The 57671-nt window shown below is 30.7% G+C and carries 55 protein-coding genes and 3 pseudogenes (1 of these 58 only partly in view); 47 read left to right on the top strand and 11 right to left on the bottom strand.

What is annotated here, in order from left to right:
* Window positions 1-34 precede the first annotated feature (34 nt).
* From ACFWUA_RS01435 to ACFWUA_RS01425, 3 genes are read left to right on the top strand one after another with little or no spacing between them, the layout of a single operon-like run.
* Entirely contained in the window at window positions 35-946 is a 912-nt protein-coding gene (locus ACFWUA_RS01435; RefSeq protein WP_416198396.1) for a uroporphyrinogen decarboxylase family protein, read from the top strand.
* Between the two features lie 33 nt (window positions 947-979).
* Window positions 980-2128 carry a double-cubane-cluster-containing anaerobic reductase gene (locus tag ACFWUA_RS01430; RefSeq protein ID WP_416198395.1) on the top strand — a complete coding sequence of 383 codons (1149 nt, stop codon included), beginning with the start codon at window positions 980-982 and terminating at the stop codon, window positions 2126-2128.
* A gap of 20 nt (window positions 2129-2148) precedes the next feature.
* A complete protein-coding gene (locus tag ACFWUA_RS01425) occupies window positions 2149-2907 on the top strand; it encodes an acyl-CoA dehydratase activase (RefSeq protein ID WP_416198394.1) in 759 nt (252 codons plus the stop codon).
* A 71-nt stretch (window positions 2908-2978) separates the two neighbouring features.
* On the opposite strand, the gene ACFWUA_RS01420 is transcribed toward ACFWUA_RS01425, so the two are convergent.
* A complete protein-coding gene (locus tag ACFWUA_RS01420; protein WP_416198393.1) occupies window positions 2979-3599 on the bottom strand; it encodes an HAD family hydrolase in 621 nt (206 codons plus the stop codon).
* A 216-nt stretch (window positions 3600-3815) separates the two neighbouring features.
* Here ACFWUA_RS01420 and ACFWUA_RS01415 point away from each other — a divergent pair, with 216 nt between their 5' ends.
* From ACFWUA_RS01415 to rbr, 3 genes are all read left to right on the top strand, one after another.
* On the top strand, window positions 3816-5474 hold the full coding sequence (locus ACFWUA_RS01415; RefSeq protein WP_416198392.1) for a Na/Pi cotransporter family protein: 1659 nt from the start codon (window positions 3816-3818) through the stop codon (window positions 5472-5474).
* Between the two features lie 86 nt (window positions 5475-5560).
* Window positions 5561-6310 (top strand): peptidylprolyl isomerase, encoded by a 750-nt coding sequence (locus tag ACFWUA_RS01410; RefSeq protein WP_416198391.1) that lies wholly within the window; start codon window positions 5561-5563, stop codon window positions 6308-6310.
* Between the two features lie 155 nt (window positions 6311-6465).
* Window positions 6466-7050, top strand: coding sequence for a rubrerythrin (gene rbr / locus ACFWUA_RS01405; RefSeq protein WP_416198390.1), 585 nt, complete (start codon window positions 6466-6468; stop codon window positions 7048-7050).
* Between the two features lie 16 nt (window positions 7051-7066).
* Here rbr and ACFWUA_RS01400 read toward each other — a convergent pair whose 3' ends face one another.
* Window positions 7067-7516, bottom strand: coding sequence for a DUF441 family protein (locus ACFWUA_RS01400; protein ID WP_416198389.1), 450 nt, complete (start codon window positions 7514-7516; stop codon window positions 7067-7069).
* A 147-nt stretch (window positions 7517-7663) separates the two neighbouring features.
* On the opposite strand from ACFWUA_RS01400, the gene ACFWUA_RS01395 reads away from it, so the two are divergent.
* From ACFWUA_RS01395 to ACFWUA_RS01340, 12 genes and pseudogenes are all read left to right on the top strand, one after another.
* Complete coding sequence (locus ACFWUA_RS01395; RefSeq protein ID WP_416198388.1) at window positions 7664-9037, top strand: MATE family efflux transporter; 1374 nt, start codon at window positions 7664-7666, stop codon at window positions 9035-9037.
* A 177-nt stretch (window positions 9038-9214) separates the two neighbouring features.
* Complete coding sequence (locus ACFWUA_RS01390; RefSeq protein ID WP_416198387.1) at window positions 9215-9739, top strand: FmdE family protein; 525 nt, start codon at window positions 9215-9217, stop codon at window positions 9737-9739.
* An 18-nt stretch (window positions 9740-9757) separates the two neighbouring features.
* Window positions 9758-10561 (top strand): ATP-dependent sacrificial sulfur transferase LarE, encoded by an 804-nt coding sequence (gene larE / locus ACFWUA_RS01385; RefSeq protein ID WP_416198386.1) that lies wholly within the window; start codon window positions 9758-9760, stop codon window positions 10559-10561.
* A 77-nt stretch (window positions 10562-10638) separates the two neighbouring features.
* Complete coding sequence (locus ACFWUA_RS01380; RefSeq protein ID WP_416198385.1) at window positions 10639-11070, top strand: DUF3842 family protein; 432 nt, start codon at window positions 10639-10641, stop codon at window positions 11068-11070.
* A gap of 15 nt (window positions 11071-11085) precedes the next feature.
* Window positions 11086-11838, top strand: a complete 753-nt coding sequence (larB, locus tag ACFWUA_RS01375; RefSeq protein ID WP_416198384.1) for a nickel pincer cofactor biosynthesis protein LarB — start codon at window positions 11086-11088, stop codon at window positions 11836-11838.
* Window positions 11831-13030, top strand: a complete 1200-nt coding sequence (gene larC / locus ACFWUA_RS01370) for a nickel pincer cofactor biosynthesis protein LarC (protein ID WP_416198383.1) — start codon at window positions 11831-11833, stop codon at window positions 13028-13030. The genes larB and larC overlap by 8 nt, the downstream gene beginning before the upstream one ends.
* A 13-nt stretch (window positions 13031-13043) precedes the next feature.
* A pseudogene (locus ACFWUA_RS01365) lies at window positions 13044-13145 on the top strand (TrmO family methyltransferase domain-containing protein); the annotation flags it as partial.
* Window positions 13133-13207: pseudogene (locus tag ACFWUA_RS01360) on the top strand (TrmO family methyltransferase domain-containing protein); the annotation flags it as partial. The pseudogenes ACFWUA_RS01365 and ACFWUA_RS01360, both read left to right, overlap by 13 nt.
* 19 nt (window positions 13208-13226) lie before the next feature.
* A complete protein-coding gene (locus tag ACFWUA_RS01355) occupies window positions 13227-14807 on the top strand; it encodes an ABC transporter substrate-binding protein (protein WP_416198382.1) in 1581 nt (526 codons plus the stop codon).
* Between the two features lie 10 nt (window positions 14808-14817).
* Entirely contained in the window at window positions 14818-15789 is a 972-nt protein-coding gene (locus ACFWUA_RS01350) for an ABC transporter permease (RefSeq protein WP_416198381.1), read from the top strand.
* Window positions 15790-16626 (top strand): ABC transporter permease, encoded by an 837-nt coding sequence (locus ACFWUA_RS01345; RefSeq protein WP_416198380.1) that lies wholly within the window; start codon window positions 15790-15792, stop codon window positions 16624-16626.
* 11 nt (window positions 16627-16637) lie between these two features.
* Window positions 16638-18350: an ABC transporter ATP-binding protein gene (locus tag ACFWUA_RS01340; RefSeq protein ID WP_416198379.1), complete on the top strand. Its 1713-nt coding sequence runs from the start codon at window positions 16638-16640 to the stop codon at window positions 18348-18350.
* Between the two features lie 3 nt (window positions 18351-18353).
* Here ACFWUA_RS01340 and ACFWUA_RS01335 read toward each other — a convergent pair whose 3' ends face one another.
* Genes ACFWUA_RS01335 through ACFWUA_RS01325 form a run of 3 tightly spaced genes read right to left on the bottom strand, consistent with a single transcriptional unit; the run spans window position 18354 to window position 22028 of the window.
* Entirely contained in the window at window positions 18354-19310 is a 957-nt protein-coding gene (locus tag ACFWUA_RS01335) for an ABC transporter ATP-binding protein (protein WP_416198378.1), read from the bottom strand.
* Window positions 19310-20974 carry an ABC transporter permease gene (locus tag ACFWUA_RS01330; RefSeq protein WP_416198377.1) on the bottom strand — a complete coding sequence of 555 codons (1665 nt, stop codon included), beginning with the start codon at window positions 20972-20974 and terminating at the stop codon, window positions 19310-19312. The genes ACFWUA_RS01335 and ACFWUA_RS01330 overlap by 1 nt, the downstream gene beginning before the upstream one ends.
* Window positions 20964-22028 carry an extracellular solute-binding protein gene (locus ACFWUA_RS01325; protein WP_416198376.1) on the bottom strand — a complete coding sequence of 355 codons (1065 nt, stop codon included), beginning with the start codon at window positions 22026-22028 and terminating at the stop codon, window positions 20964-20966. Before ACFWUA_RS01325 ends, ACFWUA_RS01330 begins: the two co-directional genes overlap by 11 nt.
* 204 nt (window positions 22029-22232) lie before the next feature.
* On the opposite strand from ACFWUA_RS01325, the gene ACFWUA_RS01320 reads away from it, so the two are divergent.
* Window positions 22233-24812 carry an ATP-dependent Clp protease ATP-binding subunit gene (locus tag ACFWUA_RS01320; RefSeq protein WP_416198375.1) on the top strand — a complete coding sequence of 860 codons (2580 nt, stop codon included), beginning with the start codon at window positions 22233-22235 and terminating at the stop codon, window positions 24810-24812.
* 303 nt (window positions 24813-25115) lie between these two features.
* On the opposite strand, the gene ACFWUA_RS01315 is transcribed toward ACFWUA_RS01320, so the two are convergent.
* The 3 genes from ACFWUA_RS01315 to ACFWUA_RS01305 form a co-directional block, all read right to left on the bottom strand.
* On the bottom strand, window positions 25116-26207 hold the full coding sequence (locus ACFWUA_RS01315) for a hypothetical protein (RefSeq protein ID WP_416198374.1): 1092 nt from the start codon (window positions 26205-26207) through the stop codon (window positions 25116-25118).
* A 10-nt stretch (window positions 26208-26217) separates the two neighbouring features.
* A complete protein-coding gene (locus ACFWUA_RS01310) occupies window positions 26218-27399 on the bottom strand; it encodes a hypothetical protein (RefSeq protein ID WP_416198373.1) in 1182 nt (393 codons plus the stop codon).
* A gap of 139 nt (window positions 27400-27538) precedes the next feature.
* Window positions 27539-28540, bottom strand: a complete 1002-nt coding sequence (locus ACFWUA_RS01305) for an aminopeptidase (protein WP_416198372.1) — start codon at window positions 28538-28540, stop codon at window positions 27539-27541.
* Window positions 28541-28721: 181 nt separating this feature from the next.
* Here ACFWUA_RS01305 and ACFWUA_RS01300 point away from each other — a divergent pair, with 181 nt between their 5' ends.
* The 6 genes from ACFWUA_RS01300 to ACFWUA_RS01275 all read left to right on the top strand — a co-directional run bounded on the left by ACFWUA_RS01300 (window position 28722) and on the right by ACFWUA_RS01275 (window position 34104).
* On the top strand, window positions 28722-29102 hold the full coding sequence (locus tag ACFWUA_RS01300) for a hypothetical protein (protein ID WP_416198371.1): 381 nt from the start codon (window positions 28722-28724) through the stop codon (window positions 29100-29102).
* 11 nt (window positions 29103-29113) lie between these two features.
* Window positions 29114-29656, top strand: a complete 543-nt coding sequence (locus ACFWUA_RS01295) for a metalloregulator ArsR/SmtB family transcription factor (RefSeq protein WP_416198370.1) — start codon at window positions 29114-29116, stop codon at window positions 29654-29656.
* A gap of 32 nt (window positions 29657-29688) precedes the next feature.
* A complete protein-coding gene (locus tag ACFWUA_RS01290) occupies window positions 29689-30960 on the top strand; it encodes a sensor histidine kinase (RefSeq protein WP_416198369.1) in 1272 nt (423 codons plus the stop codon).
* Window positions 30921-31802: a DNA-binding domain-containing protein gene (locus ACFWUA_RS01285; RefSeq protein WP_416199157.1), complete on the top strand. Its 882-nt coding sequence runs from the start codon at window positions 30921-30923 to the stop codon at window positions 31800-31802. The genes ACFWUA_RS01290 and ACFWUA_RS01285 overlap by 40 nt, the downstream gene beginning before the upstream one ends.
* 163 nt (window positions 31803-31965) lie before the next feature.
* Window positions 31966-33435, top strand: a complete 1470-nt coding sequence (locus ACFWUA_RS01280; protein ID WP_416198368.1) for an alanine/glycine:cation symporter family protein — start codon at window positions 31966-31968, stop codon at window positions 33433-33435.
* 387 nt (window positions 33436-33822) lie between these two features.
* Window positions 33823-34104: a ribosomal protein L7/L12 gene (locus tag ACFWUA_RS01275; RefSeq protein WP_416198367.1), complete on the top strand. Its 282-nt coding sequence runs from the start codon at window positions 33823-33825 to the stop codon at window positions 34102-34104.
* A 120-nt stretch (window positions 34105-34224) separates the two neighbouring features.
* Here ACFWUA_RS01275 and ACFWUA_RS01270 read toward each other — a convergent pair whose 3' ends face one another.
* Entirely contained in the window at window positions 34225-35235 is a 1011-nt protein-coding gene (locus ACFWUA_RS01270) for a nucleoid-associated protein (RefSeq protein WP_416198366.1), read from the bottom strand.
* 224 nt (window positions 35236-35459) lie between these two features.
* Between ACFWUA_RS01270 and ACFWUA_RS01265 the strand changes: the two genes are divergently transcribed.
* The 16 genes and pseudogenes from ACFWUA_RS01265 (at window position 35460) to ACFWUA_RS01190 (ending at window position 50913) form a co-directional block, all read left to right on the top strand.
* Window positions 35460-36830 carry an MATE family efflux transporter gene (locus tag ACFWUA_RS01265; protein ID WP_416198365.1) on the top strand — a complete coding sequence of 457 codons (1371 nt, stop codon included), beginning with the start codon at window positions 35460-35462 and terminating at the stop codon, window positions 36828-36830.
* Window positions 36831-37099: 269 nt separating this feature from the next.
* Window positions 37100-37579 carry a DUF2975 domain-containing protein gene (locus ACFWUA_RS01260; protein WP_416198364.1) on the top strand — a complete coding sequence of 160 codons (480 nt, stop codon included), beginning with the start codon at window positions 37100-37102 and terminating at the stop codon, window positions 37577-37579.
* A gap of 9 nt (window positions 37580-37588) precedes the next feature.
* Window positions 37589-37801 (top strand): helix-turn-helix domain-containing protein, encoded by a 213-nt coding sequence (locus ACFWUA_RS01255; RefSeq protein WP_072743887.1) that lies wholly within the window; start codon window positions 37589-37591, stop codon window positions 37799-37801.
* 68 nt (window positions 37802-37869) lie between these two features.
* Window positions 37870-38379, top strand: coding sequence for a hypothetical protein (locus tag ACFWUA_RS01250; protein ID WP_416198363.1), 510 nt, complete (start codon window positions 37870-37872; stop codon window positions 38377-38379).
* Window positions 38380-38627: 248 nt separating this feature from the next.
* A complete protein-coding gene (istA, locus tag ACFWUA_RS01245) occupies window positions 38628-40208 on the top strand; it encodes an IS21 family transposase (protein ID WP_416198362.1) in 1581 nt (526 codons plus the stop codon).
* The gene (gene istB / locus ACFWUA_RS01240; protein ID WP_238021928.1) at window positions 40205-40966 is read left to right on the top strand and encodes an IS21-like element helper ATPase IstB; all 762 of its coding nucleotides are present in this window, start codon (window positions 40205-40207) and stop codon (window positions 40964-40966) included. Before istA ends, istB begins: the two co-directional genes overlap by 4 nt.
* Window positions 40967-41108: 142 nt before the next feature.
* Window positions 41109-41819 (top strand): LytR/AlgR family response regulator transcription factor, encoded by a 711-nt coding sequence (locus ACFWUA_RS01235; protein ID WP_416198361.1) that lies wholly within the window; start codon window positions 41109-41111, stop codon window positions 41817-41819.
* A gap of 2 nt (window positions 41820-41821) precedes the next feature.
* On the top strand, window positions 41822-43156 hold the full coding sequence (locus ACFWUA_RS01230) for a sensor histidine kinase (RefSeq protein WP_416198360.1): 1335 nt from the start codon (window positions 41822-41824) through the stop codon (window positions 43154-43156).
* Window positions 43157-43624: 468 nt separating this feature from the next.
* Window positions 43625-43750 (top strand): hypothetical protein, encoded by a 126-nt coding sequence (locus ACFWUA_RS01225; protein WP_416198359.1) that lies wholly within the window; start codon window positions 43625-43627, stop codon window positions 43748-43750.
* Window positions 43751-43968: 218 nt separating this feature from the next.
* A complete protein-coding gene (locus tag ACFWUA_RS01220; RefSeq protein ID WP_416198358.1) occupies window positions 43969-44664 on the top strand; it encodes a hypothetical protein in 696 nt (231 codons plus the stop codon).
* A gap of 366 nt (window positions 44665-45030) precedes the next feature.
* On the top strand, window positions 45031-45624 hold the full coding sequence (locus ACFWUA_RS01215) for an accessory gene regulator B family protein (protein WP_416198357.1): 594 nt from the start codon (window positions 45031-45033) through the stop codon (window positions 45622-45624).
* Window positions 45617-45742: a hypothetical protein gene (locus ACFWUA_RS01210; protein ID WP_416198356.1), complete on the top strand. Its 126-nt coding sequence runs from the start codon at window positions 45617-45619 to the stop codon at window positions 45740-45742. The genes ACFWUA_RS01215 and ACFWUA_RS01210 overlap by 8 nt, the downstream gene beginning before the upstream one ends.
* Before the next feature lie 141 nt (window positions 45743-45883).
* Window positions 45884-46624, top strand: coding sequence for a C39 family peptidase (locus tag ACFWUA_RS01205; RefSeq protein WP_416198355.1), 741 nt, complete (start codon window positions 45884-45886; stop codon window positions 46622-46624).
* Between the two features lie 120 nt (window positions 46625-46744).
* Window positions 46745-47687 (top strand): annotated as a pseudogene (locus ACFWUA_RS01200) (IS982 family transposase).
* Window positions 47688-49442: 1755 nt separating this feature from the next.
* Window positions 49443-50333 (top strand): hypothetical protein, encoded by an 891-nt coding sequence (locus ACFWUA_RS01195; protein ID WP_416198354.1) that lies wholly within the window; start codon window positions 49443-49445, stop codon window positions 50331-50333.
* A 313-nt stretch (window positions 50334-50646) separates the two neighbouring features.
* Window positions 50647-50913, top strand: a complete 267-nt coding sequence (locus tag ACFWUA_RS01190) for a hypothetical protein (RefSeq protein WP_416198353.1) — start codon at window positions 50647-50649, stop codon at window positions 50911-50913.
* 21 nt (window positions 50914-50934) lie between these two features.
* Here ACFWUA_RS01190 and ACFWUA_RS01185 read toward each other — a convergent pair whose 3' ends face one another.
* The gene (locus ACFWUA_RS01185) at window positions 50935-51189 is read right to left on the bottom strand and encodes an ABC transporter C-terminal domain-containing protein (protein WP_416198352.1); all 255 of its coding nucleotides are present in this window, start codon (window positions 51187-51189) and stop codon (window positions 50935-50937) included.
* A 64-nt stretch (window positions 51190-51253) separates the two neighbouring features.
* Between ACFWUA_RS01185 and tnpA the strand changes: the two genes are divergently transcribed.
* From tnpA to tnpC, 3 genes are all read left to right on the top strand, one after another.
* Window positions 51254-51571 carry an IS66 family insertion sequence element accessory protein TnpA gene (tnpA, locus tag ACFWUA_RS01180; RefSeq protein ID WP_089868246.1) on the top strand — a complete coding sequence of 106 codons (318 nt, stop codon included), beginning with the start codon at window positions 51254-51256 and terminating at the stop codon, window positions 51569-51571.
* On the top strand, window positions 51565-51921 hold the full coding sequence (tnpB, locus tag ACFWUA_RS01175; protein ID WP_416198351.1) for an IS66 family insertion sequence element accessory protein TnpB: 357 nt from the start codon (window positions 51565-51567) through the stop codon (window positions 51919-51921). Before tnpA ends, tnpB begins: the two co-directional genes overlap by 7 nt.
* Window positions 51922-52030: 109 nt before the next feature.
* On the top strand, window positions 52031-53641 hold the full coding sequence (gene tnpC, locus ACFWUA_RS01170; RefSeq protein WP_416198350.1) for an IS66 family transposase: 1611 nt from the start codon (window positions 52031-52033) through the stop codon (window positions 53639-53641).
* A 21-nt stretch (window positions 53642-53662) separates the two neighbouring features.
* On the opposite strand, the gene ACFWUA_RS01165 is transcribed toward tnpC, so the two are convergent.
* Window positions 53663-54667, bottom strand: coding sequence for an ATP-binding cassette domain-containing protein (locus ACFWUA_RS01165; RefSeq protein ID WP_416199156.1), 1005 nt, complete (start codon window positions 54665-54667; stop codon window positions 53663-53665).
* Between the two features lie 137 nt (window positions 54668-54804).
* Here ACFWUA_RS01165 and ACFWUA_RS01160 point away from each other — a divergent pair, with 137 nt between their 5' ends.
* From ACFWUA_RS01160 to ACFWUA_RS01150, 3 genes are all read left to right on the top strand, one after another.
* On the top strand, window positions 54805-55104 hold the full coding sequence (locus tag ACFWUA_RS01160; protein WP_416198349.1) for a hypothetical protein: 300 nt from the start codon (window positions 54805-54807) through the stop codon (window positions 55102-55104).
* A gap of 113 nt (window positions 55105-55217) precedes the next feature.
* On the top strand, window positions 55218-55793 hold the full coding sequence (locus ACFWUA_RS01155; protein WP_416198348.1) for a hypothetical protein: 576 nt from the start codon (window positions 55218-55220) through the stop codon (window positions 55791-55793).
* Window positions 55787-57671 carry the 5' portion of a helicase-related protein gene (locus tag ACFWUA_RS01150; RefSeq protein WP_416198347.1) on the top strand. It continues 290 nt past the right edge of the window, so 1885 of the gene's 2175 nt are visible here — the first part of the coding sequence; the start codon lies at window positions 55787-55789; its stop codon lies beyond the right edge, outside the window. The genes ACFWUA_RS01155 and ACFWUA_RS01150 overlap by 7 nt, the downstream gene beginning before the upstream one ends.

Below are 57671 nucleotides of genomic sequence, written 5' to 3'. Positions count from 1 at the left end.
TGCTAAATGTCTGACTTTTAGATAGATAATGATTTTGGAAAATGAGTATATAGGTGATAAAATGGATGAAATGATGGATTTTAAGTGTATAAATGACAAGATGGAAGAAATTCCTGAAATCATATTGAACAAAACAGGATTAAGTTTTCCCAAAGTTCATACTAAAGCTGAATATATGGCAGTTTTATCGAAAGAATTAAAAGAATATAGAAAGGATACTTTGTGTAGAGTTCCTTTTTGCAATACTGTAGAGGCAGAAACATTGGGTGGAAATATCAAATTGGGTGATTTCAAATCTGGTCCTAGAGTTGAAAGCTATGCTTTCAATTCCATAGATGAATTGATGAAAATTGAAGAAATAAATTTGACTCAAAATAGAATAAATGAAGTTTTAAAAGCTGTAGAAATACTTAATTCTATGGGAGAAACTGTAGTTTTAAATGTAGAAGGACCTTTTACTATCATAAATTCTCTAGTAGATTTAAGAATATTTTATAAAGCTATAAGAAAAGACAAAGAAATGGTTAATGAAGTCCTAAAAAACATGGAAGCAAATATTGTAAAATACATGAAAGAAGGAATAAATAGAGGAGCAAAGATAATATCATATGGAGATCCTTTAGGAGCTGAAGATATAGTAGGACCAAAGATATATAAGGAATTTAGTGGAAAGTCTACTTACAAAATATTAAAAACTATTGAAAATGAATTGGATGAGAGCATAATTCATATTTGTGGAAAGACATCTACGGTTTTTCAAAATATGGGATTTGTTGAATCTCACCCTATACAATTTAAAGAAGATATAACTTATGGCCATGCCATAGAATATATTTTAGAAAATAGAAAAGATATTAAATTTATAGGTCACAATTGTATAAAAAGAACACCTTTAAAACTTAAAAATTCTACTCTTTGGCATATAGAACTTTTAGAAAAGGTATAAAATTTTATTTTTTATATGAAAGGGGAAAAGAAAATGAACGATTTGCCAGAAATATTTGATGAATTTAGTGAGGCTAGAAGAAATTCTTTCATAAAAGTTAAGGAATATAAAGATTCAGGAGAACATGTAGTAGGAATTTTTTGTACTTTTACTCCAGTTGAAGTTATATATGCGGCAGGGGCTCATCCAATTTCACTATGCGGCATGAGTGATGAAACAATAACAGATGCAGAAAGAGATCTTCCTAAAAACTTATGTCCACTCATAAAGTCAAGCTATGGTTTTGCAATAACAGAAAAATGTCCTTTCACCTACTTTTCAGATTTAATTGTAGGAGAAACAACTTGTGATGGAAAGAAGAAGATGTATGAATACTTAGGACAAATAAAACCAATGCATGTCATGCAACTACCACAAGCCACAGATAGAGAACATGCACTTTCAGTTTGGAAAAATGAGATTATTTTATTAAAAGAAAGATTGGAAAGGGAATTTAATATTCAAATAACAGATGAGGATTTAAAAAAAGCTATAAAGAGATGCAACGAAGAAAGACAAGTATTGAAGGAATTGTATTCTCTAGGTAAAATGTGTCCTCCTCCTTTAACTGGAATGGAGCTTCATACTGTTTTGCATGGTGCATCTTTTACTTTTGACAAAGATGAACAAAACAAAAAAGTAATGGACATGATTGAAGAATTGAAAAAAGAATATGCAAATGGAGTGAGAAAAGTTAAAGAAGATGCTCCAAGAATTTTAATAACAGGCTGTCCAATTGGAGGAGTTGCAAACAAAATCATCAAACTCATAGAAGAAAGTGGAGCAGTAGTTGTGTGTTATGAAAATTGTAGTGGTATAAAAGAAAAAATACGTTTAGTTGATGAAACTAAAGAACCAATTGAGGCATTGGCTGAAAAATATTTAAATGTTGGATGTTCAGTTATGGCACCAAACGATAATAGAATTGATTTGATGTCTGAATTGATAGACGAGTATAAAGTTGATGGTGTTATAGATGTGATTTTACAAGCTTGTCATACTTACAATGTAGAAACTCGTAGAATTAAAGATTTCGTGACTGAAGAAAAAAATATACCATATATGAGTATAGAGACTGATTATTCTATGGCGGATGAGGGACAATTAAAGACTAGAATAGCAGCATTTATAGAGATGTTATAATAACATAAGGAGGATTTAAAATGTACTATGCTGGAGTTGATATTGGGTCTACAGCAGCTAAAACGGCAGTATTTGAAAATGATAAATTGATAGATACTTTTGTTTTACCTACAGGTTGGAGCAGTATTGAAACTGCCAACAAGATAAAAGAAAGAATTATATCCAAAGGAATAAATGAAAATGAAATGAAAGTAATAGCTACAGGTTACGGAAGAGTATCTGTTCCCTATGCTCATAAAACCATTACAGAAATAACTTGTCATGGAAAAGGAGCAGCATATCTTATAGGAGAAGATTGTACAGTAGTAGATATAGGGGGACAGGATACCAAAGTTATCACTGTAGAAGATGGCATGGTAAAGGATTTTATAATGAATGACAAATGTTCTGCTGGTACAGGAAGATTTTTGGAAATCATGGCAAATACATTGGGAGTAGATATAAACGAGCTATGTAAATTGGCTGAAAATGGGGACGGGATCACTATAAGTTCTATGTGTACTGTATTTGCAGAATCTGAAGTTATAAGTCTTATTGGAAGAGGAGAGAAAAAAGAAGATATAGCTTATGCAATAGTAGATTCTATTGTGAGTAAAGTAGCTTCTTTATGTAGGAAACATTCATATGGGGAAAAATATTTTTTGACAGGTGGATTATGTGAATGTGAGTATATAGTAAATAGCTTGTCAGAGAAACTTAAAAGTCCTGTCAAAACAAATCCTATGGCTAGATATGCTGGAGCTATAGGTGCTGGTATTTTAGCACAAAAAATTGTATGAGCAATTGCTCATACAATTTTTGTATGCCCAGCAGGAGCAACAACTTGCTTATGTAAGAGGTTTCTAAATGATTAGAACAATTCTTTAAAATTGTCTATTATGGTATCTGCTTTAGACAAATCTTGATTACCGGAATTTTTATTTCTTATAGCAATACATTTCATTCCTGCAGCTTTTGCTGCAAGGATGCCGTTTGTAGCATCTTCTATCACCAAGCAATCCTCTGGTTTCAAATTCATAGCACTTGCTGCTTTTAGAAAAATTTCTGGATCAGGTTTTCCTTTTGATACTTCTTCTCCACTGAGTATAACTTTGAAATATTTATCTAGTTTAAATTTATCAACTATTAAATTTACTGTTCTCTTATTGTTTGAAGATGCTAAAGCTAAAATATATTCTTTATTTTGTAGAAATTTAATGAAATCTAAAATATTATCCATGAGCTGAATTTTGTCTATATTTTGTTCAAATCTTTTCTTTTTTAATCCTATTAGTTCTTCTACAGAAGGTTCTAAATTAAATTTTTCCTTGAAAATGTACCACATTTTATAATCTGTAGTACCTACAAAAGATTCATGCTCTTTTCTATCTATATTTGCTCCAAATTCCTCCAATATTTCCCTCTCGAGTTTAAAATGCAATGGTTCGCTATCCACTATAACTCCATCCATATCAAAAATTATTCCTTTCATAATGCATAACTCCTTTAAATTAATTTAATTATTTTGTGACTAGAAACATTATATTTGTTATAATATAATAGCATGAATTATTCTAATATATCATATCATAAAATGTCGAAAATATGAAATTTAAAAATAAATATGTCGACATCTTATAACAAATACAATTATATGATTGATGTATTAAAAATATATTTGCCTAACAAAATGATGGAGGAAACAAAAATGAAGGAACTAATATTTGGACTTATCGGTGGAACAGCACTACTTATGTATGGCGTAGATAAGATGGGAGAGGGACTTGAAAAAGCTTCAGGGGACATGATGAAAAAAATCTTATCAGTATTGACTGGAAAGGTATGGGGTGCTTTTTTAGTTGGGACCGTTTTGACGGCAATTGTTCAAAGTAGTACAGCTATTACAATACTTACTGTTGGATTTGTAAATGCTGGGCTTATGAATCTTTCTCAAGCAGTAGGGATAATTTATGGTGCAAATATTGGAACAACCATAACTGCTCAACTTATGGCTTTTAGTTTTAATTTCAAACTGACAGATATAGCGCTTCCAATACTTGGTATAGGATTTGCAATAGAAAATCTTTCTAAAAAGAAAAAATTAAAAAGTTTTGGCCAAGCCTTGATGGGATTTGGAATGATGTTTTTAGGTCTTAAAATATTGAATTCAGGAATACCTTTTTTGAAAGAAAGTGAATCTTTAAAGTATTTTTTCACCCAGTATGCCTCTATTCCAATAGTAGGTATACTATTAGGTGCGTTTGTGACTGCAATGGTGCATAGTAGTGCTGCAACAGTTGGACTTGTAATGGTTTTAGCTCAAGCAGGGCTTTTAGATATACAATCGGCTATTTGCATAATGCTTGGAGATAATATAGGAACTTGTCTTTCAGCACAACTTGCAAGTTTAAATGGAAATATAAATGGTAGGAGAACTGCATGGGCTCATACTTTTTATAATTTGTTTGGAGTTATTTTGACACTTATGGTTTTACCTATGTTTGTAAAGTTTGTTGTAGTTCTAACTACAAAGCTTCAGCCAGCTAGCGATATAAGTGCACAAATTGCAAATTCTCATACATTATTTAATTTAATAAATTCTTTTATATTTTTACCTTTGACAAAATATTATGTTGCGTTTTTACATAAAGTGATAAAACCTAAAAATAGTGCTCATATAAATGAGATATATTTGGACAAATTGCTTTTAGATACGCCAGTAGCAGCTTTAAAGGCTTCTCGTTCCGAAACCATAAGAGGAACTGAAATAGTAAAGAAGATGTTTACAGACGTGATGAATTTCATATTTACAGGAGATATGAAAATAATGGGACAGATTGCAGATAATGAGGTTCTTATAAATCAAATGCAAAAAGATATAACAACGTATATTGTTGAACTTTCAAAAAGAGAACTTACAGAAACTCAATCTATTATGGTTCCAGCAGTTATAAACTGTATAAACAATATTGAAAGAATTGGGGATCATGTTGTAGATATATCTGAATTGTGTAAAAGCAAATTAGATAAAAATCTCCAGTTTACAGATATTGCTGATAGCGAATTAAGGGAAATAGAAAATGTAATAATTGAAATGTTTGATAATGTCATTTTGGCTATTGGTGATAGAAATGAGAAAAGTATAAAAAGGGTTGCTGAACTTGAAGACAAAGCAGACAGCTTATGCAGTACATCTGAAGAAAACCATATAAAAAGACTTGATGAGGGTACTTGTAATGTAGATGCAGGAGTTATCTATATTGATATAATAAGCCATCTTGAAAGAATTGCAGATTACATATATAAGACAGCTATGCTTTCTAAGGATGAATTATATGGGGAAAAGAGAAAGGACTGTTCTCATTAGCATTAGTTGACAATCTTAGCTCCATATGATAATTTCTATATATGATAAAGTGAGGAAAATAAAATATTAAAGGAGAATTATTGATTATGAATGAAAATCCAATATTGGCAACAGTTAATGGCAAGGAAATAACACAAAAGGATGTATATGTTTTTTTAAATGAACTAGGACCACAAGTGGCTATGCAATTTCAATCACCAGATGGTATGAAAAGAGTAGTAGATGAGTTGATAAATCAGGAATTGCTTTATTTTGATGCTATTGAAAATGGCTTTGACGAAGAAGAAACTTATAAACTAGCTTTAGAAAAAGTTAAAGAAAATGTTTTAAAACAATATGCTTTCAATAAGATAATATCAGGTATTTTTGTGACAGAAGAAGAAATAAATGAGTATTACAATGAGCATAAAATGAATTTTCAAACTCCAGAATCAGTTAGAGCAAGTCACATATTAGTAAAAGAAGAAGATGAGGCAAAGAAAATACAAAAAGAAATAAATGAAGGTTTATCTTTTGAAGAAGCAGCTAAAAAATATTCTACTTGTCCTTCAAAAGAAAATGGTGGGGATTTGGGAGAGTTCACTAAAGGCCAAATGGTGAAAGAATTTGAAGATGCTGCTTTTAGCATTGAAGAAGGAAAATTAAGTGAACCTGTAAAAACTCAATTTGGATATCATTTAATTAAGGTACAATATAAGAAAGAAGCTGAGATGAGATCCTTAGAAGAAGTCAAAAATCAGATAAATGAACAGATGATTATGCTAAAACAGCAAGAAAAGTATTTAGATAAAACTCAGGAATTGAGAAGTAAATACGAAGTAAAAATGAATATATAAGATTAAAGCTCCCTTAAACAATATCTTAAATGTATTGTCTAAAGGAGCTTTAATCTTATATTGTTTTTTTTATGTTATAATTAAAAATAACTGGGTAAATACTAAAATAGTTATATTTTAATATTAAAAAATATATTGTTTAAGGAGGAGTTTTTTTGAAATCACTAAAAGGAACTAAGACAGCTGAAAACTTAATGAAGGCATTTGCTGGAGAATCTCAAGCAAGAACAAGATATACATACTATGCATCTCAAGCAAGAAAAGAAGGTTATGTTCAAATTTCAAATATTTTCACAGAAACAGCAGAAAATGAAAAAGAGCATGCAAAGAGGTTCTTTAAATTTTTAAATGAGAGTCTAAAAGGAGAAATGGTAGAAATAAATGCAGACTATCCAGTTGGTCTAGGGGAAACAAAAGAAAATCTTCTATATGCGGCAAATGGAGAAAAAGAAGAATGGGAAGACTTATATCCAAATTTTGCTAAAGTTGCTGAAGAAGAAGGATTTCCTGAAATAGCATTTGTATTTAGAGAAATAGCAGAAGTAGAGGAACGTCATGAAAGAAGATATAGAAAACTATTAGAGAATATTGAAAACAATAAAGTATTTGAAAAGGATGAAGTTGTGGAATGGAAATGCAACAATTGTGGATATATTCACAGAGGCAAGAGTGCACCTACAACTTGTCCAGCTTGTGCTCATCCAATGGGTTATTTCGAAGTATTTGTTGAGACATATTAAACTAAAGGGCCTTTAATTAAAGGCCCTTTAACAATTTTAGTATCAAATATGCAATTCCAGAGCCCGTCAACATTCCTACTGGAGTCCCTCCAAAAAAAGTCACTCCTACTATAGAGCCGAAAATGGCCCCCGATAGTGCTTTAGTATTTCCATTTAGGTATTTAGCACCCTTTGATGCTATTATGACTATAAATAGTCCACTTAAAAAAGATACTACCCATTCTAAATTTAAAAATTCTTTAGGACTCAATATAGATATTTCATTTTGATTTTCTATCAATGGTATGAGCATCCATATCATTAAAAAAACAAGTCCAATATCTAAAAAATTGTTTTTTACAAATTTTACTACATTTTCATTAGATATAAATGACAGTACAAGTACTGCTATTCCTGCATATACCATTGATTTATTTTTTGCAAATATTGAAAGTATGATTATAAATAATAGAAAAATTCTATTCATAAAAAATCTCCAATCTCATGAAATACTATATGTATATGAAAATAAAAAAAATATATTCCTTCGTGTCTCTAAGAACTTTATTTTTTTTATATAAGTGCTATAATATATATTACGGGTCTCTAAATATATTAGGATGGGAGTGTCTAAATGAAGGAAGCTGAAAGAAAGGATCTCATATTAAATGGGAACATATACAAAACAATTATCACATTATCTTTACCTATTATGATAAACAATTTAATACAGACTCTATACAATTTAGTGGATGGAATTTGGGTTGGCAAACTTGGCTCTGTTCAATTTGCAGCTACAGCTTTTGTTTGGCCAGTAAACTTTTTATTTATATCTTTGGGTATTGGCCTTTCGGTAGCTGGTACCGCTATTTTGTCACAATTGATTGGAGCTTCAAAATATGAAGAAGCAAATAAATATGCAAGTCAATTAATAGTCATATCTATGATATGTTCTGTTGGTTTTGCTATTCTTGGGTATTTTATTACACCGTTATTTGTGAAATTCATGGGGGGAACTGGAGATTTAGCTAAATATAGCAATATATATTTGAAACTTACTTTTTTAGATATGCCTTTTATGTTTATGTTTTTCAATTTTAATTCTATCATGAATGCTCAAGGAAATACTATTACACCAACAATACTTAGTGCTATTTCTGGTATTTTAAATGCAGTATTAGATCCCATATTTATATTTACATTTGATATGGGAATTGCGGGAGCAGCTATAGCTACAATTTTGTCAAAAGCTCTGCTTTCATTTGTCATAGTTTATAAGCTCGTTAAATCATCTACTATGGTTAAACCTAGCTTTAAAAATTTTAAGTTTGACAAAGAAATTATAAAAAAGATTGTAAATGTTGCATTGCCTTCATCTGTTGGACAATCAGGTTCGGCTTTAGGTTTTATAGTTTTGAATAGCTTTATTGCCTCCTATGGTACTGCAACTATGGCAGCCTTTGGCATGGTCAACAGGATTACATCCCTCATAATGCAACCTGCTATGGGAATAGGGGCAGCTCTTACAACTATTGTTGGTCAAAATATTGGAGCAGATCAAATAGAGAGAGTAAAGGAAGCATTTTCAAAATCCATCATACTTACGATTTTGTTTTCAATAATAGGATGTGTGCTTATGCTGTGGAAGGATGAAGAAATAATTAATTTTTTTATTCAAGCGAGAGATGATAAAGAAGTTATTGTTCAAGGTATTACTTATTTAAAATATATTTCTTTTTCTATGCCACTTATGGGGGTTTTTAGTGTATTGCAGGGAATATTTCAAGGCTCTGGGCACACAAAGTATTCTATGGCCATGGAGATTGGTCGCCTATGGTTTGTGAGACTTCCTATGATACTTATATTTAAAAATTTTACCAATATAGGTTCTACTGGCATATGGTTTTCCATGAGCTTTAGCAATTTAGTCATATGCATATATGGATATATAATTTATAGAACAAAAGATTGGCAAAAGAAAGTAGTTAAGACAGAAGGATGTGCTTGAAATTTTTAAAGAATTCATTTTGACATTTTCACCAAAACATGATAATATCTATGAAGGAAATGAAGCCACGAAGGCTTTGGTTTTAGGTGTTTATTTATTGTGGAAATAACCCATGAAGGGATGCTGTAAGAAACAGCTCTATTCATGGGCTTTTTTTTGGATGAAAGGAGTGGGGAAATGGATAGATTGTTGTGGCAAAAAGCAGTAGAATTCCATGGTCATGAGTGTCCAGGACTTGCTATTGGCTATAAAGCTTGTGAGGCGGCTATGGAAAAAATGGGTTTTACATTTTCAAAAGATGAAGAAATTGTATGCGTTACTGAAAATGATGCCTGTGGAGTAGATGCAGTACAAGTAATTACAGGTTGTACTTTTGGAAAAGGAAATCTCATCTATAGACCTACAGGTAAGATGGCCTTTAGTTTTTTCAATCGTTCCAATGGGGAAAAAATTCGTATGATTCTTAAGCCATTTAAAGGAGAAATGGATCGTAAGGAAAGACAAGAGTATATACTAAATGCAAAAGTTGATGAGATTTTTAATTTCAGTAAGCCAAAATTTGATTTGCCAGAAAAGGCAAGATTGTTTGCAACAGTTGTTTGTGAAAATTGTGGGGAAAGTGCCCCAGAACATAAAATCAGAATTAATGATGGGAAAAAAGTATGTCTTGATTGTTTTCAAGAATACACTAGAGGTTGGTAGTTAGATAGGAGAATTTATATGGAAGATAAATATATGATTTTGCAAAAGGAAATATCAAAACTTGTAGAAGAAGGGGCTTGTGTTGCTTTTTCTGGAGGAGTAGACAGTAGCTTGATTTTAAAGATGGCCTGCGATGCTAGTGAGAAGTACAACAAAAAAATATATGCAGTAACTTTTAATACAAGATTGCATCCTATGGAAGATATAAATATTTCAAGGGAAGTAGCAAAATCTATGGGGGCAATCCATAAAATAATTGATATTGATGAATTTGAAAATGAAAAAATTCTTACAAATCCTATTGATAGATGCTATCAATGTAAAAAATATTTGTTTGAGAAACTATTAGAATTTGCAGAGAAAAATGATATTAAATATATTCTCGATGGAACTAATGCAGATGATTTAAAGGAATATAGGCCAGGTATTAAAGCTCTAAAAGAATTAGGTATAATAAGCCCATTGGCAAAGCTTGATATAACTAAAAAAGAAGTTAGACAAATGGCTAAAGATTTAAATGTTTCTGTAGCCACAAGGCCATCAGCACCTTGTCTAGCTACAAGATTGCCTTACAATACGAATATTAGTTTTGAACTTTTAAATAAAATTGAAAAAGCTGAAGCTTATATAAAGAAATTAGGTTTTGTAGTTGTGAGAGTTAGAGTACATGGAGATATAGTTAGAATTGAAATAGAAAAAGAGGAGTTTTTGAGATTTTTAGATAAAAAAGATTTAATAATTAACTATTTAAAAGATTTAGGTTTTGTTTATATAACTTTGGATTTAGAGGGATTTCGTTCTGGAAGCATGGATATCCAATGATTAGTAGAATTCATTTGCTTTTGTATGTATATATGCTGTAATATTATATAAAAGAATGTGAATCTAGGAGGTATACTATGGATAAGATAACAACTGTTGCTGTAGTAGATGGTCAAGGTGGCGGAATTGGAAGTATAATCATTGAAAAACTAAAGTCTAAAGTACCCAATATAAAAATTTTGGCCTTAGGAACTAATGCAAATGCTACTAAAAGTATGCTAAAAGCTGGAGCTAATGAAGGGGCAACAGGTGAAAATGCCATTGTCTATAATGCAAAAGAGGTAGATATAATCATGGGAGTTGTGGCAATACTTATGCCAAATTCCATGATGGGAGAGTTATCGCCCAAAATGGCCGAAGCTATTGGAGGAAGTCATGCAATGAAAATCTTAATACCATTATCTAAATGCAATATTAAAATAGCAATTCCTGGAGAATATAATATACAGCAATGTATAGATTCTAGTGTAGAGTTAGTGAAAGATTATATAAGCAAATTAGAACAATAAAGTGAGGAATATAAAATGGATGTTCATGAAATATTAAATAAAATAAAAAATAATGAAATGTCTATATCAGAGGGAGAAGAAATACTAAAAAAGCTTCCTTATGAGGACTTGGGTTTTGCTAAATTAGATCATCATAGGAGCTTACGTTCAGGATTTGGAGAAGTCATATACTGTAGTGGGAAATCAGATGAACATTTGATAAAAATTTTTCAAAACTTTAATGAAAGAGATTTTAATGTATTAGGTACTAGAGCTTCAAAAGAGCAGTTTTTAAAAGTCAAAGAAGTAATTCCTGAAGCAGAGTATGATGAATTGTCGAGAATTATTAAAATAGTGAAAAAAAGCATAGATAAAATTGGATGTATTGCTGTGTGTACAGGAGGGACATCAGATATTCCAGTGGCAGAGGAGGCAGCTCAAACTGCCGAGTTTTTTGGTAGCAATGTACTTAGAATATATGATGTTGGCGTAGCTGGAATACATAGACTATTGTCTAAAATGGATGAAATTCGAAAAGCTAATTGTGTTGTAGCAGTAGCTGGAATGGAAGGGGCATTGCCAGGGGTTATTGCAGGAATGATTGACAAACCAGTAATTGCCGTACCAACTTCTGTTGGATATGGTGCCAATTTTCAAGGACTATCCTCATTGTTAACGATGCTTAACTCATGTGCAGAAGGAATTTCAGTAGTAAATATTGACAATGGATTTGGTGCTGGTTATATAAGTACACAAATTAATAGATTGGCGGTGCAAGGAAATGTATAAGAAGACATTGTATTTAGAATGCTTTTCAGGTATAAGTGGCGATATGACAGTGGGAGCATTGCTAGATTTGGGAGCAGATGAAAATTTATTGAGGCAAGGATTAGATAGTTTAAAAGTTCATGGCTATGATATAAAAATTGGAAGAACTCAGAAATGTGGCATAGATGCTTGTGACTTTGATGTTGTATTGCATGAAGATATGGAGCATACTCATGACAATGTTCACCATCATGAACATAGAAATCTATATGATATATATAAAATAATAGATGAAGGACAAATATCTGATAGAGCAAAAAAAATTTCAAAAAAAATATTTAATATTGTAGCAAAAGCTGAATCTAAAGCTCATGGAGTAGATATAGAAAAAGTTCATTTTCATGAAGTTGGTGCAATCGATTCCATTGTTGATATTGTAGCGGTAGGAATATGTATTGACAATTTAGATATTGATGAAGTTGTTGTGTCTAAAATATATGAAGGAACTGGTCATGTAAAGTGTCAGCATGGAACAATTCCAGTTCCAGTGCCAGCTGTTACAAATATAGTTATAGATAATTCACTATCAATTAAAATTACTGATACTCCAGGTGAAATGATAACGCCTACAGGTGCAGCCATAGCTGCAGCTCTTAAGACAAGAAAAGACTTACCAGAAAACTACAAGATAAGAAAAGTTGGAATTGGAGCAGGTAAAAAGAATTTTGAAAAGGCAAATATACTTAGAGCATTTATCATTGAAGAGATATCTAAAGAAGTTTCTGAGGATAAAATTTGGGTGTTGGAGACCAATTTAGATGACTGTAGCGGAGAAAATCTTGGATTTATAGTGGAAAAACTTATAGAAAGTGGAGGAAAAGATGTTTTCTACACTCCTATTTTCATGAAAAAAAATAGACCTGGCTACAAATTGACTGTGCTGTGTGAAGAGGAAAATATTAAATTTATGGAATCAATAATATTTAAAAATACTACTTCCATAGGTATTAGAAGATATAATACTAATCGGACAGTATTGAAGAGAGAAATAATAAATGTTGACACTGAATATGGACAAGTTAGAGTTAAGGTTTGCTTTTTTGAAGGGGACAAATATTATTATCCAGAATATGAAGATGTAAAAAGTATATGTGATAAAACAGGATTTAGTTTTAAAACTGTGTATGATAGGATCAAATTGGCATTAGGTTAATGGAGTTTTTTCAACCAGATCGCCGAGAAGACCAAATGGAATAGGAATGTCTATTGTTAAATTCATAAAAGTAGAAGAAGATAAAATAGAAATTCAGGAAGAGTTGACATGGTAGATGGAACGCCCATATTGGATATAAAACCCTATGCTCCACAGCTAAATCCAAAGGTCGAGTAAAAGGAATGGAGGAGATAGAATGAAGAAAGGGTTTAAATTTTTAATTTTTATAATGATAGCTGCAATGTTGTTGTCAGGATGCAGCAATGAAAAAAATGTAGCTATAAATCAAAAGGAAGAAACAGTAGCAAAAGAAGAAAACAAAGAGCCAGTAGAAATAAATCTCCAAGGAGGAGATTGGGGATATCCTAGTCCTTATACTCATTATTCAAGAGGACCTGGAATATTTAAAATGAGATTGATATTTGACAGTTTGCTAGAAAGAGGAGAAGAAGGGCTTATTCCTTGGTTGGCAGAAAGTTGGGATATAAGCGATGATGGAAGATTATATACCTTTAAAATAAGACAAGGTGTAAAATGGCAGGATGGAGAACCTATGACAGCGGAAGATGTAAAGTTTTCTTTTGAATATTATTCAAAGTATCCACCTGTTTCAGATGATTTGGGTATTAGTGAAAACAATTATATAGAAAAAATAGAAGTAGTAGATGAAAATATAATAAAGATTCAAGTAAATGAGCCAAATGCTACATTGCTAGAGAGATTTGGAACTGCAAGAATTATTCCTAAACATATATGGAGTGATGTAGATGATCCAACCAAATTTACTGATTCAAAAGCAGTAATAGGATGCGGACCTTATATATTGACTGATTACAATGAAGAGCAAGGAGCATATAGATTTGAGGCTTTTAAAGATTATTGGGGACCTAAGCAAAAAGTAGATGTAATCAAATTTGTACCTGTTAGTGATTCTTTGCTTGCTTTTGAGAATGGAGAAATAGATTTGACTGGAATTACTCCAGATGTACTTTCAAAATATGAAAATACTCCTCAGTACAAAGTTTTAGAAAGTCCTGCTTATTGGGGATATAAACTAGCACTAAATATGGAAAAAAGACCTGAATTCAAAGATAAAAATTTAAGACAAGCTCTCGCCTATGCTATAGACAAAGAAGAATTGGTAGAAAAAGTAGCAAGAGGAGCAGCAAGAGTTGGCAGTGCAGGATATTTACCAGTAGAACATATATGGTATAACAAAAATATAAAACAATATGATTTTGACATAGACAAGGCAAAAAAATTGTTAGACAACAAAACTTACAATTTTACATTGCTTACTGGAGATTCAAATCCAGAACTTAGAATTGCAGAACTCATGAAAATAAACTTTGAAAAAGCAGGTATAAATATAGAAGTTAAGAGTGTAGATTCTAAATCAAGAGATGCAGCTATCAAAAATGGAGATTATGAAATGGCGTTAAATGGATATGGCGGATGGGGTGGCGACCCAGATATGCTTAGAGAACAATATAGAAGTAAAAATAGAGAGAAAACTATATTTTCAGGTATTCCTGGTTATAGCAATGAAAAGATAAATAAATTGTGTGAAGAACAATTGCATGAAATGAACGAAGAAAAGAGAAAAGAAATTGTTTTTGAACTTCAAGAGGAAATTGCGGAAGAAATACCTCAAATTCCTATCTACAATACTACTGGATATGTTGTATTTAGACCAGAAAAATATGATGGATGGAAACATGTGTTTAACCATCATGAAGTAACTCACAACAAGATATCTTATCTAGAAATGGAATGAGAGAGAAAAGATGAACTGTATTAAGAGAATTCTTGAATATATAATAGTGTTTTTTGTTATCATATCCTTTAATTTTTTTATTCCCAGGCTTATGCCTGGGGATCCATTTACATTTTTATCATCTGATGAAGGCAGTGTTCACAGTTCATATACTGATGAGCAAATAGAAAAATACAAGGCCTACTATGGATTAGATAAGCCTCTTTGGGAACAATACAAAGACTATGTATACAATTTATTTCGAGGAGATTTAGGATATAGCATATATTACAATGAAGCTGTTTCGTCTATAATACTCAAAAGAGTAATATGGACAATTGGAATAGTAGTTGTTTCTATTGTTTTAAGCAGTTTGCTTGGAATATTTGTTGGAGCTTTTTCTGCATGGCATAGAAACAGTGCAATTGATAAAATCATATACTCCATCATGATAGTTTTTTCAGAAATTCCCTCTTTTTTAATAGCCATGCTATTGCTATTTGGGCTAGCAGCTGGGAAGGGATGGTTTCCCTTATCTGGAGGAATCACTGTATTTGGAGAATATAAAAATGTATTTGAAAAAATCAAAGACATTGTTCATCATGGCTTTTTACCTGTATTGGCCTTGGTTTTATCCCAAACAGGAGGGTATTATTTATTGTCTAGAAATAGTATGATAACAGTTCTTTCCAAAGATTATATGCTTACAGCTTCGGCAAAAGGATTGGATGATAGAAGGATTATATTTAGGCATGGTTTAAAAAATGCCATATTGCCAGTCATAACTAGAATATTTATGAATTTAGGTTCAGTATTTGGTGGAGCCATATTGGTGGAAAACGTATTTAGCTATCCTGGAATAGGACGACTTATGAGGGAAGCAGTCATGGTTAGAGATTATGTTTTGATGCAAGGAATATTTTTAAATATATGTATTTTAGTTTTAACTATGAATTTTTTAGCGGATATAGTATGTAGAAAAATAGATCCTAGGGTGGAGTAGATGAAAAAAGAAAAATTAAAATTTAGTAGCTTTTCAAATTCAGGTAAAATTGCAATTTTATTTATGATACTGCTCATATTTATGGCCATATTTTCTCCCTACATATGCCCTCATCCTTACAATTTACCTTCAGGTTCTCCTTTTGAGTCACCAAATAGGGTTCATTGGTTTGGAACAGATGATTTAGGCATAGATTTGTTTTCTCAAATATGCTATGGGGCAAGGATTAGTTTATCAGTTGGAATATCCGCTGCCTTGATTGCAGGTATTGGTGGAGGAATATTGGGCATATTGGCAGGATATTATGGCGGAATTGTAGACAAGCTCATTATGAGAATAGTAGACATAATGATAGTACTTCCAGATTTACCCATGATGATAATATTGGGGGCTTTTTTTGGACCCAGTATCAAAAATATAATTTTTGTATTAGCTTTTTTTTCTTGGACTGGTCCAGCTAGAATAATAAGATCAAAAGTATTATCTATGAAAAAAGAAAATTACATACTGGTAGCAGAAAGTTATGGAGCGGGATTTGGATATTTGCTCTTTAAACATTTTATTCCTGAAATATTACCTATTCTCATGGTGACAATCATAAAACTCACTAGCAAAGCCATAGTTGCTGAAGCTGGATTGGCTTTTCTAGGTCTTGGAGATCCAACATCAAAGAGTTGGGGACTCATTTTAAATCATGCTATCAATTTTCGAGGAATATATTTTACGGATTTTTGGAAGTGGTGGGTAATGACGCCTTTAATAGCTATAATCTTTCTAGTTCTTTCCATAGCCATAATAAGTAGAGATTTAGAAAAAATATTGAATGAAAAATTGTAAAGAGGTGGATTATGGATAAGTCTTTGTTAAGAGTAGAACATCTTTCGGTAGATTATAAATTGAACAATGGAGAAGTCAATGCTGTAAGAGATGTAAGCTTTAGTCTCAATAGAGGGGATAGCTTAGGAATAATAGGAGAGTCTGGTAGTGGGAAAACTTCATTGGCTATGGCACTGATGGGACTTATAAAAGAACCAGGAAAAGTAAGAGGAAATATCTATTATGAAAATGTAGACATAAATAGTCTATCTAAAAGGGAAATTAAATCTATTCGCTGGAACAAAATTGCTTTAGTTTTCCAAAATAGTTTGGATGTTTTAAATCCGCTACTTACTATTGATGAACAAATAAGTGAAGTGATTGTAAAACATCTCAATTTGTCTAAAGAAAGTACATCTAAAAGAGTTAAAGAATTGTTGGAAATGGTAGGGCTTTCAGCAGAGATAAAAGGGTATTATCCTCATCAATTATCTGGTGGAATGAGACAAAGAGTTCTTATAGCCATGGCTCTTGCTTGTGATCCAGAAGTGCTCATAGTTGACGAGCCTACTACAGCTCTTGATGCAGTATATAAAAATGAAATAATCAAATTGCTTTCAGAGCTTCACAAGGAGAAAAAATTTGCTCTATTGGTTATATCTCATGAATTAGAAACTATTTTTCATCTCACTTCAAAAATAAATGTAATGTACTCAGGATGTATATTGGAAAAGGGTATCACTTCTGAAGTTCTTAAAAATCCTATGCATACCTATACTAGAGGATTGGTGGACTCTTCACCAACCATAAATCCCTACAGAGATTTATGGGGAATACCTGGGGAGTCAGGAGGGTCTAAAGAATCTGGTTGTCCATTTAGAAAAAGATGTACTCAAAGTATTGAAATATGTAGTACTAGGGTTCCTAAACTAGAGTATGTATCATTGGAAAGACAAGTGGCTTGTCATAGAGGAGGAATAGTCACTTTACTGGAAGGGAAAAATATCAACAAAATATATAAAAATAAAAAGACAATTGTAAAAGCCTGTGACGATTGTTCAATTAAGGTAAGAAGTGGAGAGATAGTAGCTCTAATTGGAGAATCAGGGTCTGGAAAAACAACTTTGGCAGGTGTTTTGTCTGGAACAATTCTTCCTCAAGAAGGAGAAGTTGTATTTGAAGGAAAACTGGTATCGGGAAACAATTTTACAAGTAGAAAAAATGGAATTCAGATAGTATTTCAAGATCCTTTTTCATCAATAAATGAAAGATTTAGTATAGAAGAAGCCATAAGCGAACCTTTAAGGATAATAAAAGAAGATTCTTATGAAGAAATAAAGATAGAAGTGAAAAAAGCCTTGGAAGAAGTTCAACTACCAAATGATGAAAATTTTTTAAATAGAAAATGTTATACTTTGAGTGGAGGACAAAGACAAAGGGTTTCTATAGCTCGAAGTTTGGTGATGAAACCAAAATTGTTGATAGCTGATGAAATAACTTCTATGTTGGACCCATCTACTAAAGCCAATATCATAAGACTGTTGAAAGGATTGCAAAACAAAAATGGCTTTAGTATGCTTTATATAACTCATGATTTACCTATTGCAAGAAAAATTGCAGATAGGGTTTATGTAATGCACAATGGAAAAATTGTAGAACAGGGGATTGCTTCTAAGATATTTTCTGATCCAACAGATGATTATACAAAAAAACTTGTTAAAGAAGGAATGTCAGAATTCAATTAAGGGTCAAAGGACCCTTAATTGAATTTTATGAGCTATTTCTAAATCAATTTTGCTACCAATTAAAAAACTTGCATTTTCTTTGCCGCTTAAATTGACTTCTATATCTTTTTCTCCATCAGAAACTATATATTCTGTATATTGACCCATGAATATTTTACGTTTAATTGTATACTTTCCTTCAGAATTTGGTCTAAATTTAATATCTTCAGGTCTTACTAAAAATCGGTCTCCAGAAATTTCAATCAAATTAGATTTGCCAATAAAAGAAGCTACATATTCATTGGCAGGAGAAAAATATACTTCTGAAGGTGAGCCTATTTGCATGATATTTCCCTTGTCCATAACTACAATTTTATCTGACAAACTTAAAGCTTCACTTTGGTCATGAGTCACAAATATCATAGTGATATTCAGCTTATTTTGTAAATCCTTCAATTCTTCTCTCATCTTTACTCTTAAGCTAGCATCTAAATTACTTAAAGGTTCATCCAGCAATAAAATTTTAGGATTTGTAGCCATAGATCTTGCTAGTGCCACTCTTTGTTGTTGACCACCACTCAAGTTTCCAACTTTATATTTTTCATATCCAGATAGGCCAACTATATTGATATATTCCATAGCAATTTCTAAAGCTCTTTTCTTTTTTTCTTTTCTATAAAATCTAATGCCATAACTAACATTTTCCACCACATTCATATGAGGAAATAGAGCATAGCTTTGAAAAACCGTAGAAACCGGACGTTTTTCTGGTGGCAAATCTTTTATATCCACTCCTTCAAGAAGAATTTGTCCACTATCAGCTTTTAAAAATCCGCCAATGAGATTTAACGTAGTAGTTTTGCCACAGCCAGAAGGGCCTAAAATAGTTATAAATTCGCCTTCATTTACATCTATATTTATATTTTTAACTCCATTTTCCCCATCAAACATTTTAGTTAAATTTACCAATTTTAAAAACATCAGTACATCTCCTTTGTATTCAATAGCTTTATAGCAATTAAATTTACACTCACAGTGATTAAAATCAATATGCTGGCCATTACAGAAGCAGGTCCATATTGTCCATTGGTAATGTTTTTGAACATGACTATGGATGCAACTACATTTTTAGGTGATACTAAAAATATAATAGCTCCAACAGTAGTCATACAAGCTGTAAAGGTATTTATAAAACTAGTAAGAAAAACAGGTCTCAAAAGAGGAAATATAATGTTCGTAATAGTTTTAAACTTTGATGCTCCTAAATCTCTGGAAGCATCTTCTATTCTAGTATCAATTGTAGTAAATGCAGCGTTGGTAGCTTTATTTGCTACTGATATATGTCTAAAAGTCGAGTTCAATATGACAATTGCAGTAGTTCCTGTAAGCAATAAAGGTTCTTTGTTAAATCCAACTATATATCCTAGTCCAAAGAAAATACCAGGTATAATATATGGCAATGCAGAGACAAATTCAATAAAACTCATCCCTTTGATTTTTCTCCTGTGAGTATAATATGACAACAAAATACCTATCACAGATGATACAAATCCTGCTATCACTGCAAAGATTATGCTTCTTAAAAAAGCAGGAGTATATGCAAATTTGACTTCTTCAAAGTGCTTTAAAGTAAAAGTTAATTTTCCTGAAGTATTTATGGAAAAGGCAGATAAAATTATACTACCATATTTAAGCACCACTATTATGAAAAAAGAAACTGTGATGAAAGTCAATACAAATTTCAACCAAATAGGAAGCTGAAAATCATAGTTTTCACTACCAAGAGCTTTGGTGCCAGTTGCTCTGTTGTCAATATTCGTTATGTTTTTGCGATAAAATACAAAAGAAAGTATAGCTGGTGGAATTAATAGTATAGACATAGCTGCAGCTTTTCCTAAATCCCCACTAGAGAATATAGTCATATAAGTCTCTGTAGCAAGCATTTTAAACTTTCCTCCGATGATTATAGGAGTTCCAAAATCAGCTAAATTCATTGTAAAACTTAAAAACAATACAGATAATATAGTAGGAAAAATTGCAGGTATGACAATATTTTTTATAGTTTGTGTAGTTGTAGCCCCAAGATCTCTAGAAGCTAATATCTGCCTAGTATCAATTGAATGTAGTGCAGAAATAAGCATTATAGAAGATAATGGTATTCCACCTAAGGTTTGCAATAGCACAATACCTTGCCATCCATAAGGGTTCACACTTAGTCCCAATAAATTGTGGGTAATGATTCCACGACGTCCAAATAGAATAATCAAGGCCAAAGAAGAAACAAAAGGTGGTGATATCATAGATAACATAAGTGCTCTATAAATAAGTTTTTTAATTTTTTTTCTTTCAACAAAGGTAAAAAGAGCTATACAAAATGAAAAAATAGTTGATAAAATCGAAGAGATACTAGCTACAAATAAGCTATCCTTAATTAACTTGAGATTGTTAGAGTTCAGTAAATTTTTATAATTATCTAAAGTAAAAGTACCTCTATAAAAAAAACTAGTTGAAATAACCATTACAACTGGATATAAGATAAAAAGGAGTAAACTAATAACTACAATCCAAAAAATAAATTTATCCAATATAGAGTCAAAGGAAAGGGCCAAATTTGCCCTTTCCTCATTTGTAATATTACTTTTCACCTACTAGTTCCTTCCATCTTGCTAAAATTTCATCTCTTTGACTTCCCATTAACTCTAAATTGAAATCTATTAGTTTACTCTTATCTAAATCCTTCATAAGTTCAGGAGCGTCTACATCATCTCTAGCCATGATTCTAGCATCAGCTTCTCTTAATACTTCTTGACCTTCTTTGGATAGATACCAATCTACAAATACTTTAGCTGCCTCAAGATTTTTTGTATTTTTAAATATAGCAATTGGTGCTGGAGTCCAAGGAATTACATCTTCAGGATATACTACAGATGTAGGACTAGTTTCTCCTACGCTATAAGTACCACCAGTTATTGCTACTATACCAATTGCAAATTCTCCAGCTGCAACTTTTTCAAGAGGTTCTCCGCCACCTTTTGCAAAGAAATCAATATTTTTATTTAATCTTTCAAAATAATCCCAAGCTTTTTCTTCTCCCCAAGCTTGAATAAGACCACTAACAATTGCATAGTTAGTTCCTGATATAGAAGGATCAGCCATGATTACTTCGCCTTTATACTTTGGATCAGCTAAGTCTTCCCAAGTCTTTGGTGCTTCAAGCCCTTTTTCTTTTAGAAGATCCTCATTAACTATCCATCCTGCTGGAACCAATGCAAGACCAGAATAATATCCATCTTTGTCATTGTATTGTGGATTGATAGCTGAAGCATTTGGGGATTTATAAGCTTCAAGATAACCTAAATCTCTAGCATTTAGATAACTATCAACACCACCACCAAACCAAATATCAGCTTCTGTTTTTCCATCTTCAGCTTGTAATTTAGCAAGAGCAGCACCAGTTGACATTTCTAAATATTCAACCTTGATTCCAGTTTCTTCAGTAAACTTATCAAAACTATTTTCTGCTCCACCATAAGCAAGTAAAACACTTAAGGTTGTTCCTTCAAAAGGCTTATCCTTAGTTTCCTCAACTGGTGTAGATGAATCATCAGAACTTTCCTTTTGCTCTGATTTTCCACAAGCAACCAAACTAAGAGATAAAGTAAAAATTAACAAAAATGCTACAAATTTTTTCATATTCATAATATTCCTCCTCCTTTAATCACATCCTATATTACATTAGCATCAAGAATAAAATCAATCAAATAGAATATATCTATACTCATGAACTTTATCATAGATATATTCTATAGACCAACATATAGTCACTAAATTTAAATATTGGCACGTGGTACCAATATTTTGCTATAATATATATACAGCTCATATTTAAAGGAGAGTGGATCAATGAACACAAGAAAGTTTTCTGATGATACTATACAAGTGATGCAAGAAGCTCAAAATATAGCCATAAGAAAAGGGAATAGTGAACTAACAGAATTGCATATACATAGGGCCTTGGTACAACAAAAAAATTCAATAGTAGTCGATATATTGAAGGAAATGGGTGTCGATATATTTTCATATACCAAGGACATAGATGAAGCTTTAGATAAATTGAAAAGTCAAGATGGTTTGACCAAATTGTTTTATAACAGGACAGCTCAGAAAATATTACTTGTGGCTGAAGAATTGTCAAGAGGTATGTATGATTCCTATATAAATGTAGAACAAATATATTTAGCCATTCTAAAAGAAAATAAAATAACCAGTCAAAGTATTTTTGAAAAATACAATATTGAATATGACGACTTTAGAGAAAGAGTTTTAAAATATAGATCAACCATTGGAGTTACTGACAATCATCCAGAAGGAATTGCCAAAGTACTAGAAAAATATGGCAGAGACTTAACTCGTGAGGCAAAGAATGGTGACTTAGATCCAGTCATAGGTAGAGATGATGAGATAAACAGGATGATAAGGATATTGTCGAGGCGAACCAAAAACAATCCTGTCATCATAGGAGAACCTGGAGTTGGGAAAACTGCAATTGTAGAAGGATTAGCCCAAAGGATAGTTAGAAATGATGTACCAGAGACTCTTAAAGATAGGACTATTTATGCACTAGATATGGGAGCCCTTATAGCAGGAGCTAAATTTAGAGGTGAATTTGAAGAAAGACTCAAAGAAGTCTTAAAAATAATTGAAGCTTCTAATGGACAAATCATTCTATTTATTGATGAATTGCATACAGTTGTTGGTGCAGGAAATGGACAAGGAGGATTAGACACCTCCAATATGCTTAAGCCAATGCTTGCCAGAGGTGAGATTTTGACCATTGGAGCAACTACTTTTGATGAATACAGAGAATATATAGAAAAAGACGGTGCATTAGATCGAAGATTTCAAAAGATATTAGTTACTGAACCTAGTGTAGAAGAAACTATTTCTATCTTAAGAGGGATAAAGGCAAAATATGAAATGCATCATGGTATAAGAGTTTCAGACAAAGCTGTTATTGCCTGTGCTGAATTGTCAGATAGATATATTACAGATAGATTTTTGCCAGATAAGGCTATTGACCTCATGGACGAGGCTTCTTCGATGGTGAGAACAAGCATAGATGCTCTTCCACATGAATTAGACGAAATGCAGAGAAGAATTTTGCAATTGGAAATGGAAAAAGTATCTATAAGGCAAGAAGATGATGAAATATCAAAATTAAGATGCAAAGAAATAGAAGAAAAAATAAAAGAATTAAATGATATCTACAATATAGAATATGAAAAATGGATTGAAGACAAAAAAATAGTAGATAGAACTAAAGAAATAAAACATCAAATTGATGAAGTAAAAAAACAAATAGATGAAGCCAGTAGAGAAAACAATTTTGAAAAGGTTTCTGAATTAAAATATATAAAGCTTAAAAAATTGGAGAGAGAAGAACAAGAGCTTAAAAATATTCCCCATACCTATGACATAAAAGAAGAAGTAACCGAAGATGAAATAGCAGAGGTAGTATCTAAATGGACAGGTATACCGGTAAGTAAACTAACAGAAACTGAAAAGGAAAAGCTATTGAACTTAGACAAAGTCCTTCATAAAAAAATAATAGGTCAAGATGAAGCTGTAAGTGCAGTGACAGATGCCATCATCAGGGCTAGGTCAGGAGTGAGAAAACGTCAAAAACCTGTTGGTTCATTTATGTTTTTTGGACCTACAGGAGTTGGGAAAACATACCTTGCCAAAGTTCTCACAGAGACAATGTTTGATGACGAAAAAAATCTCATTAGACTTGATATGAGTGAATACATGGAAAAAAATTCAGTTTCAAGACTTCTTGGAGCACCTCCAGGATATGTAGGATTTGATGAGGGAGGACAACTTACAGAAGCAGTAAGAAGACAACCCTATTCTGTAGTACTATTTGATGAAATTGAAAAAGCTCATAGTGATGTATTTAATATTTTACTTCAAATATTAGATGATGGAAGACTTACTGACAATAGGGGGAAAGTAGTAGACTTTAAAAACACAATTATCATCATGACTTCTAATATTGGTTCCGAAGACATAATAAAAGGCTTGGATTCTCAAGTTGAAATAGATGAAAAAGTTAGAGAAACAGTCATGAAAAAGATAAGAGAAATTTTCAAACCTGAATTTTTAAATAGACTAGATGATATAGTTTTATTCAAGCCATTAAGTAAAGAAGATATAGTGAAGATTATAAATATAAATATAGAAGAAATAAATGAGGATTTAAGCGATAGAAGAGTATCTGTAGAATTGACTTTAAGTGCTACTCAACACATAATAGATGAAGCCTATTCTATCTACTATGGTGCAAGGTCTATAAAAAGGTTCATAGAAAAAAATATCATAACCGAAATAGGAAGAATGATTCTTAGAGATGAAATAGAATTCAATCAAAAAGTCATCATAGACAGCAAAAATGGCAATCTAGTATTCTATGTGCGACAGTAAGGCCGTCAGTATGATTATATATTTATCAATGTTTGAATAAGAAAAAGCTATTTTTAAATTACCTATAAACTATTTAATTGTATTAAGATTAAAGTATTAACAGGGATACACCAATAAAGAAATTTCAGAGATTTTATGTATATCTAAAGAAAATGTTCCATAAAGAATATTAAGAGGTAAGGAGAAATTCGAAGGAACCTTAGTTGAAGGGGTTAAGAAGCCCTATGAGTTGTAATTGATGATGACTTTCTATATAAATATGTGAAAAAGTATAGCTATTGGGAAATCCAATAGCTATACTTTTTATGTCAAAGCTCTTCCTATATTTTTTATGAAGTCTTGAGTATTTGTAACAACAGATGTAGCTGTAAGGGTTCCTCTATCAGACAATTTATTTACAGCAAATTCTTGTATATCTACAGTATACATATAAACAGGGCGTATAACTCCGTCAAATTCATTGTAGGAAGGAGTCATGTTTCCAGTAGCTATAGTAAATAATATTGCAGATACCATAACTACAGTTGAAGTCTTACGAATATGCTTACGCATAGCATCTTGAGCTTCATATACATTGTCATATGTTTCAGGTAAACCAAATCTGTCTCTGATTGTACCACCAATTATAACAGGCACACCGCATTCTACACAGGCCTTCATAATTCCATCTTTAGGTCTTCCTGATTTCACAAATTCTTCCATAGAACCGGCTTCTCTGACCATATTTATTGTCTCATAATAATTATCAAGGGTATTTTGCTCTTTTATGAAGGTTTCTTGTCCCCAAGTAGTACCAAATGTAGCACATTCTAAGTCAAAGGCAGCAAAACTTGTACCACATATAATAGCATCAACATAGCCATTTCTTACAAGCTGTGCCATAGCATCCCTTGAACCTCGGTCTAAACTTACAGCAGTTCCTAAAACCCAAGTAATATATCCACCATTTTCTTTTTCATTTGCAAGTATTTGATAAAGTCTATCATAATCAATAGAGAAAGCAGTTTCCCTTGATCTACCACTACGGAATGCAAAAGTGTCAGCATCTTTGGATTCTTCTATAAATCCTTGAGTATACATATATATGCCTTCACTTCCATCTTCCGTTCTTCCTACAACTACTTTGTCACCAACTTTTAGATTCCTAAATTCAACTATATTTACAGATTCATTTCCCGGTTCATCATTAGCTACACAAACCGTATCCATCCTACTTTGTGTAGCTAACACCCATTTGCCATTTATCTTAAAATATTCTGGAAAAACAGAAAGTGCATGGTAGTTTGCAGGAGCTACTCCGTCCTTTTCTACTTCTACCAAAGTTGCATTTGGAGCATTGACGAAGAATTCCTGACTAAAATCTGGCGGTGTAAATTTTGGCATATCAAATGTCATAATATTCCTCCTAGTCAATATTTAATCTATTTACAGATTTTAATTTTTCTTCTGTAGTATTTTCAATATATTCATGCATATCAACTGCAACTTGTTCTACTTCAAAATTGTCAACTGGTTGCAAAAGTGCTCTTTGTACATTTACAACAAAATCTTGAACATTTGTGACAAGAGTTTTTACAGCAATATACTCCCTAGCCTGTGCAACTTTGTTTACCACATTTTCTGTTACATCTATTGTATACATAAATACAGGTGCAATAGTACCGTCTTTTCTGATTCTATAGCTTGAAGCTAATTCTGCAGTTGCTACAGAGTGAAGCATAGTAGCCAAGCATATAATAAGAGTAGCTTTGTCAGTTTGTTCTTTCATGGCACGTAGACCTTGTGATACATTGTGATATACTTCTGGAAGTGGGCCATCATCTCTAACAGAACCAACCAGTACATAAGGTATATCCAATTTGGTCAATGTCTTCATGAAACCGTCCTTTACATTGCCATCAGCAATAAATTTATCAATGGATCCCGCTCTTCTTACTTCATTTAGCAAATCTAAATGATTGTAATGTCCCATTGGTACAGATTCTTGTGTATAGATATTTTGGCCAAGGGCAGTATCTAAATATCCGCCTTCTAAATCATGAGTAGCCATTGCATTCCCTGCTAAAAGGGCTTGAACATATCCATTTTCAGCAAGTTCTGACAGACCAATTCTGGTGTCATAGTCAAATACAACAGAAGGGCCTAGTACCCATACTATATATCCGCCATTTTCTTTTTCATGACGCATTAGTTCAAATAAGTATTCGTAGTCATCAGTAAAAGAAGTTTCAACAGATCTTCCTGGAGTAGAGATAACCGACTCATCAAATCCTTCCTTATATATTACAACTCCATTGGATCCGTCAGATTTTTTCCCCATGACTACCTTTTCCCCAACGACTAAATCGTTAAGCTCCTTTATGATTATAGTATCATCGTGAAGTACTGCAACACAGTTTTGAGAATTGTGTTCAGGTAAAATCCACTTATTATTATAATGATAATAAGTAGGCATATGACTAGTAAGATAAAAACCACTTGGGGCAACCCCATTTTTCTTTACTTCTTCAACACGAATTTCCTTTGCATTTGCAAATTTTTCAGAAGTAAAATCTGGTGGTGTGAATTTTGGCAATACAAATGTCATGAGCATCCTCCTATCTAGCTATTATATATTATTATAACCCAAATTTATTATAGCATTTATAGAGTTACAAATATGTTAAATATATGTCAAAAACTAAAATATAAGTATGTCATGTTTGTAATACCAGTATTTATAGCATTTAATTAAAAACAATTTCATCACAATAAAACACAAAATCCATATGAAATGGACAGTTATTTGTTCCACCAGATAGATAATTCATTCCAATTCCTATATGATAAGTACCCAAAGCTTTTTCATCAACAAGTGTAAATCCTGTTAATTCTTTGACTTTAGGATTTAGTCCGATTGCAAATTCACATAGAATTTTATAATTTTCAGGCAATGAATTAAAAAACTTATCTAATTCTTTGGAAGAACATTTTATAAGTTTACCATTTTCAAAAGTCATGAGTACATCTTTATATATTTTTTCTCTTAAATTGATTATAGGAACTAGCAAATCTCCATTGCTACTATTTTCTATAGGTGCTATAGAAACTTCCCCAGAAGGAAAATCACCACAGCCATCATCTACATACCACTTTCTGTCATTAAAATCTAATTTTAAAGAATACTTTTTTCCAGTAATTATTTTCACACTATTTTTATCTTTAAGCTCTTCAATTTGTTTTTTGCAGGTTTTTTTTAATTCATTAAAGTCTACATCTAAAGCATTGCATATCAAAGAATTATAAATATCAAAATCTAAACCAGCATTGCGAGCATTTATCTCTGTAGGAACAGTAAGTTGTATATAATATTTTTTATCTTCAGTTAAAGCAGTGAACAATTGGGATAAATATTTCTTGTATTTAGGTATATTTTCCTTAGAAATTCCATTAGGTAAACTTGGTGTATACATAAATATATCTATTACATACCTGAAAGAAGATAGATACTCAAAATATTTTTCAGGGAATTCCTGATTATTTTCAATTAAATTGAGAACTACATTTTTAAAAAAAGAATTTGAGCAATGGTGTTTAAAAGGGATAACACCTTTTTTACTTAAACATTCTGAAATTGAGTCTAAAATTTCCAAGTCTTCATTGTCACCCCAAAAATTCAATAAAACACAATCTTTTTTTTCAAAAGGGAGCCCTTCACAAATATTTGGTATGAGAGTTACAAAATCCATGTTTAATTCCTCCTAAATAAATTTATTTTGATACATATCAATATAAATTTAGCACAGTCTACACAAAAAAGCAATCTAATTTTATAATCATAGAAACAAATCTTAAAAATTAAATAGATAAATGTTGAAATAATATTTAAAGTATTGTAGAATAATAGTACAAAATATGGGAGGGATAGAAATGGGAGATATAAACTGGCTAAAAGATAATTATTTAACTTTTCTTAAAGAAGAAGAAGAAAACACCAAGGACACAGTATCAAATTTGCAAAAACAAGAAAGAATAGATGAAGCTAATTTAGAAAAGATAAAGCTTAATATCATTGAAATATTTTCTAAAATGTTCAATATTAGTTGCAATGGTGCAAAAGATCCTATAGCTTTAAAAGAAAAATATTTAGGTTTTTTTGATAAAATAACAAAGCCTTGGTATATAAATAAAGACAAAGCTCTAGAATTTGGCAAAGAAAAAGAAGTTATAATAGAAGAAATAAAAATTGAGGAAGCAGAAAATTTGAAAAAGCAATTTAAAAAATATTGTGATAAAATAGATATCAATTGAGGGGTGATATTTTGAATTCATTGGAGATTTTCAAATGTTTATCTGACAATTCCAGACTAAAGATTATAAACAGTTTGATGATAGAGCCTATGTATGTTGAATTGTTGGCTGAAAGATTGGAATTATCTACTTCAACAGTATCTTTTCACTTAAAAAAATTAATGGATGCAAATATTGTATCTTCTAAAAAAGAGCAGTATTATACAGTTTATAGTATAAATGAAGAAATTTTTTCAATGACTCTTAAAGATTTAGTAAAAGATGATAGAAGACAAGAAGAAATATTAAATCAAAGAGAACAAAAATATAGAGAAAAAGTCATAGATTCTTTTTTCAAATATGGCAAATTAAAAGAAATACCAGTACAGAAAAAGAAAAGACAAATTGTTTTAGAAAAAATAGCAGAAAGTTTTGAAGAAGATAGAGAGTATACAGAAAAAGAAGTCAATCTGATAATTGCTGATTTTCATGACGATTTCTGTACAATAAGAAGAGATTTAATAGGTTTTGACCTTATGGAAAGAAACAATGGAATATATAAAAGAAAAAAATAATTCAATTATTTTAGGCCAAGAAGGTGAATTATGTGAAGAATTTAAAAAGAATGTTTTTTGTTTCTATTTTAGTTGCGTTGGCTTCTCAAGTAAATATAGGATTAGTTAGCAGTGATTTTAGAGTTTCAGCGGGTATAATACTTTATGTGATATTTCTTTTTTATTATGAAGATTTAAAACCAGTTCCAACAGGAATACTATCAGGTATAATAGTGAATCTTCTAAGATCAATACTGTATTATTTCACAATGGGAAATTTTAATCATGTAATATTATCTTTTCAAATAGAGATATTGTTTTATACTTTTTATGCTATTATCTATTATTTGTTGACAAACGAAGACAACAAGAAAAATATAAATTATATTTTTCTCGTTATGGTCATTAGTGATTTTGGTGCTAATATTATAGAGATATTCATTAGAACTATAATAGGTGCTAGTCCTTTTCCATGGCAAATCACTTCTACATTGTTCCTTGTAGCACTAGTACGCTCTGGTATAACCTGGTTAGTTTTAAATTTGTTTAAATATTATAAAATGCTACTTATAAAAGAGGAGCATGAAGAAAGATATAAAAGACTGTTGTGGCTTACATCTCAATTAAAAACAGAAATGTATTGGATGGAAAAGAACATGGACAATATAGAGAAGGTCATGTCTGATTCTTATAAATTGTTTGAAATGATAAATACTGGTGAGGACGAGAATAGTTGGGGAGAAAGATCAATAAATATTGCCCGGGATATACATGAAATAAAAAAGGAAAATGGCTTGGCTATAAGGGGAATAAAGGAAATCACAGAAAGTGAACTTAAAGATGAAAAAATGAGTTTTAAAGATATCATAAACATTTTATTTGAAACCATGAAAAGAGAAATAAGGCGATTAAATAAAAATATTGAGCTTGAAATTGACATAGAAGAAAACTTCTATACTTCACAACATTATTATCTTATGTCAATTTTTCGCAATCTTATTATGAATAGCATAGATGCAATTCCTGACACACAAAAAAATGGCAAAATAAGTATTGCCTACAGAATTGCCGATGGGGAACATGTTTTTATGGTATCTGACAATGGTTCAGGTATAGATGAAGAAGGTTTAAAGCATATTTTTTCACCTGGATATTCAACTAAAATAAATTATGATACAGGCGAAATAAATAGAGGGCTTGGACTTTCCATAGTCAAGCATATAGTTGAAGAACAATTGGAAGGCAGGTTAAAGGTAAGTTCACAATTAGGCAAGGGAACTACAATATATATATACATACCAAAACATTCTTTGGAGGTGAGGTAGCAATAAAAATATTTATAGTTGAAGATGATGAAAATATCATTAGAATACTAGAAAAAATAATAGTTGATAAAAATTTGGGAGAAGTAGTAGGAAAAGCTACTGATGGAGCAAATGGTTTAAAGGAGATAATAGTTCTAAAGCCAGATATTGTTCTGGTGGACTTGCTCATGCCTGGCAAAGATGGTATCAATTTGACAAGAGAAGTAAAAGCCATACATCCTGATATCCACTATATCATGATATCCCAAGTATCTTCTAAAGATATGATTGCTAAAGCTTATGAAAGTGGCATAGAATACTATATCTCAAAGCCTGTAAATGCTATTGAAGTTGAAACTGTAATAAAAAAAGTTGAAGAAAAAGTTGATATGAAAAAAAAGCTAGATCAAATTCAACAATTGTTTTCTTTGGAGCCTAAAGAATCTAAAACAAAAGCAACTAGTCACAATAGCATAGAAGGGGTAAAACAGGTTATGCAAAAAATTGGAGTTGCTGGGGAAGTAGGAAGTCAGGATATTGTTGATGTAGCCAAATATTTGATTGATAAAAATCAAACTATGTCTAATTTTACAGTAAAAGAACTATTAAGTCATTTTACCGACAATCCTAGAACAATGGAGCAAAGAATAAGAAGAACAGCCACTGTTGGACTGATTAACCTTGCAAATCTTGGAATAGAGGACAATATAAATGAAATATTTGTTGAATATTCCAATGGACTATACAATTTTGAACAAGTAAAAATAGAAATGGATTTTATAAGAGGTAAAACTAAAAAAAGAGGAAAAGTAAATATAAAGAAATTCATAGATGGGATAGTCTATTACGGGAAAAGACTATAAATAAAAAAGTTAGATAGGAAAAATTCTTATCTAACTTTTTTGTTGTCAAAAACATGACAAAAAACAATAAATTTTTCTTGCGGTTTGAAACTTTTTGAAACTATTCGAAGGTTATAAATTATACTTATTAAAACAACTATTAAGTATAATGGGAGGTTAAATTATGTACCAATTTAAGGAGATAGTCAATTTGGCCAATACAGTTCTATGGGACTATGTGCTAATATTTGCACTTATAGGCATTGGGGTTTTTATGACCATAAAACTTAAATTTCTACAGTTCACTAGAGTATTCCCAGCGTTAAAGAAAATGATTGTAGATATTGTGAAGAAAAAGGAAGTAGAAGAAGGCAAGATGTCACCTTTTCAAGCTTTATCAACAGCAGTAGCAGCTCAAGTTGGAACAGGAAATATAGTAGGTGTAGCTACAGCTATAGCATCAGGAGGGCCAGGAGCTGCATTCTGGATGATAGTATCTGCGTTTTTTGGAATGGCTACAATATTTAGTGAATCAGTTTTAGCACAAAAATATAGAGAAACAAAAGAAGGAGAAGTAACAGGAGGACCTGCATACTATATAAAAAATGGGCTAAAATCTAAAGGATTGGCTATGTTTTTTGCAACAACATGTATTATTGCATTGGGTATAGTTGGTATCATGGTTCAATCCAATTCAGTAGCAGGTTCAGTAAGTGATGCTTTTGGAATACCAGTATATGTTGTCACTATAGTTCTTGCCATAGTAGTATTTCGTATATTGGTAGGTGGTATGGAAAGTATAGCGTCTTTTTCAGAAAAGGTAGTACCAGTTATGGCGGGTTTGTATATTTTAGGAAGTATAGTCATAATATTTATGAATATAGGCAATTTCATTCCAGCAATTAAAAGTATTTTTGTAGGAGCGTTTTCACCAAAGGCAATTGGTGGTGGAGCCTTAGGTATTACAATTCAGCAAACCATAAGATTTGGACTAGCAAGAGGACTTTTTTCAAATGAAGCTGGTATGGGTTCAACTCCTCATTCCCATGCAGTTGCAGATGTTTCACATCCTGCAGAACAAGGTTTTGTTGCTATGATAGGTGTATTTATATCAACATTTTTGATTTGTCTATCAACAGTCATGGTCAATATTACATCAGGAGCATATAATCCAAATATATCGGCAGTTGAAATGACCAAGGGAGCAACTGTTATGACACAAAATGGTTTTGCATCCCAATTCGGTTCATTTGGTGGAATGTTCTTATCAATATGTCTATCATTCTTTGCACTAACTACAATAGTAGGCTGGTATTTCTTTGCTGAAGCAAATGTTAAATTTGTGTTTAATTCTAAATCTTCAACCGTAAATATTTTTAAAGGTATTGCTATAATATCTTTAGTAGTAGGTACTATGATAGATGCTACTTTTGTATGGCAATTGGCAGATTTGTTTATGGGGATAATGGCTCTTCCAAATATCATAGCACTATTTTTTCTATCAAGAGATGTACAAGAAATACTTGTTGACTATGATTCATGCGTAGAAAAAGGTAATATTCATTGGGAATATGAATATCAAGATATCAAAGAAGAAAAGCAAAAGAAGGGTTCAATACTGAGAAGAGGTTTAAGTACTACAACACTTAAGTAAAAAAGTACGGGAATGTTTCAAATACATTCCCGTACTTTTTTTAATTTTCCATGCTAATTCTAAAGTAGGAGTATATTTATTACTAAAGATTGTTTATAGTAAATCATGTATTGTTTTCTTTATATTTTATTTAATTTATAGTATAATATATTAGGCTTTTTCTTTAGAAAAACAACTCTATTGATACAATATATATGTCAGAAGAAAAATTAATTTATCATCACTGGTTGGTGCAAATAATTGATGGGATAAATCCTTATAATGAGTTAATGTTAAAATTTCAAATGAAAATGCAAAAGACTTGATTGCTTTTGATTATTATAAATTGTCTATATAATAGGCAGAGAAAAATATTGATATATTAACTAATAATTATGGAGGCAAGATATGGAAAATATATTATACATGGGTTTAATAATCTTATTTATAATTCTTAATTCAAGCATTAGTGCATTGGAAAGCAATCAAAAAAGGATAGAATCAAAATTAGACAGAATTATTGAACATCTTGGATTGCCTGAGCCATCTAGAGAGTATATAAGCGATGGGTTGAAAAATGAATTGTCAGAACTTGTTATGGAAAATAAAAAAGTTGAAGCAATAAAGAGATTAAGAGAAGCTACAGGTATGGGGCTAAAAGAAGCAAAGGATTATGTTGATAGTTTATAGGCTGAAAGGCTTCATCTCTAAAAAATGAATTGATAAATAAAAAAGAGCATAGAAAAATTCATATTGCGGTTTTGGCGAATTGCCACTAATTCTTGACTTCAGTCGTGAGTTAGTGGCTTTTTATTTGCCTTGTATTTCTTTGATGCTTTTGAGTAGAATAGATATGGTTCCATCTGGGTTATTTAAAAATTCGATTTTATCGCAACTGGTCAAATAAGACACAGGTATTTTTATTTCTATTCCATCGTCTGTTACTAACTTTTGAGTTCTGGCTATTTTTTTATTTAAATTTTCATCTATATCTATGGTTTTTTCTGACAATCCTCTTTTTGTTATTTCTTCTTCATAGATACTTTGAAGGTCTAAATTATTGTTAAAGGCTTTAGTTTTAATATGGTCTATATCTATAGCATCTTTTTCTTCGACACTTTCCACTATAGCATTTTTTATTTCTGCCATTTTAGTTACATCATTTTCATAATAGTCTTTTACTATTTTTTTCGATACCATATTTACAATATCTATCTTTTCCTTGTCTGATAATGTATCTTGTGATTCTAACAAGTATTTAGATATATAATAGTCTTTTTCTCCATTAATTTCATATTTTTTTTCTTTTAATAGAATTGAAAAGTCCTCTAAATTTATTATTATAAATTCATCAATTTTTTGATTTTCATTTGGTAATGTTGTTTTTTGTTTAACTACTTGATTAATTCTTTTATTTTCTGATTCATCTACATAGTGTATGTAAGAAGGTTTATAATTCAATATAAAGAAACCCAAGTACCTTTTTTCATCTTTTTTAAAAAGAGAACAAATCAAATCACAAGGCGGTATTGAAGGGTTTTCAACCATTATATTGTACATGAGTTGAGCAAATTCTTTAGTGTTTTCTACAAATTTATCATTGTCATTTGAAATATCTATGCAAAGATTTTTAACTCGATTTTCTTTATCGGGGAAAAAAGCTTTTTTGATATTAATATCTTTAAAAACTTTTCCTATATGAATTTCTAAAAACTCCATTATATCTTTGTTGTATGGATGTTCTTTTTCCGACAATACAGGTATTGCCACTGAATTATCTAAAATATGTAATATGATTTTTTGAATATTTATTTCGTCCATCATAACCAGCTCCTTATATGACTTCATGTATTAATTATAGTGATTATATCGTAGAAAAGAAAGGGATTTATAAATTTTATATATTTGACTAATTTGTAATATTAATATATAATATTTGAGGTAATTTAATATGGATGAAATAAATAAAATCTAAAAGCAGGTGGGCAGCTAAAATAACCCATGTGCTTTTTTATTTTTTGTTTTGTTGGATAAGGAGGTTAGAAATGAAAAACTTATTTAAAGACAAGAAATTTTTTCTTGAAATTCTTACATTAGTTATACCAATAACATTACAAAACTTAATTAGTTCATCATTAAATATGGTAGATAATTTAATGATAGGAAAACTTGGAGAAAACTCTATTGCATCAGTTGGCTTAGTAAATCAATACTTTTTCATATTCATGTTATGTTTATCTGGAATTAATGCTGGCGCTGGTATATTTATATCACAATTTTGGGGCAAAAAGGATGTTTCAAATATACGAAAGATGTTTGGATTAGAGATTGTACTTAGTACTGTAGCAGCATTAATCTTTTCTATTTTAGGATTTATATTTCCTGGAATTATAATGAATATTTTCACTAAAGATGCTGTAGTTATAGATTTAGGAGTTAAATATCTAAGAATAATTTCTATAACTTTTATAATAACAGGTTTGACACAAGGATATTCAACGCTTTTAAGATGTGTTGGAGTAGCAAAACCACCAATGTTTGCTAGTCTTATAGGGGTATTAACCAATGCTTTTTTGAATTGGGTACTTATATTTGGAAACTTTGGATTTCCAGCTATGGGAGTAGTAGGGGCCGCAATAGCTACAAGTATAGCAAGATTTGTTGAAATGGTTTATGTAATTGTTTCAGCTCATAAAAACGATAAAGCTATTTTTACCAACATAAAGGAAATAATGAGTTTTAACTATGAATTTGTTAAGATTTATTTTTCTACATCTTCATCAGTAATCATAAATGAATTGTTGTGGTCACTAGGTTTAACAGCATATTCAATAATATATGCTAAAATTGGTATCAGTGCAGTAGCTAGTATGCAGATAGCTACTACCATAAACAATATGTTTATGGTTTTGTGTATAGGTATTGCTACAGCAGCTTCTATTATGATAGGAAATAAGATAGGTGCAGGTAAAGAAGATATAGCCATTGAATATGCAACTAAATTAGGAATATTGGCACCAATGATAGGATTAGTAACAGGTATAATACTATGGTTTACAGCACCTTTAATCACGAGACCATTTAATATAAATAAAGATACTTTAAAGCTTACAATCACTGTGCTTAGGATCATGGCTGTATTTGCTCCTCTTAGATTTTTCAATGTGCTTATGATTGTAGGTGTATTTAGGGGCGGAGGAGACACGACTTACTCTATGTGGGTACAACTTGGAACAGTTTGGTGTTTTGCTATCCCAGCAGGTTATATAGCGGCTGTTTATTTTAAATTACCACTTGATAAGGTATTTTTTATAATCTGTTTGGAAGAAGTAGTTAAGATAGGCTTTGAGGCAAAGCGACTTCGTTCAAAAAAATGGATTGGAAATGTTGTTGAAGATTTGGAAAAGGTGGCATAGGGACGTTTTGTTTGCCACTAAATATGATAATTTATTGTATTACTTCAACAAAATCAAAGACAGTACAAAACAAATATGAATGTAATAGATAGTATGATGACAGTGAATAAACCACTTGGATTATCCAAGTGGTTTTACTTATGAGTAGAACTGATACAGCAAATTTATTACTTGGGATTTATCAAATTCCAATATATATTTATCGTTTTATAATAAATATATATTGGAATACATAATATATTGTAGTATAATTAATGCGAGGTGATATTATGAAACAAACGGAATTGGTAAAATGGTTAAAGATCATAATTGTCTTTGCAGCTTTGCTGGGCTTGTTTTTATGCTTTGTTCTTGCCCCCAATATAGGTAAAGGTACTGCAGCTACGTATCCTGAATTGGATTATATGTTTTGGCCTTGCTTGATTTTCATCTGGATTACTGCAATACCATTTTACATTGCTCTTTATAAAGGATGGTTGATGTGCAAAGAAATTTCAAAAGACAATTCATTTTGCCTAGATAATGCTAAACGCTTAAAAGATATAGGCAAACTAGCTTTGTTTGAGTCTATATTTTATTTTGCAGGAATGATTATTTTACTTAATATGAATTTGTTACATCCTAGTATTTTTTTTATGATGGTGTTTATTATTTTTGTTGGTATTTCAATTGGGATTGTTTCTTTTGCACTTTCTCATCTTGTTGAGAAGGCAAGTGAATTGAAAGATGAAAATGATTTGACGATATGAGGTGTGAAAATGGCGATTATAGTAAATTTAGATGTCATGTTGGCTAAAAGAAAAATGAGCGTAACTGAATTATCGGAACAGGTGGGAATCACAATGTCAAATATCTCTATTTTAAAAAATGGAAAAGCAAAAGCAATTCGATTTTCTACTCTAGAGAAGATATGTGAAACACTGGATTGCCAGCCAGGTGATATTTTAGAATATTCAAAAGAAGAAAAGTAAAAAAACAGTGTGGAAAATATCGTAGGGGAGACCTTTGGTCTCCAATTTATTTTAGGAGATGGTATAATATGAAGAAAAAGATTGCTTATATGTTTCTACTTATGATTCTTATGTGCTCTTTAACAGGTTGTTTTTTATGGTCTATCAACAGAGAAATTTCAGCTTTTTTAGGAATTAGCATACCTGGAAATTTAGAAATAGAATATGAGGACACTCATGGAGGATTTCATGGAGATGGAATTACTTTGGCAAGGGCTCAACTTGAGGGAAAAGATGCTGAAAAGATTCTAAAAGAGATTAAAGATAATGATAATTGGAAAAGTTTACCTCTTCCTAAAAATATTGAAATTGTCATGTATGGTGGGGAAAAAGATTCTATGATGTATGAGTCTGATTTAGCTGAAAAACTAGATATGCCTAAAATTCAGAATGGGTACTGGATATTTATTGATAGATACAATAATGAAAACAGGGTCACTGATGGTGAAGAATTGTTCTCTAGATATTCTGGAAATTATACTGTAGGAATTTATGATGCTGAAAGTAATATTTTGTATTATTGCAAATACGATAGTTGAGCACTGATATTTTAGTACTAAAATTAAATAAAATAATAGTGGCAAGGGGACGTTTTGTTTGCACCTACGATTATACGATTATATGGCTTTATCTATGGCTTCTGAAACAGCTAATGAAGATATTCAATAGGAAAACTAAAAAGTCAAAAAGTGTTTATGATATTCTAAAAGTACCCCAAATTCTAATTGAAAATTCCTCTAGAAGAAATATATAATAACCCTATGATAATTCATAGGGAGGCTAGGGGATGATAAGTTTAATGGATAAACAAAAAATAATAATAGATGGATTTTTAGGAGGAAAATCTCAATGGGCAATCCACAGAGAGACTGGAATTGATAGAAAAACAATTAGAAAATATATCAGAGAATATGAAGAAAAAAGAGCTATGCTATTGGAGGGAGAAGGAGATAAACTAATTTTAACTGAAGAAATTGTAGAACCACCAAAATACGATGCGAGTAATAGAACTAAAGTTAAATTAACAAATGAAATAATGGATAAAATAGATTTTTATCTAGAGGAAAATGAAAAGAAGATACAAGAAGGAAAAAGCAAACAGCAAAAGAAAAGAATAGATATTCATGAATGCCTTAAAGAAGAAGGCTATGATATAAGTTATTCAACCGTATGTAACTATATAAAAAACAAATTGAATAAGAAAAAGGAAGCATATATAAGGCAAGAATATGATCCAGGAGATGTAAGTGAGTTTGACTGGGGACATGTTAAACTAGAAATAGGTGGAAAATCTAAAGTAATACAGATGGCTGTAATGACAACAGCAAGAGGAAACTACAGATTTGCATATCTCTATCAAAATCAAAAAATGGAAAGCTTTCTAGATTCTCATGTTAGATTTTTTAACCATGTAGGAGGGGTTCATAAGGAAATAGTATATGACAATATGAAAGTTGCAGTAGCAAGATTTGTAAGTAAAACAGAAAAGGAACCTACAGAAGATCTTTTAAAATTATCTATGTATTATGGTTTTAAATATAGATTTTGTAATGCCAGACGTGGAAATGAAAAAGGCCATGTAGAAAGATCTGTAGAATACGTAAGGAGGAAAGTATTTAGCAAAAAGGATTCATTTGAAACATTAGAAGATGCTAATAAATATTTAGAAGAAGAACTTAGAAAATTAAATTCTAAACCACAAAAGTACAATGAAAATAAAAGTGCAAAGGAATTTTTAGAAGAGGAATTACCTCACTTAATAAAACTTGTACCATCATATGATATTTCGAGAGTAGTAGAGTTAAGGGTAAATAAGTATTCTGTAATAAACATAGAGGAAAACAAATATTCAGTTCCGGATTCTTTGGTTGGAAAATTTGTAACAGCAAAGATTTATCCAAACAATATACTAGTATATCACGAAAACAAATTAGTAACTGAACATATAAGGAGTTTTGGTGCCAATACATGGAATATAAAAATAGAACACTATTTAAATACATTAAAAAAGAAGCCTGGAGCAATTCATAGAAGCACAGCCATGCGACAAATGAATTCCAAGCTTCAAGATATATACACTAAATATTATACCGAAAATCCAAGAGATTTCATAGACCTAATTGAATTAATTTCAAAAGAGGGCTTAGAAAAAATAGAAGAATCAATAAAAGAATTGGAAAAGATAAATCCTTTAAATATAGATACAGAAAAAATAAAGCTTTTATGTAATAGACAAAAAGAAACCATAGATGAAAACAAATATAAAAACACAGAAATAGAAGAGCATTCAAAGTTAATCCTTAATCATTATGGAGATTTACTAAAAAATTCATCAGGAGATTTTGATAAGGAGGCTTTGATAATATGAAAAAAGATATAGTTAAAACTCATATAAAAACCATAGCAAAGGAGTTGAAATTACCATATATAACTAGAAATATAGAGGATGAAATAAAGGAAGCAAATATAAAGAATTTAACATATGAAGCTTTTCTTTTATCCTTATTAGAAAATGAATATGACTTAAGAAAAGCAAATGGAATAAAAAGTAGAATTAGGCAAGCAAGATTTCCATATAAAAAGTATATAGAAGACCTAAGCCTAGAGGATTTACCTCAAGATGCAAGAGATAAGATAAAAGTATTTTCATCATTAGATTTTATAGAAACAGGACAAAATATAATACTTGCAGGAAACCCTGGTACAGGAAAAACACATATAGCTATAGGCCTTGGAATTAAAGCCTGTAACAAAGGATATAAGGTTCTTTTTACCACAATACCTTTGCTGGTAAATGAACTAAAAGAATCTAGATCTGAAAAAACGCTAAGGGCTTTTGAAAAGAAATTTGAAAAATATGACCTTATTATAGCAGATGAATTAGGATATATTTCTTTCGATAAAGAAGCCTCTGAACTCCTATTCACTTACCTATCCTTAAGGGCAGGTAGAAAATCTACAATAATAACTACAAATTTATCTTTTGAAAGGTGGGATGAAATATTTAAAGATCCAGTAATGACAGCGGCAATGATAGACAGGCTTACCCATAAATCATATATTGTAAATATGAATGGTAATTCTTATAGATTAAAAGAGACACAGCTTTGGTTAGAAAAGCAATAATTTTTTTACCCAAACTAGAGGAATTTTCGATTCAAATAGAGGGGAATATTCACTTGACAAATACAATATACATATATAATATTATTTAGAAAATAGAGGATTTTTAATCTAGAACTAGAAATATCTTAAGGGGATGATATTGATGATATGTATTGGAATTTGTGATGATGATGAATATTTCTTAAATTATATTGAGAATAAGATAAGAGAAATATTGAAAACTGAAAATATTACTGCTGAAATTTGCAAACTTATCAGTGGAACGGAACTATTAAAAGCCTATGAAAAAGAAGGCAAGCCTTTTGACATCATATTCCTAGATATAGATATGCCTAAGATAGATGGTATAGAGACAGCTGAAATTATTAGAGAAAAGGATGAAGAAACTATATTAATATTTTCAACTTCCATGGAAGATGAAGTGTATAAGGCTTTTAAATATAATACCTTTAGATTCATTAGAAAAAGTCATATAGATACAGAATTAGAAGAAGCATTAAAAAATTCATTGGAAAAATTGAAAGATGAAAGGCATATATTTAAAACAATATATGGAGACTTAGCCTTGAATATTAGCGATATACTTTACTTTGAGTTTATCAATAGGGCTGTATATATTAAAACATTTGACAATAAATATGAGACTGTCATTAGAAGATTCAAGGATATTGAAAGTATATTTGAGAATAAAGGGTTTGTTTTGATACATAGAAGCTGTATGATAAATAGCAATTATATAAAAAGTGTAGGTAATTTACAAATAACTATGGATAATGGGGAGAAGCTGCCTGTTAGTAGGTATAGAATGGAGGAAGTAAAGAAAAGTTTTATTAGAGCAGCAAGGAGAGGATAAAAATGGTTCAATCAATATTATGGATGATATATGAATATTTTTTATGCTTAATGGAAGTTTTTCTTTTTTATGATTTTTTAGAAGCTATGTTAAAAAGAAATGAAAAAGTAAAAAAGATATATTATTATTTATCCATTATATTGTTATCATTTTTTATATTTATATTGACGCAAATCAAGACATATTCAATGATACGAACTATTTTATTATTTATAATCTTTTTACTGATAGGGTATAAATTATTTAAGGGTAATATTAAGGAAAAAGTGTTTTTTACTACTATGTTTTATTTATTTTTGTTATTTAGTGATGTTTTAGCAGTTTATATTTTAAGCTATTTCACTGGAAAAGATATTAAAAATATTGTAATAAATCAAACTTGGGCTAGGGTATTGTTTTCTCAAATTTCCAAGCTATTATTATTAATAACCTTAAGAGTGGTAAAAAATAATTATAAAGAAACAGAACCAGATATTCCAAAATATTATTGGTATTGGATATTGCTTGTGTATATAATATCTGGAATAAATTTACTAGCTATATTCAATGTTGGTTTAATTGCAAATGATTTAAGTATGAAGATTCAATATTTAATAGTAGCTATTAGCATAGGGTCATTGCTAATAGTTATAATAACATATTATATATTCACGAAGTTAAATTGTTTTTACAAAGACAGAAACAACTATAGAATAGTAAAAATTAAGAATGAAATGCTAATAAGTGAAATGAAAGAAAAAGAAAGAATATATGAAGATGTTAGAAAGCTTCAACATGATTTTAAAAATCATATAATTTGTATAGAAAAATTGTTAGAACAAGGGAAAGTTGAATCGGCTAATGAGTATATTAATGGTTTAAAAGGTGAAGTATCTGAAACTTGTATGTGGATTAAAACTGGGAATGATATAGTAGATATTATATTGAACCGAAAGAATTTGGAAGGAAATAAAAAAAATATAAAAATGGATATGAAAGTAAATATTCCAAAAGATATAAATATACACCCATGGGATTTATGTACAATCCTAGGAAATGCACTAGATAATGGAATAGAAGCAAACGAGAAGATAGAAAATGAAAATAGAAGAAATATTAAAGTTAATATAAATTCATATAAAGATTATCTGCTTATAGAAATATCAAATCCTGCATTGTTTAACCCAATAGATGAAGAAGGAAAGCTTAAAACAACCAAGAAAGATAGGGAAAACCATGGCTTTGGGATGAAAGGCATAAAATCAGTAGTAGAGAAATATAATGGAATATTAAACTATGAGTATAGCAAGGGAGAATTCATTCTAAGCATAATGCTACCTATGGAAAAGAAAAGTTAGATTCGAAAGAATCTAACTTTTCTTGCTATTCGTACCACTTTTCCTACCATTCGTACCATATTAAACAAAATGAAGGTTAAATGTGGTATATTTTACTTGATGAACGAAGTTGATTTTATGGGGGGAAAGGAGGGCTTTAAATGAACTTTATTCCACCTTAGCAATTAGGTTATATAGTGTTAGTTTATACAAGGAAATTTTGAAAAGGTGAATGCATGAGTATTATAAATCTAGAAAGTTTATGGGGTTATTTATTATTTCTTGCATCTTATTATATATACGAAAAATTTCTAAGAAATACCGTCTTCAAGAAAATGGGTAAGCTATTTTCATTGCTACTTTTTTTTGGTGCTGTTTTATTACTGAATCTTTTTAAAGTAAACAACGAGTATTTATATCAATTATTTAAGACGGTACCAGCGTTTTTTGTTTTTAACTTATTTAATAAAAAGGATGGGGGGAAGAAGAGTGAATAACATAAAGATAAAAGCATTAGGGAATATAGCAAAATTATCAATGAAGGCAACGATACTAGCAGAAGGGAAACAATCAATATTTTTGTCCTATGAACCTAAAAAGCCAGAGAAGAAGTAAGCAGGCATATGGTTTACTCCAGCAAGTTAAGTGATAAGGATGGTATCTTCTAAAGGGTTAAAAACAGGGATACAATTTCATGCATACATCTTAGCAGTTATTGTCAATAAGCCACCGTTTGAACCTTAGGGTGGAATTGATACCGGATGGTGAAAACCGCACATCATCTTTTCATTACTATATGTGCTGCCAGCGGTAGCGGCAGAATGGAGGATATTATGAAAAAGATATTTGGTTTAGTAATGCTTTTGTTGCTATCTTTAAACTTAACACCATCATTAGCAGAGGGTATTAACTTGAAAGACGATGAAGTGAATGGTATAAATGACTATTTCGAAAAGATAATTGAAGAAAAGACAGGTATAAAAGTAAAAGCTACTGAAGGAATATTATACTATGATGAAGATCAAGCAAATAAATCTCTTCAGCTCCGTAATGATGATTCTTCTAAAATAATTGAAGAAAAGACAGGTATAAAAGTGAAAGCTATTGAAGGAATATTATACTATGATACAACTAAAGGAAAGGATTCTAAAGTGTTTAATGGAAATGGCATTGGAATCGAAGCAATTTCACCACCAACAACAGTAAACAGAGACTATCCATATGAAGCAAATTGGAGCGGAACTATAAACTATTCATACTCTAGATATTTATTTAGGCTTGATGCACCAGAAACTTATTTTAGTTCTTTTGCAAAAACACCTTATCATGCAGAGTTTTATGGAATCGACGGGAAGTATTGGTTTACCCTAAGAGGAAGAAAAGGTTCTACCAGTTATTCAGCAAGTGTTTCTTTATTAAACGATCTAATTGATTATTACAATGCGTATGATTACTATATAATTATGTACAACGATGACCCTTATTCTTCAGCACAAGAAGCATGTTATATATTAGATAGATTAAATTAATAGCCTTAATTAAGCGATTTTAAAAAAATATTGGATTATATTAATTCGGTTGTAAATATCATTGATTGGAATATTGTTTTTGGTTTTATGATAAATGTATAGCACAAATTTCTTAGTTGATAAATTCAACTTAACCCAACTTTGAGATTTTTAAATGTTATTCAATATTTAAAAATCTCAAAGTTTCTTTTTTTAATCTTGTAGATTTTTCTACAATTCATACCAATCCTTAAGTCGACTTTCGAGGGACTCCTTTTCTTGCTATTCGTACCACTTTTCCTACCACTCGTACCATATTAAACAAAATGAAGGTTAAATGTGGTATATTTTACTTGATGAACAAAGTTGATTTTATGGAGGGATTAAATGCTGCACAAATTAGCCGAAGATATAAGTTTTTATTTCGTAACTTATAAGGTAATAGATATAAAGGATAGAGATACGTACATATATGGTTTAGAACTACTTATTTCTACCTTGTTTACTTCTGTTAGTATATTGCTTTTAGGATTTTTTATAGGAGAATTAATTTCCGCAGTAGCATATTTATTGGTATATTTCTTTTTAAAATCCTATACAGGAGGATATCATGCAAAACATTATTATCAATGTTATATCTATTCTATACTAGTTTTTATTGCAATAATTATCATAAAGAATGTAACTTTATCTATCTATCAACCTCATATTGGATTAATGCTATTGTTTTTTTCTATAATAATTATATTTAGATTTGCTCCAGTTGAAAATAAGAATAATCCAAAAAGCAAAAAAGAAATTATAAAAAATAAGAAAATAGCTAGAAATAGAATATTACTTATGAGCATAATTATAATTTTAGGTTATATAGTACAAGCCAAACTGGTAGGCTTATGGTTTATGCTAGCTTTGACAGAATTTTCAATAGCATATTCAATACTTAAACAAAAATTTTTAGAAAGGGGGGAGCATAGTGAATAACACAAAGATAAAAGCATTAGAGAACATTGCAAAATTATCAATGAAGGCAGCGATACTAGCAGAAGGTAAACAATCAATATTTTTGTCCTATGAACCTAAAAAACCAGAGAAGAAGTAAAAAAGATTTGCTAGAGTGGTAATTAACCTTTTTACAAGTGTAATATGTTTCAAAATTTTGAAACATAAATTTAATTTCTGCTATTTTCATGTTACAAAAAAGGGTAGAGTAAAGTATAAAAAAAATTTAGGAGGAATAACCATGAAAAAAAGAATTTTAACGATGTTTCTAGCCTTTACATTAGTGATTGGTATGTCAACGTTAATATTTGCAGATGGAGTTCAACTAGATGATAATATTATAGTGGAGGATAAGTACGGAGATTATATTGGAGGAATGTCTTATTCTGAATATATGGAGTATTTATATGGAGAGGACTTTGCAAATTTAAATAGTATTCCAGGAGTTGTGGAAGAAAAACTATTGAGTTTTACAAGATATCGTCAAGGTGATTCTAGATGGTCATCCCATCAGTTATTAAATGGTACAAATACTATTGGGAGCCATGGATGTGCACTCACTAGTACTGCCATGACCTTAGATTATTTTGGATATAGCGATAATCCAGTGGAAGTTAATGATAAACTTTTGCCTTATCAACCTGCTAATGATGGTAACATGTATTGGGGAAATGTACCTTGCGCTTATTCAGTTAGTTTAGTAAAAGCTAATTCTGTTTTCTATACAACTGTAGATGATGCTTATGATGAAATTAGGGGACAGATTAGGCTCAACAGACCAGTTATTATTGGATTAAAGAAAGGTACTAGTACTCATTTTGTTGCTGCAAGGGGAATCCTCGAAACGGAATATAATCCTGAACAAGGTACAATTGATAAGAAATATATTTATATTCACGATCCTGCGGGTAAAAATTATACTCAATTGGAACAGTATATAAATGATGGATATTATGTTAATAGAATTGTTGCATATCGTTAAATTTATGATTAATTTAATTTGTGTGCTAGTTGATTAATTATAATAAAATTTACCAGATAAAAAGCCCCAGCACTTATGTTAACCTGCCATTGACAATTAATCAAGATAGGAGGATAACATATACTAGAGTCCAATAAATATTTTACCAGAGAAATCAAAGATTTAAAAGACTTTGTTACAGTAATTTTTGTCATAGTAAATGACATTTACCAAGAAACAACCCTAGCACATATAAAGAATCATAAAAATATAGAACATTCAATTTTATCTGATTCAGAAATAATAGCAATCAGTATAGTTGGTGAACTAATGACTATTGATTCTGAAAAAGCTTGGCTTAATTTTTTTAAAAAGAACTTAAGAGATTTATTCCCTAAATTTTGTGATAGAGCATGGCTTAATAGAACTCGTAGAAATTTGCAAACTGTTATAGAGAAATTAACTAAGCAAATTTCTTTTAAGCTTGGGTATTGTCAATGCTCTTATAGGATAGTTGGTAGTATTCTTATTCCAGTTTGCAAATTCGGTAGAGCTGTATTTCATAAAACATTTAGAGGATCAACTTCCTATGGAAGATCTCCCCCCTAAAAAAGAAACTTACTTTGAATTTAAACTTCGTGTTTTATCATCTTTTGACGGGTATATTACTGATATTGTATTAACCAGTGCTAATGTTGATGACTGTCAAGCTATATGGAAATTAGTTTCTTTATACAATAATATAACTATCATTGGTGGTAAGGGCTATATTAGCAAAAAACTACAAAAGCAACTAAGTAAAGAAAAAAATATAGCCCTTATCACTAGAAAAAGAAGAAATAGTAAGTATCAATTTTCAAGAGAATTTATTCAACTAGCTTTTAAGGTTAGGAAAAGAATAGAAACTTCCTTTTCTCAACTAACAAAGCAATTAAATTTAAGTAGTGTTAAAGCTAAATCTCCATGGAGATTAATAATAAGACTGAGAACTATGATTCTAAGCCACAATATATATTATTTTATCAGCAAATACTTAGGTAAAAGTGTAGATACAGGGAAAATCAAAAAGCCAACATTTGGTTAATATATTCATCTTAGAATTTATAGATAAGCCTTTTTGCTTTTGATATTACCATAGTTTTCATGCTAATTAAATATCAATAATTTTTAATAGCACAACAAGTTAATTTAAGCAATTAGTGTAAAAAATATGTAAACCATAGTAAAAAAGAGCACAATTAAATAAGGTTTTTGAAAGCCACAAAAAATTAATCTTTGAAATTAAACTTGGTTTAGACCACGGAAATGTCAGTACATTTTATTAAACCTTGTGTAACTAATAGCTTTATTGCTTGTTTAATAGCTTTTTCTTTCCGCTTATCCACCATTTCTTGTGGCATATCGATTTTATATAAATCACTTGGATTTAAATACTTCACCAGTAACAAACATATGGAATATAGCGGTGAGCATCATCCTTGTGATAGCGATAATGGCTCTTTTCTTTACAAATGCGTTCATATTTGATTTTGCAGTAAGGGGACTTATCCGATTTCACGGCTGCATAGGTAACTTATACCAATGCAGGTTTGAGGTAGACACCAACACGTGTAATTCAGATAGATTTTTTCTTACCAGCAGATCATTGTTTCCAAGTGCTAGATCTGCGCAGCAACATAAACGCTTAGAGTTGGTAAACTGGGATATATCGGTACCTATCTCGGAGATGATAGTGATAGCTGATGCACTATCATCTCCGGGGATGGTATAAAGAAGGGAAATAGCATTTTCATAAGGAGCTACCATCTCATTAAGTTTTTAATCCAGATCTGTAATAGACTTTTGGATGAATTCAAGATGAGAACGAATTATTACTGTACGTTTCTTTTGCTTCCTAGCCATTTCATATACTTCAATAGATTTAATCACTGTATCCGCTTTTTTCTTTAAAGACTTTTGAAGAAGTGAAGAACAGTATTCTAGATCAAAGGAGTCAGATGAAATTAAGTAGTCAGTGATGGAAGAGGTAGATTTGCCAAACATGTCAGAAACGACAGCATGAATGGCTACATTACAAACAGTGAAGGAATTTTAGAAATGGTTCTTTTCACTGCTTTTACAGGAAACAAGTTTAGAGCGATATCGGGTATATTCACGGAGAATACGAATTGTTTTTTGGGAATATAACTTCACGGAACTAAACCAAAATGGGAAAGACCGTCAATCCATTTGGGATCTTTGACATCATCCTTATTTCCTTTTATAGCCTTCACCCATTTAGGATTGGCAACAGTGATATGAACGATATCCTTTAAAAAGGTTAAAAGGAGGGATCCAATACTTTCCGGTAGATTCCATAAATACATAATAGCAGTTATTGTCAATAAGCCACTGCTTGAATTGCAGAATGGAATTGCTAAAAGTAGAGAATCTCTTTTTTGAATAATGTGGGTTAATTCCCTGTGAAGTAATGATTGTGGCAACGAGAAAAGTCTTATGCACATCGATACCACAACAAATAGTGTAGACAACTTTCATGGTACAACCTACTTTCTTAGCTAGGGAGGAAGACATTGATTATTGAATCATCACACATTTAACGAATAGCTAAAACAACGATTAGCGTGTGGTCTTATAGAACCACTTATTTGTGCTTGAAAGATGATTCCTACACTAGATTTTATACTGATTTAAGCTGAGAAGAGCAGTCTACAACTCACCTCACCGTGCTTTGTAGTATATCTTCTCCTAAAATAATTATAACCAGTGGTGAATCACCGCACACCATTTTTTCATTACTATTTGTGCCGCCAGCGGTAGCGGCGGAATGGAGGATTCTATGAAAAAGATCCTTATTACCATAATACTTTTCATTGGAGCCATTGTTGTCATTTGGATTGCGATAAATCAGTTAAATCCCAGCTTAGATGTTATACCTGAATACTCAAATGGCAAGGTTGTAACTTATGTTGAGGCAAAAAACATTCAGAATATTACATCTACAGAATTTAGATACAGAACATATTTTCTAGATCAGTATGTGAATGTTGAACCAAGAGTAGATATCTATTCATTCCCAAATTACAAAGAAAATCACACCTATGAAATATGTGAAGAATTGTTGCAAGGTAAGAAGGATTATATTGAAGTTGAAGTTGTTATAACCTATGATGATGGAACACATAAGATGATGGGAAATGCTGTTATCCAAAACATTAAGCAGAAGGTATATGATGATTTCGTGATTAGCCCAGAGGTAGTAGATGATAGAGTTTATTATGTTACAGATGGTCTTACAGCGATTATTAGTAAGGACTCTTTTGATGAAGAAATTATCTTTTATTCTAATACAAATATTGAATATCCTAATATTTCAGTAGGTTTTCAAAAAGATTATGCTTTATATCGCCTAAATACCTTTGGCGTTATATCCAAGACAGAGGCATTGAAAAGAAATTTTGAGGGAATATCACCTGTGGATTTTACAAAAGATTCAGGTGTGGATGAATCTTATATTGTAGTTGAGTATAGCATGATTCAATTAGATTGGGATGGTCTTTATCCATATGACTTGGATGGGAATAAAGTATTTTATGAAAATAAGCTAGGTGAAGGAGGTATCGACCTTTTTAGAAACAATAAAATTACTGAAATTTCGCAAGCAAGTTATGAAAAGTATAGGCAGATGCAAAATAAGATACCAAATATAACATTTAAGATTTCTAGGTAATAATAAAAAAATGAATGGAGTGTAAGTTTGGGGCAAATATTAAACAAAATGAAGGTTAAATGTGGTATATTTTACTTGGTGAACAAAGTTGATTTTAGGGAAGGAAATACAGGGTATCTGCTTGACACTACTATAGTCTTAACGGAGGTGTTTTTGTGAGAAGTTTTTTTTAAACGTTAAATCATATGTAAGTACCAATAGTAAAACTTTAATATTAACTATTTTATTATTATTGTCAGTTTTTTATAGCATAAAACTAAAGAGTCAATTAGATGAATTTACAATAAAAAGAAATATCGAAGGAACATATATTATGCAAACTCAAGACATGCATAATTCTGAATACTTTGTTTTTTTAAGAGGCAAGTTTTATAGATATAAACAGTTTGAGGTATTAGATGAAGGAACTTATGAAAATATTTATGATAGTGTATATATTTTAAAAAGCGACAATATAGATGAATATATTATATATAGTAATGGAAAATTTCATTTTTATGATAGAAAACGAAATAATGTTTTAATATACTCTAAAATTGATAATCATGCATTATTCATAAATGTGCATATAAAAAGATGACAATTTTTAAATTGTCATCTTTCAACTTTGTAGACTTTCCCACAATTCATAAGAATCCTTAAGTTGACTTTCGAGGGACTCCTTTTCTTGAAAAAGTTCATATAGTTTTTCAGCATTGTCATTATTTGAAGCCATTTCTTCATTAATATTTTTTAGCCTATCTTCTAATTCAAAAATTTCTTCCTCAACCTTTGCTATTTTAAACTTGTTGCTAGGCTTTTTGGGTTGTTTTGGTGGTGCTACTTTAGCAGGGTAAGCGTCAAATCTACCCCACATTTTAAAGAAATGCTTTCTATGAGATAATACCTTTAAACATCATCAATAAGGGAGGTTATCTCAAATGAATGAAGAAGAAAGAAAACTTTGGACTAAAAGAATTGAAGATTATAGAGCCAGTGGATTAACAGCAGTTAAATGGGCTGAAGAAAACAATGTTTCTGTCCATACACTTAGATATAAAATTACACAATTCAATAAAGAAAAGGAACAAACATCTAAAAAAATCCAATGGGCATCAATTGTTTCTGAAAAATCAGTAGAGAATAAAGAAACTTATCCATCATTAAAAGTTACCGTAGGTAAAGCAACTATTGAAGTAGCTAAAGGATTTGATTCAGATACTTTTAAAGATATTGTAAGGATACTTTCACAATGTTAAACCAAAGTCGCATAGCTCAGGTTTATTTAGCATTAGGAGCAACAGATCTTAGAAAGTCCATTGATGGATTAGCTGTTCTTGTACAGGAAAGTTTCAATCTTGATCCTTTTTCAAGAAGTCTATTTGTTTTTTGTAATAGAAAGAAAGATAAAATTAAAATATTAGAATGGGACATAAATGGGTTTTGGCTCTACTACAAAAGATTAGAAAAAGGTACCTTCAAATGGCCGAATGCTTCAAATTCTAAAACTATTTTAATTAGCGATAGAGAATTTAGATGGCTTTTAGATGGTCTATCAATAGAACAAAAAGATGCACTCAAAGAAGTTAATGAAAGAATAATTATATAGATTGTTTTTAAAAAACCAAATTTGGAAAAGTCTTAAAGAATATTAATAAGTGGATATTCTGAGACTTTTTTTGCTTTCCTTTTTACGTATATGATAGTATAATTAATACATGAAAACATTAGAGAAAACATCCAACAAAATTGAAAATAATGAATTTAATATAGAAGAAGCTTTTAAAGAACTTCAAAATCAAAATATGCTTTTAATTCAACAAATTGAAGAATTAACTGCTAAGTTAAATTGGTATGAAGAACAATTTCGTTTGAGTCAACAAAAACGTTTTGGCTCTTCAAGTGAAAAAATTAATCCAGACCAACTATCTATCTTCAATGAGGCAGAAAAAGAATCTAGACCTGAAAAAGAAGAACCCACCATTGAAGAAATTACATACAAACGTAGAAAAAGTAAAGGATTAAATAAAAAATCCTTCGAAGACCTACCAGTAGAAGTAATTGAATACGATTTAGGCAAAGAAGAAAAAACTTGTCCTGAATGCGGTAGCCCCCTTCACAAAATGAGTAAAGAAGTTAGACGTGAATTAAAGGTAATTCCAGCAGAAGTTAAAATAGTAGAACATGTATCCTATGTTTATGCTTGCAGACAATGTGAGAAAAATAATACATTTACACCAATTGTAAAAGCTAAAATGCCAAATCCTGTTTTAAAGGGTAGTTTTGTATCACCTTCTTTAATGGCATATGTGATGGTTCGTAAATACTCTGAGGCAGTTCCATTGTACAGGCAAGAACAGCAATTTGAAAATTTTGGAATAGATTTATCTCGTCAAAATTTAGCTAATTGGATTATTCATGGAGCTAATAATTGGCTTAAATTCGTCTATGATAGAATGCATACTTACCTACTAAATGAACCAATAATCCATGCAGATGAAACTGTTATGCAGGTTTTAGATGAAGTAGGCAAAAAATCTACAAGTAAATCATACATGTGGCTCTATGCTACAGGGATGTATTCAAATCCGATTTTCTTGTATGAGTATCAACCTTCAAGAGCTAAAAAGCATCCAAAAGAATTCTTAAAAGGATTCAATGGATTTTTACAAACAGATGGATATTCAGGATATAATGCTGTAGAAAATGTAACTTTAGTTGGGTGCTTTGCTCATGCAAGAAGAGGATTTGCCGATGCACTGAAAGCATTGCCTGATGATTCAACTCTGGCGAGAACTAATGCCGAAGAAGGCATTGAATTTTGCAACAAACTATTTAAACTTGAAAAAGAATTCAAAAAAGAAGACTTATCTCCTGAAGAACGTTACAAACAGAGACTAGAAAAAAGTCGACCAGTTCTTAAGGACTTTTTGTCATGGCTAAAAGAAAAAGAGAAACAAACTTTACCTAAAAGTAGTCTTGGAAAAGCCATTAGCTATTGCTTGAACCAGTGGGATAAACTAGAAGCATTTATGCTAGATGGAAGATGTGAAATAAGCAACAACAGAGCAGAACGAGCGATTAAACCATTTGTAATAGGAAGAAAGAATTTTCTATTTTCAAAGTCCCCTAAAGGTGCTCAAGCCTCTGCCGTAGTTTACAGTATAATAGAGACGGCAAAAGCAAATAATTTAAATACATTTTACTATTTAACATATCTATTTGAAAAACTGCCTAATATAGATCTAAATAATCTAGAAGAGTTAGATAATCTTTTACCTTGGTCAGATTCAATTCCACAAGAATGTAAAGTTCCTAACAAAGAATAGTATAATATATAGCCTCCATCTTTAATAGGTGGAGGCTATTTGACGCTTACTTTTAAACTTGTTGCTAGGCTTTTTGGGTTGTTTTGGTGGTGCTACTTTAGCAGGCTTTGGATTTTTGACTATAGGTTTTTCAACTATTTCTTTCTTCCTTTCTTCCAAATAGTCATCATAATTCATAGGGTATAGCTTCATACTAGATTTATCCAATATCATTATCTTTGTAGCTACTTTTCGAATGAAATATCTATCATGGGAAACAAATAGGATGGTTCCATTAAATTTTGCAAGTGTCTCCTCTAGAACTTCCCTTGAGTCAATATCCAGATGGTTAGTAGGTTCGTCCAATATCATGAAATTGACTTTGTCAAATATTAGAGAACATAATTTAAGGCGAGACTTTTCGCCACCGGAAAGGAACTTTATCTTTTTATATACATCATCTTGAATGAACAGCATTTTTGCTAGTTCTGCTCTTGCCATTGATTCCGTGATGCTATGTTTTCTAGTGAAATATTCAAGGATTGTCATTTCCTCATCCTCAAATATTATGTTTTGAGGCAAATATCCAAGTCTCACACTAGCCCCTATGGAAGCTTCCCCATATTCTGGCTGAATTTCACCCAATATTATTTTCAGAAGAGTACTTTTTCCACTGCCGTTTTCGCCCATAATACACAACTTATCTTGATAGAACAAAGTAAAGGATATTTTTGAAAGTACCTTTTTATTATCAAATGATTTACATAAATCTTTCACGGTGAGAACAATTTTCCCAGAACGGCTTACATTTTCAGCAGATAACCGAATCTTTGAATTATCAAATATTGGTTTATCCAATACTTCAACTTTTTCAAGGCGCTTTTCAAGTTCTTTGGCACGTTTGTACATTACTTCACTGTCTCTCATAGCACCCCATATTCTATATCTTTCAATCTGCTTTTCCATTCTATCAATTTTTTTCTGATTGTTGACATAAGCCTTATAGAGGGTGGCAAGGGGACGTTTTGATTGCCACCTTTTATTTATCTATGATATGCCAGTTTTGGCATTGGTATATATTTTAGGTGACATGTATTGATATGTAGGAGGAAAAAGCAAGTTTTTGTAGAAGTATATAATATTATACAATATGAATTCTAAAAATATAATAGGGGTGTGTACTCATGGAGATTATAGATAATGTCCAAAAGCTATTGGGTGATGATTTAAAGTCTACATTAAAAGAGAATGCTAAAGTATCTATTGCTGCATCTTATTTTTCTATTTATGCCTATGAGTCATTGAAAAAAGAATTGGAGCAAATAGATGAGCTTAAGTTTATATTCAATTCTCCTACATTTATAAAAGATAAAATTGAAAAAGAACAAAGAGAATTTTATATACCTAAACGGAATAGGGAAAGAAGTATATATGGAACAGAATTTGAAATAAAATTAAAAAATGAACTCATACAAAAAGCATAGCTAAAGAGTGTAGCAATTGGATAAGAAAAAAGGTTACTTTTAAATCCAACAAGACCCATGGACATTTACCTAGTTTTATAAACATTGAGAATACAGATAAACAGATTACATACATGCCTATTCAAGGGTTTAGTACTGTTGATTTAGGATATGAAAGAGGAGATTATATAGCAAACATAGTCACAAAATCCAGTGATTATAACTTTACTAAAACCTATTTTGAGCTATTTGAACAGGTTTGGTTCGATGATGAAAAAATGGAGGATATAACTACGGAAGTGATAGAATATATTTCTACAGTATATAAAGAAAATTCTCCAGAATTTATTTACTTTTTTATACTATACAATATTTTCAATGAATTTTTAGAAGATATAAACGAAGACTTATTACCTAATGAAGCTACTGGTTTTAAAGAAACAGAAATATGGAATAGACTTTATAGTTTTCAAAAAGATGCTGTGATTGGAATTATAAATAAGCTTCAAAGGTATAATGGATGTATATTAGCAGATAGTGTGGGATTAGGGAAAACTGGCTTACCTATAGGGAAAACTATACCAACAATATACTATATAAAGATAGATTTAATTATGATGTTCTTTATCATACTGATTTATCACGGGATAGTGGATATACCAACGGCATTAATCTGGAAAGACTTAATTGGGGCAATTATGATTTGGTAGTAATTGATGAATCCCATAATTTTAGAAACAATGATCCAGTAAAGGACAGAGAAACTAGATATCAAAGACTTATGAGAAAAGTAATAAGAATGGGAGTAAAAACAGATGTCCTAATGTTGTCGGCAACACCTGTAAATAATAAATTTAACGATTTAAAAAATCAACTGGCTTTAGCTTATGAGGGAAATCCTTTTAATATAAATAAAAAACTTAATACAGAAAGAGGAGTAGATGATATATTTAAAAGGGCTCAATATTCTTTTAATAAATGGGCTAAAATGCCTAATAATGAAAGGACAACAGAGGCACTTTTAAATATGTTGGATTTTGACTTTTTTGAACTCCTTGATAGTTTGACCATAGCTCGTTCCAGAAAGCATATACAAACATACTATGACACTAGCGAAATAGGCGAATTTCCTGAAAGATTAAAACCCATATCTCATTTATGTAATCTTACAGAGCGTTCAGATGTAATTGGCTATGATGCAATATATAGGGAATTATCTAGATTAAATTTAAGCATATATGCACCATTTAACTATATTTTACCTAGCAAAAAAAGATTTTATGAAGGCAAATATGATACTGTTGTAAAAGGTGGACTTAGTAGCTTAAAACAACTTGATAGGGAAAAAAGTCTACAAACCTTAATGAGGATTAATTTATTGAAAAGATTAGAAAGCTCTGTAGATGCTTTTAGAATAACCTTAGCAAAAATGTTAAATAAAATTGATATAACCATTGATGAAATAGATAAATTTGATCTTTATACGAATAATCAATTTGCATCTTATCGAGAAATTAATAATCTAAATTTAGACGAGGACGATTGGCTAGATGAGGAATTTAATATAGGAGATAAGGTAAAAATTAATCTTCAAGATATGGATAGAATTTCATGGAAGGAAGAACTTTCTCAGGATAGAGATATAATCATATATTTACTTCAAGCAATGGGAAAGGTATCACCAAAATATGATCAAAAATTATATACCTTAAAAAATATAATAAAAGAAAAAGTAAATAATCCAATAAACAAAGGCAATAAAAAAATAATAATATTTACAGCATTTTCTGATACAGCAGATTATTTATATGAGGAAATTTCTCAATATGCATTAGAGGAGTTCAATCTTCACACAGCAAAAGTTGTAGGTTCTGATGCCAACAAAACTACTCTAAATATAAAAAATGATTTGCATACTATTCTTACTTGCTTTTCGCCTATATCCAAAGAAAAAAACTTAACTATGCCTAATATAGAAGGAGAAATAGATATACTTATAGCTACAGATTGTATTTCTGAAGGACAGAATCTCCAAGATTGTGATTATCTAATTAATTATGATATACATTGGAATCCTGTGAGGATAACTCAAAGATTTGGACGAATTGATAGAATTGGTTCTAAAAATGACATTATACAATTGGTGAACTTTTGGCCTAATATGACGCTAGATGAATATATAAATCTTCGAGAAAGAGTAGAAGACAGAATGGAGATAGTCAATATAACTGCCACTGGAGATGACAATGTACTTTCTAATAAATCTAGTGATCTTGAATATAGAAAACAGCAATTAGAAAAATTGCAAGATGAAGTATTAGATTTAGAAGATATAAATACAGGGGTATCTATTACAGATTTAGGGCTTAATGATTTTAGAATGGACTTAGTAAACTACATAGAAAAAAATGGAGATCTAGACAATGTTCCAAATGGTATGCATACAGTAATTAACAGTGATGAAGGAAAGGGAATATACCCTGGAGTTATATTTGTATTAAAAAATATAAATGATGATATAGATATAAATAAAAATAATCACTTATATCCTTTCTATCTCGTATATATAGACTATAATGGTGAAGTAA

It is taken from the genome of Sporanaerobacter sp., from assembly GCF_047830725.1.
In the GTDB taxonomy this organism is placed as follows: domain Bacteria; phylum Bacillota; class Clostridia; order Tissierellales; family Sporanaerobacteraceae; genus Sporanaerobacter.
This window is presented reverse-complemented; position numbering and strand designations above follow the sequence as displayed.

Bases quoted from the DNA above. Each gene is read 5' to 3' on its own strand.
- ACFWUA_RS01430 (WP_416198395.1), top strand. From the start codon at position 980: ATGAACGATTTGCCAGAAATATTTGATGAATTTAGTGAGGCTAGAAGA.
- ACFWUA_RS01425 (WP_416198394.1), top strand. From the start codon at position 2,149: ATGTACTATGCTGGAGTTGATATTGGGTCTACAGCAGCTAAAACGGCA.
- ACFWUA_RS01420 (WP_416198393.1), bottom strand. From the start codon at position 3,599: ATGAAAGGAATAATTTTTGATATGGATGGAGTTATAGTGGATAGCGAA.
- ACFWUA_RS01415 (WP_416198392.1), top strand. From the start codon at position 3,816: ATGAAGGAACTAATATTTGGACTTATCGGTGGAACAGCACTACTTATG.
- ACFWUA_RS01410 (WP_416198391.1), top strand. From the start codon at position 5,561: ATGAATGAAAATCCAATATTGGCAACAGTTAATGGCAAGGAAATAACA.
- ACFWUA_RS01400 (WP_416198389.1), bottom strand. From the start codon at position 7,516: ATGAATAGAATTTTTCTATTATTTATAATCATACTTTCAATATTTGCA.
- ACFWUA_RS01395 (WP_416198388.1), top strand. From the start codon at position 7,664: ATGAAGGAAGCTGAAAGAAAGGATCTCATATTAAATGGGAACATATAC.
- ACFWUA_RS01390 (WP_416198387.1), top strand. From the start codon at position 9,215: ATGGATAGATTGTTGTGGCAAAAAGCAGTAGAATTCCATGGTCATGAG.
- larE (WP_416198386.1), top strand. From the start codon at position 9,758: ATGGAAGATAAATATATGATTTTGCAAAAGGAAATATCAAAACTTGTA.
- ACFWUA_RS01380 (WP_416198385.1), top strand. From the start codon at position 10,639: ATGGATAAGATAACAACTGTTGCTGTAGTAGATGGTCAAGGTGGCGGA.
- larB (WP_416198384.1), top strand. From the start codon at position 11,086: ATGGATGTTCATGAAATATTAAATAAAATAAAAAATAATGAAATGTCT.
- larC (WP_416198383.1), top strand. From the start codon at position 11,831: ATGTATAAGAAGACATTGTATTTAGAATGCTTTTCAGGTATAAGTGGC.
- ACFWUA_RS01355 (WP_416198382.1), top strand. From the start codon at position 13,227: ATGAAGAAAGGGTTTAAATTTTTAATTTTTATAATGATAGCTGCAATG.
- ACFWUA_RS01350 (WP_416198381.1), top strand. From the start codon at position 14,818: ATGAACTGTATTAAGAGAATTCTTGAATATATAATAGTGTTTTTTGTT.
- ACFWUA_RS01345 (WP_416198380.1), top strand. From the start codon at position 15,790: ATGAAAAAAGAAAAATTAAAATTTAGTAGCTTTTCAAATTCAGGTAAA.
- ACFWUA_RS01340 (WP_416198379.1), top strand. From the start codon at position 16,638: ATGGATAAGTCTTTGTTAAGAGTAGAACATCTTTCGGTAGATTATAAA.
- ACFWUA_RS01335 (WP_416198378.1), bottom strand. From the start codon at position 19,310: ATGTTTTTAAAATTGGTAAATTTAACTAAAATGTTTGATGGGGAAAAT.
- ACFWUA_RS01325 (WP_416198376.1), bottom strand. From the start codon at position 22,028: ATGAATATGAAAAAATTTGTAGCATTTTTGTTAATTTTTACTTTATCT.
- ACFWUA_RS01320 (WP_416198375.1), top strand. From the start codon at position 22,233: ATGAACACAAGAAAGTTTTCTGATGATACTATACAAGTGATGCAAGAA.
- ACFWUA_RS01315 (WP_416198374.1), bottom strand. From the start codon at position 26,207: ATGACATTTGATATGCCAAAATTTACACCGCCAGATTTTAGTCAGGAA.
- ACFWUA_RS01310 (WP_416198373.1), bottom strand. From the start codon at position 27,399: ATGACATTTGTATTGCCAAAATTCACACCACCAGATTTTACTTCTGAA.
- ACFWUA_RS01305 (WP_416198372.1), bottom strand. From the start codon at position 28,540: ATGGATTTTGTAACTCTCATACCAAATATTTGTGAAGGGCTCCCTTTT.
- ACFWUA_RS01300 (WP_416198371.1), top strand. From the start codon at position 28,722: ATGGGAGATATAAACTGGCTAAAAGATAATTATTTAACTTTTCTTAAA.
- ACFWUA_RS01280 (WP_416198368.1), top strand. From the start codon at position 31,966: ATGTACCAATTTAAGGAGATAGTCAATTTGGCCAATACAGTTCTATGG.
- ACFWUA_RS01275 (WP_416198367.1), top strand. From the start codon at position 33,823: ATGGAAAATATATTATACATGGGTTTAATAATCTTATTTATAATTCTT.
- ACFWUA_RS01270 (WP_416198366.1), bottom strand. From the start codon at position 35,235: ATGGACGAAATAAATATTCAAAAAATCATATTACATATTTTAGATAAT.
- ACFWUA_RS01265 (WP_416198365.1), top strand. From the start codon at position 35,460: ATGAAAAACTTATTTAAAGACAAGAAATTTTTTCTTGAAATTCTTACA.
- ACFWUA_RS01260 (WP_416198364.1), top strand. From the start codon at position 37,100: ATGAAACAAACGGAATTGGTAAAATGGTTAAAGATCATAATTGTCTTT.
- ACFWUA_RS01255 (WP_072743887.1), top strand. From the start codon at position 37,589: ATGGCGATTATAGTAAATTTAGATGTCATGTTGGCTAAAAGAAAAATG.
- ACFWUA_RS01250 (WP_416198363.1), top strand. From the start codon at position 37,870: ATGAAGAAAAAGATTGCTTATATGTTTCTACTTATGATTCTTATGTGC.
- istA (WP_416198362.1), top strand. From the start codon at position 38,628: ATGATAAGTTTAATGGATAAACAAAAAATAATAATAGATGGATTTTTA.
- istB (WP_238021928.1), top strand. From the start codon at position 40,205: ATGAAAAAAGATATAGTTAAAACTCATATAAAAACCATAGCAAAGGAG.
- ACFWUA_RS01235 (WP_416198361.1), top strand. From the start codon at position 41,109: ATGATATGTATTGGAATTTGTGATGATGATGAATATTTCTTAAATTAT.
- ACFWUA_RS01230 (WP_416198360.1), top strand. From the start codon at position 41,822: ATGGTTCAATCAATATTATGGATGATATATGAATATTTTTTATGCTTA.
- ACFWUA_RS01220 (WP_416198358.1), top strand. From the start codon at position 43,969: ATGAAAAAGATATTTGGTTTAGTAATGCTTTTGTTGCTATCTTTAAAC.
- ACFWUA_RS01215 (WP_416198357.1), top strand. From the start codon at position 45,031: ATGCTGCACAAATTAGCCGAAGATATAAGTTTTTATTTCGTAACTTAT.
- ACFWUA_RS01205 (WP_416198355.1), top strand. From the start codon at position 45,884: ATGAAAAAAAGAATTTTAACGATGTTTCTAGCCTTTACATTAGTGATT.
- ACFWUA_RS01195 (WP_416198354.1), top strand. From the start codon at position 49,443: ATGAAAAAGATCCTTATTACCATAATACTTTTCATTGGAGCCATTGTT.
- ACFWUA_RS01190 (WP_416198353.1), top strand. From the start codon at position 50,647: ATGCAAACTCAAGACATGCATAATTCTGAATACTTTGTTTTTTTAAGA.
- ACFWUA_RS01185 (WP_416198352.1), bottom strand. From the start codon at position 51,189: ATGTGGGGTAGATTTGACGCTTACCCTGCTAAAGTAGCACCACCAAAA.
- tnpA (WP_089868246.1), top strand. From the start codon at position 51,254: ATGAATGAAGAAGAAAGAAAACTTTGGACTAAAAGAATTGAAGATTAT.
- tnpB (WP_416198351.1), top strand. From the start codon at position 51,565: ATGTTAAACCAAAGTCGCATAGCTCAGGTTTATTTAGCATTAGGAGCA.
- tnpC (WP_416198350.1), top strand. From the start codon at position 52,031: ATGAAAACATTAGAGAAAACATCCAACAAAATTGAAAATAATGAATTT.
- ACFWUA_RS01160 (WP_416198349.1), top strand. From the start codon at position 54,805: ATGGAGATTATAGATAATGTCCAAAAGCTATTGGGTGATGATTTAAAG.
- ACFWUA_RS01155 (WP_416198348.1), top strand. From the start codon at position 55,218: ATGCCTATTCAAGGGTTTAGTACTGTTGATTTAGGATATGAAAGAGGA.